The following is a 57671-nucleotide window of genomic DNA, read 5'->3' as shown; positions in this document are numbered from 1 at the left end:
TGCTGCTTGGGAGCAGGGTATCGCCGTCGACGACATTCAGTCTGAGCAGCGCCAGCGCGTCTATATTGCTCTCTATCAGTCTCACCTACCGAAACTGGTTGAATACGGACTCGTTAGCTATGATCGGAGCCACGGGACTGTGAAGCAGACACCAGAGATCGATCAGGTAATTTCGTATCTACAGGATAAGGAGAGCACAGGGCAGAGAGACGGTAGAATGCAGAAATGGATAGTGGTCTATGGGGCTATTACCGGTGTCAGTATCTCACTGATCGGGCTTGCGTGGTTGGCTATTGGACCAATCAGTCTGCTGGTCGATGTAGGACTCGGGTTGGTCGTTACGCTTCTCTATGCTAGTGCAACGATCGCAATGATCGCTGATGAGTATGGTTCACCGATCTAGGTTTATAACTACGCTCGTCTGTCAGCATCCATTGGTGAGAACGACCTGACTCCGGGTAACGCCTGGAAGTGGTCGGCGACTGAATTTCGCCGTAATCTCTGCAGGTGTACAACCAGCCGATGTAGAACATCCCTGTAGCTCAGTTCTCAGACGAGAAGGATATTGTACAAAAATTGGGGCAATGGATCAGATAGGCAGATTTGCTTTCTCCTCGTTCGACTGGTGCGTGGCACTATCTGCTGGTTATCGTTGAACCTGGATTTCAGTATCGGTTATAGCTTCGATCTGGTGACCATCAAGAGCATAGGTGTCTTCATCTGCATCCCCCCATCCCAGTGTTGATTTTACCTCATCAGTGAGCCCAGGGTCTGGATGTACATGTGCCGTTCCTGCTTGAATCGTTTGGACGACGCCGATCTTCTCGCCGTCGGAGTTTACGACGTCTTTTCCTTCATCTTCGGCAGTGAGTTGTGCACACATTGTGCTCATACCATCACGATTCTCCGTGATATACTCTGTGGTAATCGATACTACTGAACACGGGCTGCTCTGAAAGACTCAATCTCTGGGAGGCACTGTGGGGCTGGAGGATGCCCAGGGTCTCCTCCGGAGTCCCAGGACGAGATGTTCGAACGTCTCGTTGATGTTCTGCGTGGGATTGCTCTTCAGTTTGCCCGTGAGCCGCTCGCTTGCGACTAGGTCATCGTTCTCGTTGAGGTCGAGATCGGTGAGGAGAAGCTGGCCATCGAAGTTCGCTGGGTTATCGACCGGGAAATCGGTGTGTCCGACAGACCGAGGAATACACGCTTACCGTCCACCCGCGCCACGGAGAACGCTACGAGGTCCGTGTCTCTCCGATCACATTCAACGAAAAGCTGGAGAGCGCGTAAAGGCGGACGACAGCGATTGAAAACGGAAAGGACGAGTAAATTCGAGAATCGACGGGATCAACGGCGCCTATATCGAGGAAGCCGAGAATCGTCCACGCCTACATCCCGTTCGGTCCCCTCACTACTCGACGAGAATCAACTGGTCAGCTCCGTGCTCGTCAGGATCGACCGGATTGTCGTCCTCGAACTCATCGTTTCCCGACACCACTCGAGCAAGAGCGCGTTCTCTACGAACGGACCAGCCGGACTACGAATCGCGGACCAGCGGATCGTACCACTCCTCGTTGGCGCGGTACCAGTCGATGAACTCGCCGACACCCTCGCGGATCGTCGTCGTCGGCTCGTAGCCGAGGAGTTCGTTCGCCTTCGTGATGTCGGCGTGAGTGTGCTCGGCGTCGGCGTCGTTCCGCTCGCCGTACTCGAGTTCGAGTTCGGGTGCGAGCTGGTCGCGGACCTCCTCGGCCAGCGTCTTGATGTCGATGTTGTCCGTACTGCCGACGTTCACGATCTCGCCGTCGGCGACGTCCGTCTCCAAAAGCTGCTCGTTTACCCAGAGGATGTCGTCGACGTAGGTGAAATCGCGCGTCTGGGAACCGTCACCGTAGATGACCGGCGGTTCGTCGTGGAGACACCGCGAGACGAAGTTCGAAATCGCCATGTTCGGGCGCATGCGCGGCCCGTAGACGGTGAAATAGCGAAGCGAAACGGTGGGCAGGCCGTACACCTCGCTGTAGACGCGGGCGTACTGCTCGGTCGCGAGCTTCGAAGCGCCGTAGGGGCTCACCGGCGTGGTGGGGTGGTCCTCGTCGTAGGGGAGGTACTCGGGCTTGCCGTAGACCGACGAGGAGCTCGCGACGACCACCCGTTCGATATCGCTCATCCGGGCGGCCTCGAGCACGTTGAGCGTGCCGCCGACGTTGATCTCGGTGACCTTCCGCGGGTTGTCGACGCTCGTGCGCACGCCCGCCTGGGCGGCCTGATGGTAGACGTAGTCGACATCCTCAACGAGGTCCATGACCAAGTCTTCGTCGCGGATGTCGTCATTGACGAGCTCGTAGCTTCCCTCGCCCGCCTCGGCGAGTTCGCGACACCGCTCGACGGTGTGCTCCTTGATGCCGACGTTGTAGTACGGCTCGAAGTTATCGAGAACCGTGACGTCGTGCCCGCGCTCGGTGAATCGTTCAGCGATGTGCCCGCCGATGAAACCGGCACCGCCCGTAACGAGGATCCTCATTATTGGATGGTCTCTCACACGATATGAAAAGGTGACGAACTACGGTTGTCGGCGCTACGATGAAGTTGAAGCTGGCGACTACAAGAGAGAACCACTAGGTGAGGTCCATGCGTGAGGGTAGCAACCACCGAGATAAAGCCCGGGATATTTATTGCGAGATCGGAGAAATATATTACTGATGGTCAGAGGAATAGTACTTCGAGTGTTGAGTGCTGGAGGGGTGGTAGTTTGTACGACTATCGCCGTACTCATCGCGAATCATCCCCTCACGCAGGCAATCGTTACGAGACACCTCCCGCTCGCTCGGCGACTACCGGTAACGGTACTGACGGCCTCCGACCTCATCCTCGCGATCGGACTCAGCAGTCTCACCGTCTTTCTGTGTTTAACGCCGCTCTACAAGCTACGGACGCGGCGGATTCTCGATCTGATCTTCTTGACCGAAAAGCGGGTGTTGACTGCGATGTTCGCGCTCGCGACATTGGGCTATTTCAACTGGACGTATCGACTCCCGCGCGCGACGCTCGCGATCACGACGGCGATTCTCCTCGTGGTCCTCCCAATCTGGTTGGTGATGGTCAAAAGCGAGTACAGAACACGGAATCCACAGGCAATCATCGTCGGGGACGATCCGGCCCAGATCAGCCGTGCAGCGAACGCGCTTAAAATGCCGATCCTCGGCTATCTCTCGCCGCCGATCAACGTCGACTCGGAGTCGGCGACACCGAGTCCGGAGATGGTGCTGGACGGCGGCGCGGAGGTCTTGTTGCCACCTCTCAAACCGCTCGGAGGACTGTCCCGTCTCGAGCAAGTTCTTACCGACTACGACGTCACTACCGTCGTCCTCACGTTCAGAACGACGGATCGTGGTGAGTTCTTCGGCGTCCTCGAGACCTGTCACGAGCACGGCGTCGAGGCGGAAGTGCTTCGCGAACACGCAGACAGCGTGCTGCTTTCGGAGGAAACCGCCGGAGAACTGGTGACGGTCGATCTCGAACCGTGGGACTGGCAGGATCGGCTGCTCAAGCGCGGGTTCGACGTTACGTTCGCGCTTACCGGGGTGGTGTTGTTCGCACCACTACTCGGGCTGATCGCGCTCGCGATCAAACTCGACAGTCCCGGACCGGTCTTCTATGGACAGAAACGCACGGCGGACCTGGGAAGCACCTTCGAGGTGTTGAAGTTCCGGACGATGTACGCCGGGAGCGAATCAGTCGGCCCGGTCGACGACGAGGACAACGACCGAATCACCCGCGTCGGCCGACTGCTTCGGAAATCCCATCTCGACGAGCTCCCCCAGCTCTGGTCGATTCTCGTCGGTGATATGAGCGTCGTCGGCCCCCGAGCGGTCTGGATAGACGAGGAGTCTTTGCTCGAGGAACGAGCTGTCGAGTGGCGAAAGCGGTGGTTTGTCAAGCCGGGATTGACCGGCCTCGCACAGATCCACGACGCTTCGAGCACCGACCCGGAGACTAAGCTCCGCTACGATCTCGAGTACATCAGACGGCAGTCGTTCTGGCTGGACGTGAAGATCGTGATCCACCAGATCTGGATGGCGATGACTGACGTTGTCGAACTGGTTCGGAATACGGATCCAAAACGTCGATAACACAGTGGGTGTCCGATAGGGTAAGGACCGGCAACGAATTCGGACGCGATATGCATCGCAGGGGCCGTCTGAGTCGGCCTCGACGGCCGGCAACCGATGGAGCGAATCGGTTCGAGACAACGATCATGCTAATTCCTAAAAAACGGAAGAATTATGTTGAGGATGGGTATCCTCCAAAAAAGAAGCTATGAGTGAGGATACTATCGATGTTCTCTGTCTCACCTCCTCAATGGGTATCGGCGGCGCTGAGAAACAGATCAGCGTCTCCTCTGAGAGATTGGCGGAAAAAGGAGTTGATATCCGGATCGTCTGTCTGCGTCCAGTAGGGGCGATGGGGGAGCAGCTCATGGATAGTCAGGTCGACGTCGTGTCCTTGAACATCGAGAAAAATTATCAATTATTGTATAAATTCCCTCGCCTGCTCTTCCTTCTCTTCGAGAAACGACCGGACATCATTCACGGGCATATGTATCACTCGAACGTACTATCTCGGCTGCTTTCCCTGCTCTCGCCGAACGCCGAGTCGGTATCGACGGTACATAGCACGTATGAGACGAACGGCAGAGGCCTCCCAAAAACGAGCGGCGGAGACCTCCCGGAAGTGACGATACGAGAACGCATGTATCGGGCGACGGACGTCCTGAGCGATCTGACGACGTTCGTGAGCGAATCGAGCCGGCAGCGGTACATCGACATCAACGCCGTCAGCGAGCGGAGCTCGATGGTCGTCTACAACGGGATCGACACCCAGGAGTTCCACAGGGATTCAGAGCGACGGGCGGCGATACGAGACCGACACGGTGCGGACGAGAAGTTCGTCTGGCTGGCGGCCGGGCGGTTCACGAACGCCAAGGACTATCCGACGATGATCCGTGCGTTCGGCCGGCTTTCGGCACCGGACAATGAGCTATGGATCCTCGGTGACGGAGAGCTGAAGCCGGAGGTCGAGCGGGAGATCCAACAGGAGGGGGTGGCGGATCGGATCACGCTGTTGGGAACCACGAACGACGTGCCGAGTTACATGAGTGCCGCGGACGGGTTCGTCCTCTCGTCACACTGGGAGGGGTTCGGTCTCGTCGTTGCGGAGGCAATGGCGTGCGAATTACCGGTCGTCGCCACGCGATGCGGCGGTCCCGAGGAGATCGTTGTTGACGGGGAAACAGGTCATCTCTGTGAGGCACGCGATCCGGCGGCGCTGGCCGCGGCGATGGACCGACTACGAGCGACGAAGCCGGCGGAGCGGAACCGAATGGGCCGACGGGGCAGACGGGTGATCGAGAACCGATTCGACCTGGAGAAGATCGCCGACCAGTGGAAGGAGATCTATCGGAGCCTGCTGGGCTGAACCGAGCCGCTGAGACGACACGGTGTGAGCGAGAGCGGCACGTGACTGGGTTTTTACTCCGATCGTTAAACACGGACACGACCGACCGCCTGCGTTCACGATTCGAGTCCAGGTCGCGGTCGGCGGCGCGCTACGGAGGCTACTCGCCCAGCTGGAGCTTCCGGTTTCGTTCGGACTGTGCGGTGGCCAGAGCGAAGGTGAAGACGAGATACTTGACGACATTGGCGACGATCCCCTCGATCAAGATAAAGACGAACAGAATCGCGAACAGACTCACCCAGAGCGCACGGTAACGAGTGTGTTGCCGATAGATGGCGACGGCGGCGACGACGAGAATGGCGATGTAGATGGCGATGCCAACGAGGCCGAGCTCAACCCCGAGCTGGATGAACGCGTTGTGCGCCGCGATGGGGACCTCTCCCTCCGCGAAGAAGGGTTCGACCGCCGGCATGAACGTCCCGCTCCCGTGGCCGAGCATCGGTCGTTGTCGGAAGACCGTCATCCCGGCTTCCCAGATCGGAGCGCGCCCGCCGAAGTCGCCTGATGCGACCTCCATCGGCGTCAGCAGCAATCGCGTGAGGAGGTTCGTCGCGACGAGGATCAGTGTGGCTGCGCCGACGAGCACGGCGAGCAGCACTACGCCACCGGCGGCCAGCACCGTTCGATCGAACGGCAGGGAGACGTCGGCGTTCCTGAGGTACTCCTGATAACACAGGAACGCGAGGAACGCGAGCGCGATCCCATAGGCGATCATTCCCTGCCGGGCGACCGTCAGCATGATCGCGACGCCCGACAGCACGAAGTAGAGGAGGTTAATCGCACGGACGGCCCGACTCGAGAGCAACGAATCGGTGGATCGGATCAGGAGATAACCCGCGAGCGGGGTGCCGAGAGCGAGCATTCGGGCGATGATGTTCGGGTTGAGATCGAAGGCCGTATACCGGCTCGTCTGGCCGATCGAATCGACCAGGAGGTCGATGAAAACGGCACCGACGAGCACGTACGCGCCGATGACGTACGCGAAGAACGCGTATTCGATCGCAACGTCGCGTCGGTATAAGTCCCAGATGACGACGAGAATGCCGAGAATCAGCACGTAGCGAAGCGTCGTCCCCAGAGTGAGGCCAGGCGCGATCGACCAGACGTAGCTGAGCGCGCTCCAGCAGGCGAGCGCTCCGAGGAGGAGATGCAGCCGGGAGAGGATCCGCACTTCCCCCCGGACGAGCACGTTCACGCCCCAGACCGCAGCGACGACGGCTCCGACCGCCCGTCCGATGGTGCCGACCGCGCCAAGCTGGAAGGCGCCGCGCCACGGGAGCGTGAAGATCAGCAGGAGACTGAGAGCCATGGCTGCAGATCTCGTAGCGTACTCGAACTTCGACGGCCTCAGCGCCCGTTCTAGTGATTCCATGTGAGGAGCAGGGGTGCGATGCTCGCCGATCCTCACTCGATTCTATTAAACGATAGGAAACGGTGCCCGTTGCGGCTCCGCCTCAGTGCCGTCGAATCCGATATGGACCCAGGAAGGGCAACAGGACACGACACGCCACCGGGGCCGGAATCAAAGGAAACCATCCAGGCGAGCCAGCGGTGCCGGCAGCCGGTTGAGGAGTCGCCGCACCTCGAGGGCGTCGACCGCGCCGGTTCGGACGGCCAAGCCAGCGTAGACCGCAAAGCCGATCGGCGGCACGACGGCCAGCGCGAGAAGCGGCCACGGGATGAGATACGCGCCGCCGAGGATCACGGGTGCCGCGCCGACCGCGGTCACGGCGATCCGGCCGAACCGGAGGTCCGCGATCGGGTCGAAGCCGATCCGGCGGGCGCTCCAGACGTGCAGCCCGGCCATCGAACCGTAGCCGATGCTCGTCGCGACCGCCGCGCCGTACATCCCGAATCGGGGGATGAGCAGCAGGTTCAACACCACGTTGAGGAGCGCGGCAACGCCCGTCGCTAGGATAAGGATCCGCAGGTCGCCCTTCCCCTGGCCGATGGCGTAGATCGGCCGAGCAAGCGCGAAGCCGATCACGCCAGGCAACAGGAGAAGCAACGGATCGATCGCGGCGGCAAACTCGGAGCCGAAGTACAGTGGCACAAAGGGATCCGCGAGCGCAGCCAGCCCTAACGCCAGCAGGACGGTCAACAGGAGCGTATAGCGCGTCGCCCGAGCGGCAATATGGGTGATTCGGTCGACGTCCTCGTTCGCCCACAGCTCCGAGGTCGCCTGGAGGAGCACGAGTTGGATCGCCATCGGGACGAACCAGAGAAACTCGGCGATGACGAGGGCGGCCTTATACTGACCGGTCTGTTCGCTCCCCGAGAGCGGCTGGAGGAGGAGGATATCAACGTGGTAGAGCGACATGGTCAGGAAGATCAGGACGACGCTGAACGCGTTGAACGAGAACAACTCCCGGCGCGGGAACTCCGATGGTACCGCTCGGGTCGCGAACGAGAGAGAGAGGTGGCGTCGAAGGAAGACGAGCCCGACGACCGTCACGACGACTGTCGCGACGAGGTGGCCGACGAGCACGCCCTCGACGCCGTAGCCGACGTAGGCGAGCCCGACGCCGACGATACAGAACAGCAGTTTGTTGAGAACGACGAGGGGCTCGGAGTAGTGCTCCTGGCCGAACCCCATTAGGGCGCCGCGGACCAGCTCGTAGAACTGGTTGCCGACGAGCAGTGCGGCGACGACGTAGAAGTACGTCCCGAAACGCTGGCCGAAAACACGGCCGATCAGTCCGGTGGCGGTGAGTCCGAGAAGCGCGAGCACGACGACGCTCACGAGCAGCACCGCGATCCGGGCATAGAACCCGAAGACCAGGTCCTCCCAGTCGGGGAACGATCGTGCCTCAGCGATGTACTTGCGCACACCGTCGAAGATGCCGGCGTTGACGACGATCATGAGCAGCGTCATCGTGGACATCGCGAGCGCGTAGTCGCCGTAGCCTCGGCTGCCGAGGACGCGGACGAGAACGGGCGTCACCAGGATCGAGAGCACCATTCGACCGACGCGGCCGCCAAGAATGGAGAGAAACCCACGGATGATGTCCCGGTCCATCTACCGCCGTCTACCGGGTAGTCCTACAAGAAGACACGCGGTATCCGAATCAAGCGGTGAGTCGAGTCACATATCGCTTGACCGTCCGTAACGACGGGTACGCATATCGTCCGCCGGCCGCCGCCGCGAGATAGAGGTAGAACGAGGGGTCGAAGGGGTACCGAACGATCGACCGGATGAAGTCACGTCGTGCGCCGGCGTAGTCACCGTTCGAGAGGGCCGCCCGTCCGAGCGCATACGAGAGGTACCCTTCCATCTTTCGCTCGACGTCATACTCGCTGGCGATTGGCCGGAACCGCTCAAGAAGAAGTGGGTAGGAGACCTCACGCTTCGGCTCAATTGACCGGCTGATCTGGCCCGTCGGAGCGTTGTGGCGAACGACGAGCGGCTCGGGGATCGCGACGCACCGACCGTATTGCGACAGCCGAACGTAGTACTCCCAGTCCTGCCAGCTCGGTAACCGCTCGTCGAGCCTCCCCGCTCGCTCGATCACGGTTCGCCGGGCCATCACGGCCGAGAAGGTACCGATGAAGTTGCCGAACAGGAGCCGTTTGGTCACCCGGCCGCCGTTCGACGAGGACGTGATCGAGATCGTCTCGCCATCGGGGCCGACGTTCCGAACACCGGTGTACGCGAATCCGGCGTCCTCCCGTTCGAGGGCTGTGACCTGGCGTTCGAGCTTCTTCGGCAGCCACTCATCGTCGTCGTCGAGGAACGCGACGAACTCCCCGGTCGCCGCGTCGAGGCCGGTGTTCCGGGCGGCGTTCCCGCCGCGGTTCTCCTCGTGGCGGATCGTAGTGACCTGCACGTCGTCAGCATTGATCGGTCCCAACGCGTCGGCCACCGGTCGTGGCGAATGGTCGTCGACGACGATCAACTCGATCGGTCGATACGTCTGGTCGAGAACGCTCTCGATCGCCCGATTTGCTGCCTCGGGGCGCTCGTAGGTGGGCACGACGACGCTGACGAGCGGATTGCTTTGAGTAGGACCCATAGCTGTGATCGAGCGGGTAGGAGGGGGACTCGACCTGGGCTTCACGCCGTACCGTCTTTTACTCTACGTTCGAGTCCGCCTGGAAACGGGTTCGGCGTAGTCCTCATCGGTGTCGAGATACGAGACACCAGCGGTCCATGGATCGCCAACAGAAGTACCGAACCCGCATGCCGTTCGACGAACGGCATCACAATGTTGATGTTATTTCGATAGTTCCACATACGTATTCGATGGCTCCATGGAATCTGATGACCGCGTAGACAGCGCCGGCGGAGCAGGACTCGCGATCGGTGTTGGCCTGCTGGCCGGATTCACCCTCCTCGTCGCCGTAGCGCCGGATACCGACGTCATCAGGACGTCCCACCTCTTGGCGGCCTATCTCTCGCTCGTCGCCATCGCGCTCGTGTACTACCACTCGACGGCCGCCGACGGGCATTGGGCACTGTTCGGCCTCCAGCTCGTCCTCGTGTTCGCGATCGGCTGGCTCGTACGGGCCCTCGTCCGCGGCGGAGTCGCCAGTCGCTTCCACGAGGTCCTGGCCGTCCTGGTTCTGACGCTCCTGTTGATCCTCGCTCGCGGCGATCTCCTTCGCTTCGGGACGCACGGTGCTCCGTACCTGCTTTCGTTCGCGGCCCTCTTCGGTGTCTTCCTGTTTCACTCGAGCCAGTACGCCGCCAACTCCGGTCTCGGGCTGTTTCCCGTTTTTGCCGGCATCATTCTTGGACTCAACCTCTTCGTCGTCCCACGGTACGTCTCCCAGGACGCGGTGTACTGGTCGATCAGTCTGATCGCCGCCGGGGTCGCCCTCCTTGCGCTTTCGACGGTGTTCGTCGGCGACTACTCCATCGGCGTCTTCAGCGTGCGGACGTGGACCGGCACGCTCGCGGTCGGTAACGTACCCCTCAGTCGATCGATCTACGCCAATCCCAACACGTTCGGCTTGCTCATGTTTCCAGGCGTCATCGCCAGCGTCGCCGCCACCCACCGGACCTACGAGCGCTCGCGTCATCGGGCGTTCGCGGTCGTTCCCCTCCTCTGTTTCCCGCTCACCGTCGTCGGACTCGCCCTCTCGGGCAGCCGTGCGGCCGTGCTCGCCGCTGCAGTCGCTCTCGGCCTCTACGTCGCGAGCTCACGAACGCATCCGAGGTGGATTCCACTCTTTATCGCGGGAACTATCGTCACCGTCGGTCTGTTTCTGGGTGGGATTGCCCTCGGCGTCCTCCCCATCGATCCGGCCAACCGATTCACCCTCTGGTCGGCTGGCTTCCGCGCGTTTCTCGTCGAGGGCTCGCCGCTCGGGCAGGGTCTCGTCGAGACGAGCCAGCTCATCGAACCCTACCTGCCCGCCAGCGCCGACGCCTACTCGATCCACAACTCCTATCTCTCGATCGCGCTCAGAGCGGGATTCATCGGCGGGGGCGCCTACCTCGTGCTCGTCGTCGGGCCGCTGCTTCACTCGATGATCCGGCCGGCCCTCGTCGTTCGAACGCTCGGCATGCTCGCGATCGCAAGCGGCTTTGCCGTCCACCAGTTGTTTGAGGCCTATACGCTCTATCAGTTCGGTCCCGGATCGATCCTCGGTGCGCTCGCCGTCGGCTACGTGATCGAGAGTCTAACCGCACCACTTCCCGTCGCGGACTCTGACGGAAGTGACAGTATCGAGGGAGCCGACGCAAGTTCATCGGACTCCACCCATACAGCAGACGACGGTAATGGTCCTGCAGCAGACGGTTCAACCACGGACACGAAATCCGGCGCGAAACCGGACTCCGGAGCCGAGTCGAATGCCGACACTGGTGACGGTACCGATGACAGTAGCGATGACGGCTAGATCGCCAAGAGATCATCAGACGGAGTAGACGCCGATTCCAGCAACAGCGACGATCGCTGGTCTCCACACCTTCGGGTTAGCGGGTCTAGGAGTAGAACATCTCATCAGTAACAGCCCCAGCGTGCTGTCAATGAACGATCCGAGAGAGGACATACCAGTATGAAGTGAGGTTTATTTTACATAGTATACCTTATAATCAAAGGGTTTCGGTTGTTTCACAACGTTTATGGAATAGGCATGAGATAATTTTAGTAATGGCACAGTGGGGAGGATATCGATTGATGAGCGCTGCGGGAACCGTGGTGTGGACGGCAATCGCCGTCCTGATCGCGAACCACTCGATCCCGCAGATGCTCCTCACAGGCTACGTGCCCGTAGTAAGACGGCTTCCAGTGGTGGTGCTAGACGGACAGAGACTGTTTCTGGCAGTCGGACTCAGCACGGCCGTCGTGTTCTCCTGTCTGATCCCGCTGTACAAGCCACGTCCACGACGGATTTTGGATACGATCTTTCTGGCGCAAAAACGAGTGCTGGTGGCGATGTTCGCGCTCGCGACGCTCGGCTATTTTAATATGACGTACCGGCTCCCGCGTGCGACGCTCGCGATGACGATGGGCATATTGCTGATCGTCCTTCCAGCCTGGTTCGTCATTCTTGGGAATCAGCCTATCAAGGGCGAGAAACCGGCGATCATCGTCGGTGACGATCCAGCCCAGATCAATCGAGCTGCGGACGCGATCGAGAGCCCCGTACTGGGCTATCTCTCTCCGCCGCTCGGCATCAATATCGACTCAGATCAAGCACGATCACCGACACCAACAGTGACCGATGGCGGCACGATCGAAATGCCCTCCTCGGATCTTCAGTCCCTTGGCGGGCTCTCCCGGCTCGAGCAGATCCTCGTCGAACATGATATTGCCACCGTTGTGTTTGCGTTCAGGAGCACGGACCGAGGAGAGTTCTTCGGCGTCCTCGAGACCTGTCACGCTCATGGGGTCGAGGCGAAAGTGCTTCGCGAACACGCCGACAGCGTGCTGCTCTCGGACGAAACCGCAGGAGAGCTCGTAACGATCGACCTCGAGCCGTGGGACTGGCAGGACCGACTACTGAAGCGGATTTTCGACGTCGGATTCGCGCTGACGGGACTGACGGCGTTCGCACCACTACTCGGGCTAATCGCGCTCGCGATCAAACTCGACAGTCCCGGACCGGTCTTCTACCGACAGACGCGAACCGCCGGACTCGGCAGAACGTTCGACGTGCTGAAGTTTCGGACGATGCTGCCAGGCAGCGAGTCATCCGATCCCGTCGACGACGGCGAGAATGACCGGATCACCCGCGTTGGTCGGCTGCTCCGGAAATCACACCTCGATGAGCTTCCCCAGCTTTGGGCGATTCTTACCGGCGACATGAGCGTCGTCGGCCCGCGAGCGGCCTGGACTGACGAAGAGGCGCTGCTCGAAGAGGAGGCTGTCGAGTGGCGAAAGCGCTGGTTCGTCAAACCGGGCCTGACGGGATTGGCACAGATCAACGATGCGTCGAGTACGAATCCGACGGAGAAGCTTCGCTACGACCTGGAGTACATTCGGCGGCAGTCGTTCTGGCTGGATGTGAAGATCGTGATTCGACAGATGTGGATCGCACTATTGGATTCGGTGAAGGTGTTTATCGGCCAAGAGCGTCACGATGAGAGCAAAGCGAGATGACTACGGATGAGTCAACACACAGCGATATCGATGAAAGGGCTGGGACCCGCCGTTCTATTGTCTTGCCGCGACGCGCCTCAGAAAATCCGCGTACCGGTTGACATACGTCTCAACCGAGAAATTCTCAGTGGTGTACTCGCACCCGTTCTCGGCGATCTCACGTCGGTGCCGCGGATTCGAAACGAGGTCCGAGAGCGCGTCGGCTATCGCATCGGGGGAGTCAGGTGGGACGATTCGGCCGGTCTCGCCATCGGTAATCGCTTCGGGATTACCGCCGACATCAGTCGCGATTACGGCACAACCTGACGCCATCGCTTCGCGGACAACCCCTGCGATCCCCTCAGCAGACGACGCGAGGATGAATACGTCCAACGACTGGTAGAACTCGGGCATATCCTCCGAGTCCACCCACCCACAGAACTCGACGACGTTCTCAAGCCCCAGTCGGGAGATCTGTCGTCGGAGTTCGGCCTCGTACTCGTGGTGTTTCGGATGGGACGTCCCGCCGGCGATTCGGTATGTAAAGTCGAGATCAGGATGCTCATCCTGAAATCGGGCGAGTGCCTCAAGCGCCGTATGATGACCCTTGCGTTCGGTGAGCGTTCCCGCCGTTCCGATCGTGAGGGGTTCAGACCCGCCATCGGGATGTTCGGATTCGGTTGACGTCGCGAATCGGTCGATCTTGATCCCTTTATAGAAGATGGTAAATTTCTGCCGGTGACGATCGAACTGCTTGCCATAGAGGCGTTCGGCCTGCAGCTCCGACTCGATAAAGACATGATCAGCGAGTCGGAAGCATACCTCATTCAGCCACGCGTAGATACCCTCTGATTTCTCGCCAAGTCCGACGTTCCAGATGACCGGCGTATCGCTGAGAATCGCGGTAGGAGCGAGCGTGAGGAGCGTCCGGAGGGTATCACACCAGATGATATCCGCCTCGGAGAGCACCCGATGGGCGTCGAAGTTATACTGTCCAATCCGAAAAATCATCCGAAGAAATTGAAGTGGCGACGGTGAAAGCAGGGACCCTCCGTAGTTATCGAGGACTCCCCGGTAAGGGATGACCTCCGTCTGGAGATTCCGCTCGCGGGCCTGCTCGAGCAGTGGGCAGTCCTTCTGGCAGATAATGATCGGCTCGAAGTCGTCACCGATCCCATCGACCAGCCGGAGAATCATCTTTGACGTCCCAGTGAACTCCCCTGAGGTTGTTCGGATGAACGCGACTGATAGTTTTCCCGGCTGCATCCTCAGGGTCTCTGATTATCGAGGAAGATTAAAACCCATGAACCTGTACTCATCACGTAAGGCCTATAGCAAATCCTCGTACATAATCCCATGGGTAGATGATGATGACGATGGCGATTCGGTTCGAAGACGAGACGTTGCAACGGCTTAACGCCCGAAAGAACCCCGGCGGATCAGTCGACGATACGACCAACCAGCTTCTGGACGAACCCGAAGAACTTCGGCAACGGAAACGGCAACCGCAGCGGGATAGCAGTAGTGGATAATCATGACTCTCTCGAAGAAGATTTCGGGCGATATCATCATCTCGACGCTCTTCACGGCGAGCCTCAAGCTCCGCGGGCTATTATTCATCCCGTTGTTCACACTCGGCCTCGGGGTCGCCGACTACGGTGCCTTCGTCCAAGCATTTGGCATTGCGATTATCGCCGTGAACGTTGCCGCGCTCGGGCTCGATACCGGACTCGTTCAGCTCGACTCGGACGGTACGCGGACCTCCCAACTCGTCTCGACGATGTTCGTCCTCTCGGGACTGGCCGCACTCACCATCGCGGGATTCATCGCCGGGGGTGCAGAACTACTCTCGGTATACACACTCAGCACAACCGAGTACACGCTTCTCTTCGTCGCGGCGGCCGCATACATCCCGTTTGAAGCCATCTTCAGGATTTCGCGGGCATACTACCATGCCCAGCGCCGGGTTCGACTCTACTCCGGGATCGAGGCCGTTGACGTCTGGCTGCTTGTCGCCGCCGTCGCGATCACGATTCTCGCCCTTGATGGAACGGTCATCGAGGCGTTCGTTGCGGTCGTCCTCGCAAAAATAGTGATCACCGCAGCGATCACTTTTCCCGTCGTTCGGGAGGTCGGCATATCGGCTCCGTCCGTAGATATCGCCCGGGAATCGCTCGCGTTCTCGCTACCGACGATGGGCGGCGATCTCTCAAAACACGCGCTTGACAAGGTCGATCGAGTGCTCATCGGATTCTTCCTCGGAGCGAGTGCGGTCGGTGTCTACAGCGTCGCCTATAGCATTGCCTACCTAATCTTATTATTCGTCACGCCCGTCAACGCGTCGTTCTATACGGAGTTCACGACCCTTTGGAACGAGGGAGATCGCCGGACGATTGTCGAGTACACGAAAACTGGTATCCGGTACTTCTCAACGATTGCCCTACCGGCGATAATAGGATTCGCCTTGATCGGCGACGCCGTGATCGGACTGATCTCAACAGCTGAGGTCGCGGACGCCGGACACCTCCTTCTCGTCCTGATCGCACTCGCAATGTTCCTCAGGGGATGCGCCGAGGTCTACCAACGGCTGTTCTACGCCACCGGTGACTCGAGGACGCCGCTGCTCGCCCAGCTCACAATGGTCGCGCTTAATGCCGTTCTGAACGTCCTGCTGATCCCAGTACTTGGCGTCGCTGGCGCAGCACTCACCACGATCGCATCATTCGGTGTCGGAGCGATTCTCCTCGGATGGCTCTTTCAAGATACCCTCCGAGTTGTCCCCAATTGGGGCCGCCTTAGCCGGATTCTCGTCGCTACCGGACTGATGGGAATCACAATGGCCTTCGTGCCGCTGCACTGGATTCTCATCCTTGCACTCGCCCCACCGGTATACGCGGTCTGCCTGTTCGCGACCGGCGGTCTTCGCCGCCGTGAAGTGTCGAGTTTAGTCAAGATAATGACAGCATCATGAGCGGACCTCCAAGATTGAGAACCGAATCCCGGTCCCCAGTGGCCGATCGAACACCCGCCCACGAATCGCGCCGCGCGAGGCTCCTGCTGTACGCTCTCGTAGTAGTCATCATCGCAGTTACGGTCGCGGGAGCAGTGATCGCATGGGTCGAATGGTCGCCCTTCCCGCTAATCGCCGGCCTGCTACTCTCACTCGCGGGGATCCCGTGGCTCCTAAGCGCGCGGTCGGGTCGCTTTGACCTCTTTGAGCCGATGGTGTTCAAGTCGCTGTTCATCTTCATGCTCGCCATCGCGTATATTCAACGGCTCTACTATGAGCCGCGCGAGTACACGATTGACGGATTAGGGCTCTCGACGCCGTTTGAGGCCGGTTTCACGACCGTCGGCGTACTCTACATCGTATACTTCGCGGTCCTCCTTGGCGCGTACTACCTCTACCGCCCACCCACGATATCCCTCCCGCAACGGCTCTCTATCCGCGGACGAGAGACGGTACTTCGACGGATCGGGCTTGGCTACATCGCGGTCGGTCTGGTCGGCTACGCCTACCTGCTATGGGTTGTCACTGCCGGAAACCCACTACTCCTCTACACGACATCCGTCTCCCGGAGCCAGTTCTTCGAGGGGCTCGGTCCGCTCATCCTTATCGCGAATATGACATATATCGGCTATTTCCTCTGGATCCTCGCGACGATGAGCCGGCGTGAACTCCCCTCGGCTGCGCAGATCCTTACCCTCCCCGTCATCCTCGGACTCATCTCGTTGCTCGGCGGTCGCGCGGCGGTCGTCCGGATCGGAATCGTCCTCGCGATCCTAGGCTATTACGCGGCGCTCCGTGGATTCGCTGGCTACGATCGTTCCGATAACCCCGTGTTCATGTTCGCACAGCGGCTTCACCCGACGGCTCACTTCCTACTGCTCCCCGTGTTCTGGGCCGTCGCTTCGGTGTTCTTGATCGGCGCGCAGGCCGCCCGCTCTGATGGGTCCCCGATCACCGCACTGCGCTCGGTCGACCCACTCAGGATTGTTTCTGCAGGTGTCCATAACGACACCTTCGACAACATGATCGCACTGATGGAAATGGTTCCCGCGGAGATGGGATATCAGTACGGCACATTCTATCTTCGGGTAATCATGAACTTCATACCGCGTGCCATCTGGTCCGAGAAGCCAGTCTCGACCGAAGGTGGGGTGATCCGCCGGTGGGTGATCCCCGATGGATCGGGTGGACTGCCGCCGGGTGACATGGGCTCGTTCTACATCAACGCCGGCATTCCGGGGATCGTCATCGGGGCGATCATCTACGGCGTCCTACTCAAACTCACTTACTGGACGCTCTACCAGAACCGCAACTCGCTGCTCGCTCTGTTCGCCTTCGCGCTCGTCATGGCACACCTTATCCCATACGGACTCGTAAACAACGCGCTGATTGCGTTCCTCGAGGATGTTGTCCTGCTGCTCCCAGCATTCGCGGTTGTGCTCCTGACAAAGCGTAGTCAAAGGATGAGTGGCAGTTCAGTGCCACGTTAGTAGGTAAACTGTATCGTTGGTTATATCGTCTTACTCTGGGCAGTTCCTAGCCGTTACGCTCGAACACCGTGTCGATGTTCGCCTCTAGATCGTCACGCATCTCCTCCACAGCCTTCCGAAACGTCTCCTCGGCACCGTCGCTGGGCTGGTAATAGTGCGACAGCACCCCTCAAACACCTCCAGCACTCCCTCATCATCCCGGGACATCGCTGCCAGCTTGCCCAGCTCTTCGCCCGTCCTGATTCGACGTGAAGATCGTAATTTGGCAGATGTGGAACGCGATGCTCGACGTACTCGTCCTGCTGCGTAGGGACGATCCCGACCTCGACTCCGATCTAGACCCTGAAATTGAGGAATCGAACAACCGATCAGCAGATTGATTTTAGCCGAGCGGTCACTCCCGGTATGCGCATTCTACGCGTCGCACAGAAGGTCTATCCCGACGTGAAGGGTGGCGGACCGTACCACGTCCACGCAATGAGTCGTGACCAGGCGGCGATGGGGCACGACGTAACGGTAGTGACGGTCGATGGCGATCCCGAGAAACCGGCCGTCGAGGAACGCGACGGGTATCGGGTCGTCCGCTACCGGCCGAGCGTGACCGCGCTCGGAAACGACGTCTCGCTCGGCGTCGCACGCCACCTCAAGGACGCGGCAGCGTTCGACGTCATGCACGCCCACTCGCATCTCTACTTCTCGACGAACCTCGCAGCACTAAAACGGCGACTGAGCGACGTTCCGCTTGCGATCACGAACCACGGCCTCTACTCCCAGAACGCACCCGAGTGGGTCTTCGACGTGTACCTTCGGAGCGTGGGTCGGTGGACGTTCAACCGGGCGGACGTGGTGTTCTGCTACACCGAGGAGGACAGAAATCGAGTGCGGGAGTTCGGCGTCCAGAGCGACATCGAGGTGGTGCCGAACGGGATCGACACCGAGCGCTTCACGCCCGAGGGGCCCGAAAGCGACTTGCTCGACCACGATGGACCAGTCGTGTTGTTCGTCGGTCGGTTGGTCGACGGGAAGCGCCCACAGGACGCGGTCGCGGCCATCAAGCGGGTACGGGAGGCGCATCCCGAAGCGAGGCTCTACCTGTGTGGTGAAGGGGCACTGAGTGGAAAACTCAAGGAGCAGGTAGCGAACGAGCAGTTAGAGGGATCAGTTCGATTCCTTGGACAGTTACCGTACGACGAGATGCCGGCACTGTATCGCGCGGGTGATGCACTCGTGTTGCCCAGCCGTGCGGAAGGGCTTCCGCGAACAGTGTTGGAGGCGATGGCGTGTAACGTCCCCGTAGTCTGTTCGGACCTCAAGCAGGTTGCGCCGGTGATCGACGGAGCCGGGACGACGGTCCCCGTCGGCGACATCGAGGGGTTCGCTCGCGGACTGATACGGGCGCTTTCAGGACAGTACGACGACGGGCGGCAGGTCGTCGAGAAGGAGTACACGTGGAGTGCTACCGTCGAGCAGACGACGAGAACACTCGAACAGGTCTCGAAGAGCAGGTAGTGAAACAGAATGGTCATCGGAGAAGACGGTGACTGAGAGCGGGTAGCTGTTCGACGAGGCTACTGGAGATAGCCCAGATCCTCGAGCCGGTCCTGAGTGGACTGCGTCATCGAGACGGATTCGGAGGTGTCGGCGTGTTCGAATGAGTCGAGCCAGTCGTCGAGCTTTGCTTCGAGTTCGTCAGCGATCTCCGGGTTCTCGTCGGCGATATTATGTTGTTCTCCGGGATCGTCGACGACATCATAGAGCTCGCGAGTGCCATCGGAACCGCGAATGAGTTTGTGGTCGCTCGACCGGATCGCGCGGAGCGAACGGTCGTACTCGTAGACGTCAGCAGGAAGGTCGCCAACGCGTTTCTCAAGCGCCTCCATCGAGGGCTGTGGGGCCAGGTACTCCGCGACCGCGTACTCGCGTGGCTCGGCGTCCGCATTCGGATGGAATGATGCGCCCTGGAACTGGTCTCGTGCCTCCGGCGCGTCAATGCCGGCTACGTCGAGAAGCGTCGGTGCGAGATCCGTGAGCTGAACGAGACGGTCGTCCTCGGTGCCTCCCGTGAACGGCCCACCGTTGATAATGAGTGGGACGTGGAGCAAGGTATCATAGAGACAGTACTGGTGATCCATCAGATCGTGATCACCGATGTTCTCGCCGTGATCACCCATAACGACGAAGACCGTGTCCTCCCACTCGCCGGCGTCCTCAAGCAATTGTTTGAGTTGAGCGAACCGCCCATCCAGATATGCGAGCTCAGCGCGATAGAGCGCCCGAAGGATCTCGAACTCCCGGTCGGACATCGCAGTCTTGCCGGCGATATAGGACCAGGCGTTCTGGGGGACGTCCATCGCCTCGTCGTAGGAGACCCCGTCGGGGAGGAACTGTTTAGTGAACTCCTCTGACGGTCTGTACTCGAGATGAGGTTCAAGATAGTTGATGAAGAGGAAGAACGGGGCGGTGCCGTCCCGGTCCTGTAACCAGTTGGCGACCCATTGATTGGTCTGCTTCGCACCGTCGTCCTGCTGTTTTCTGAAGAACTGGCCGTAGATCGCGTTCGTGATGTTCGTCAACGGGTTACCGTCAGTGAGCTTGTTCGCGACGGCACGGAGCTTATCGGTCCCCTCCTTCGTTCTCGCGATTTCGCCGAGATCGGTATCCGACTGGACGTACTGCCACGTCTTGTGGAAGGTGTCGAACCCACGTGCGAAACCGAACTCCTCGCTGATCCAGGTGTTGTTCGAGACGGCGGCGGTCTCGTAGCCGGCGTGTTGGAACGCTTCAGCCAGCGGAGTAAGTTCTGACGATAACTGCTTGTGGTCCGCGTGGGCTCCGTGGTTCGAGGGGTTGGTCCCGGTGAACAGGGACGCATGAGAGGGAAGCGTCCATGGGGCGTTGGCGAACGCACGCGTGTAGTGAGTAGCGTCGGATGCCCACGCTGAATCAGAGAACACCTCTGTAGCGATATCGTACCGTGCTGTATCCGCTACTATTACGATAATATTCATGCGATAAGAATTACCTCCTGTAAGTTATAGTCTGCTAATAACACACTGATACTTATCTGCTGCTTGTTTGATGGAATACTCTCGTTTCACTAGTTCTCTTCCGTTCTTGCCGAGTCGCTGCCTAAAGGCTTCGTCCTCATGCAACTCGGAGACGTCGTCTATCAGCTTCTCCATCGATCCCGAGTGAAGTCCGACGTCTTTTTGCTTTAAAATGTCATCCAATGTATAGTAGAGAGAGACGACGGGTGTCTCGTATCGCCACGCCTCGAGAAACGTGTTAGGGAACCCTTCGTAGTCGGAAGTATTGACGAATACGGTTGCTTTTCGGTAGTAATCGTGTACTTCCTCGGGAGGGACGTTCTCAATGAACGTGAGATTCGGAACGGCTTCGGCTTCGGACATCAACTCACGGTGAAACCCACTATGACCGATGTCTTGGGAGATCATGACAAACTTGGCATCGGGAATCTCACGCGCGAGTCTGAGATACCGTTTAGGCTTCTTTTGGTCCGGATCGCTACTTCCAACCCAGAGAACGTGCTCTCGTTGCGTCTGATTGAGAACGTCCTCTTCGGGAGGAAGCGTGTACGCGTTCGAAATGACGGTAGATGAACGGTTGAACTCATCCAGCAGCACGTCGTGCTGTCGTTGCGTCTGGGTAATGATCTCATCTGCACGTGGCAACAGGCGGCGGTATACCCTCGCTGTGTGCCCGTATCTCGATTCAAGATATTCTGGGTTGAGATCACTATCGTTCGCTATACCGAATATGAGGGGTTTTCGGTGTAACCACGTTAGCAATCGCGTGGCAATGTAGAGACGCGGTGCACCCCGAACGTAGTACACGTCTGCATCGACGCGTCGAATCGCGCGTTCAAGCTGGGAGAACGCACCCGGTAGATCTCCTGGGTTGGACACGTCTTTCGGACAGCCACGAACCGTTCGTACACCTTTCTGTACTACTTCAGCGGGTTGGCCATGATCACCGACGATCGCAGAGACTTGCTGACCGCGCTTGAGAAGTTCTTGTGCAAGTAGATACTGCTGGCGTTGTGCACCACCAGCCGTGGTATCCGATTGATCCAGGTAATGTTGGAGACGATCAGATATAAAAGAAATATGAGCGAGAGAGTCAGATGGCATCGTACCTCTAGAAACGAAGGTTCTAGATCCTACATCAAAGTAACGATCACAACATGCTCTCTGGCAGTTTAGCACCGTTCTCCATCAAAAATCATACCAAGCGTCGCAAAATGCTTTTCTGAAGTCATTGGCTGTTATTGGTATGACCAGTTGGCAAAATCGTATTCCGGTTTCAGTTCCTGTAGCCTGTTTTCTTCTCGCATTAGCCGTGCGACTGGTTGTGGTCCCAATAACTATTCAGACAAGTATGAATCCCTATGCACTTGCGGATGCAGTCCGATTCGAGAGATCGGCCGCATTCATCGCGGAGGGAGTCACCTCAGGCATCATTTTTGAAGAAGGGATGAGTTATGTGGCGGCAGAGGAGCCAAGTAGTACGTACCGACGCTGGAGCGGAATCCTCTTTTTCGCGTGGTTGCTTCCAGGACCGAGCATCTGGTATGCAACGATCTTCGTTGCCCTGCTCGGCTCAGGGAGCATCTACAACGTCGCCCGTCTCGGGGAGTACCTCCACTCGCAGAAAGCGGGTGCCCTCGCAGCGGTGCCGATGATCTTCTATCCGTCGTACGTCGCCATACACACGGTAATTCTTCGGGAGGCAGCGATACTGTTCGGCATCACTACGACGGCACTGCTGTTGCTGAAAACGATCCGGAATCGACCCGTCGTAGCCATAGTTGGGGCGTCCATATCCATGGCCCTGGTCACCCTTCTTCGACCGGAAAACGGGATACTGCTAGGAGGGATGATCATTGGTGGAGCGATCATGTACGTCCTCCCGATTCGGAAGTCCGTCCTCGCTGGCGTGGGGCTGATCGGCATTCTGGGAGCCGTCGCCTCGATTCCACACATCCAACCCGTTCGCGACTGGTATCTCCGTACTCGTGCCGATCGTTTCGAAGGGCGAACGACCTATCTCGGCTCCATTCCGTTCGAGACGAGCGCTGACGTACTGTTCTCCGGCCTGCTGGCCGCCGTGTACTTCCTGTTCACGCCGTTCCCCTGGATGATAGAGACGCCCGCGGATCTACTGATCGCCGTCGAATCGGCGATCTCAATCGCGTTCTTCGTATTCGCACTCTACGGAACCGTCATCGCGTTCAGACGATTTCCCGTGGCCGTCTCCGTTCTCGTGCTAGGGGCCGTACTAGGGACGATACTGTACGGTCTCGGAACCGTCAACGTCGGAACGGCTACGCGTCATCGACAGTCGTTCCTCTGGGTCATCTTTCTCCTGGGATCGATAGGAGCGGTGGATCTCGTCGCCGGGTTCAGAGGGAGAGCTCCTAGTCGGACGACCAGACGACTGATGAGGGAGGAGAGGAAGATCGGATGATTTAACGAACCGGCAGGGTACCTCATTCCATGGTAACGACCGTTGTTGCGTCCTCGAATCACGGTTTCCCTCGAGCAGACCGGCGTACTACGGCTCCGTTCGGGAACGCGCGTACGACCGGGAAGAGATGAGTCTCAGACAGTACCTACCCCGCGTCGCGTACGCGCTCACTCGACCCGAGGTCCTTGAGTACAGCAGGGATATCGACCGGGTTGAGGAGATGACCGGACCAACGCTTCGACGCTATCAGCGGCGTCGACTGAAGCAACTCCTTCGCCACGCCCATGCCACTGTCCCCTACTATCGGGACATCTTGGAGGAGGCGAACGTCGTAGAGGATGGCGTCGTCGATCTCGACCAATTCACGGAGCTTCCGCTCCTCACGAAGACGGAGCTCCGAGAACAGAACGCACGCCTTCGCTCTACCGAACCCGGATCGAACGTCAGGGAAAACACCTCCGGCGGAACCACCGGTGAGCCGGTTGAGTTCCTCCAAGACGACGAGTACCTCTTCTGGAACAACGCGAACAAGATCTACTACCAGCGTCTCGCGGGACGGGAACTCGGCGAACCCATGGTAAAACTCTGGGGGGATGAAAGTGCAGTTACAGGTGAAAGCAAGGACCTCAAATTCCGTCTCTCGAACTTCATTCTCAATCGGCATTTCCTGAACAGCTATCGGATGAATGCGGAGACGATGACCGAGCACGTCAAGCGGATCAATGAGATCAAACCTCGATCGATGGAGGTCTACGTGGAGTCGATGAACGAGCTGGCCAAGCACATCGAACAGAACGATCTGGCGGTCCACTCACCCAATGGCATCCTCTCGACTGCCGGAACGCTCCACGAACCGGTTCGTGAGCGAATCGAGCGGGTGTTCAACGCGCCCGTTCTCAACAAGTACGGCTCGCGAGAGGTGGGCGACGTCGCGTGCGAGTCTCCACACGAAGAAGGGATGCACGTCTTCGATCACACCCACTACGTTGAAGTAGTCGACGACAACGGCGATCCGCTCCCGCCCGGGAAGGAAGGTGAACTAGCGATTACGGTACTTACGAACTACACGATGCCCCTGATTCGCTATCGGATCGGCGATATGGGCATTATGAAGGAGAACCAAAACGGTGGTGAGCTCCCGTTCTCGAAATTGGAGACGGTAACCGGACGAGTGACCGATCACTTCCGCACGCCCGATGGTGAGCTCGTGTACCCTGGCTACCTCCGGAAGGTACTGTATCACCGTGACTGGATCAAGAAATTCCAGATCAGACAGACAGCCGTCGATCACGTGGTGTACCGGATCGTTCTCACCAACGGATCCGAACCCGCCCGTAGCGAACTCGACGAGATCGAACAGCAGGCGAAGAAACTACTCGGCGACGAGATTGAGATCGAGTTTACCTTTCCCGACGAGATCACTGCGAGCGACTCCGGAAAATATCGCTACACGGTCTCTGAGATAGTGTAGAAGGGGAGTGGATTTCGGATGGGTGAAGCGCGATCTACTCGTATACGGATCTTTTCGGAGTGGGTCAACGCAGGACATCCCTCTCGATATCCCGTCCAAGCACTGCAAGCACCAGAGTACATCGATCAGTCGTATAACTTGAGCGGCATGTCGGCTGAGATAGCCACACTAATGTAGGAACGGGGAATTCGATCAATCAATGAAGCTAGCGCGGTCTGGGATTACACTTTATATTGCGGAAATGGTGGGAGCAGTGCTGAGCTTCGTAGGAATTCTCTATTTCGCTCGCGAGCTGGGTGCCTCAATATTAGGCGTCTTTTTCCTTTTTCAAGCATTAACTGGAGTCTTCTCAATGGTTTCCAACCTCGGGATCCGGGCTGGGATCTCAAAGCGAATGAGCGAGGGGAAGAAACCGGGCGAGTTTCTTTCGAGTGGGATTCTACTCAAGCTCGGTGTGTTACTGCTCGTCGTCTTGGTAATCGAGCTAGGCTCTAGCTATATCAATGAGTACGTCGGAGTGCAAATAGCAGGATTGGTTATAATCACGGTAATATTCCGAGATCTCGGACATTTACTGGTCCATGTGCTGCGAGGAGAATTACGAGTCAGTGAGTCTGCACTGCTTCTGTTCGTCAACAAAGTCGTTTGGATCGGAGTGGCCGTGGTATTGATTTCAATGGAATACGAATTATATGGCCTCGTATACGGGGTGATCGTAGGTCTTGTTGCCAAAACACTAGTCGGCCTGTATCTAGTATCGACAACACCCACGCTCCCTTCAATGGAGGCCGCATCTTCTATTTGGCAGTACTCGAAATACACGATTATTCCCTCCATTGATACATATGCCCATAACTGGACGGACGTGTTGATTATGGGAATTTTTCTGTCTTCAGCTGCCGTCGGCGCCTATGAGATCGCATGGCGTATTATCGGCCCGATCTTCCTCCTAACAAGCTCGATCTCTTCGACCGTCTTCCCTCAGATCAGCGCCTGGGATGCAGAAGGCGAATCAGACCGGATAGAGCGGATTATCCCGAAAGCATTGACTCCAGCTCTAATTCTCATTATTCCGGCGTTCTTCGGTGCTGCACTGTTATCCTTCGAAGCCCTCTCGTTACTGTTTGGGACGGAGTTCGGAGCCGCTGCACTTGCACTCCCAATCCTTATTGCGGGATTGATTCCGCGGGCATTTCGATCAATCGCTGGAAAGACACTTGAAGGAATTGATAAACCTCAGTTCGTTAATCGAGCGTCGATCGTCGATATCGTCGCAAACGTCGTATTGAACGCCATACTCATCTGGCAGATCGGACTCGTCGGTGCGGCGATAGCGACGTCGCTTTCATACACTCTCGGAGCGCTGCTCCGGTGGTACTATCTCCGACAGTATCTCACGCTCCAGATCCCGTATCGAGAACTCGGGTGGTGTATCACCTCAGCTGTCGGGATGTTTACCGCAGTAGGCCTGCTTCAGCAAACGATCGTTGTCGATACGACCGTCCGATTGTTTGCGCTCGTCAGCGTCGGCATCGTTGTCTATGGGGCGATCATACTCATCTACGCGCCGCTTCGAAGGACGATCGTTCAGCAGACGAGCCGTATGATCCGGACGACGCCCTGATCCCGTAGAGGTGCGATGTCCCATCCGACGGACGTCGTGTTCCGTAGTTAATTGATAACACCGTACGTCTCATAGAAGTTCCGTACCCGTTCATCGGCCAACAACGGTCCATGAACCTGCAACGATTTCACTCCGGGGTGGGAGTTGGCCTCAATTAGCTTGAACGATCCCTCGTCATCGGTAACGATTATGTCCCAGCCAACATACGGGAGATACGAGAGATCGTCCGCTATTTCAAGCAACTGCTCACGAATAGCGTCCCAGGCTGGAATTTCGACTCCCGTAATTTCCGCACCCGAATCGGGGTGAGTGTTCTGCCATTCGAGGTCATCCAGCTGGATACCCATTGTTCGATCAGGGTGGGGATACTGGGCAGCAGTTCCGAGCGTGCCAGTTCTTATATCGATGCTCGCCGATAAGCCACCGTCGGAAAAGTTGTCGACTGGTCCCGTTCCGTCTGCACCCATACGCTGGATCGCCTGAGCGATGAAGACATCGTCAGTCTCCGGACAGACCATCGTCACCACGCGGATCGTGTTCGATGTCGCGGGATACAGCTCCCGGGCATAATCCGTTTGTTCGATAAATTCAGAAACGAGATACTCGTCGAGATCGCTCATCAAACCCTCAAACTCACTTGCTGTATGGACCGTACCGTTTATCTGATACCCGTCGTCCGTAACCCGACAGAGCCTGACGTTCTTTCCCCCACCCCCAGTGACGGGCTTGACAACTAGGGATCCCTCTTCATCTAAGGTCTGGCGGATCCATCGGCCAGGACTTATACTAGGTTCAGCAGAGTTATCAATGGGATATACGCGTCCATACTTCAGAACGCCGTAGATGGTCACCCGATGATCCTCGTGTTCATTGAGAAGATGGTAGAACAAGAGCTTGTTGTCGAGGAAGACGCTCCAGTCTGCGTTGATTTCGGGCGATTTGATAAACCGATCGAAATCAGAGAGGTAGGCGTCCGTACCGTTCTCCTGAAGATTGTAGAGCATTAGAGCACGGCTCGTGAATCCATGGAAGTAGAGCCAGAGACGCGTTCGTGTCGGCATGTCGAACGTCCTGCGAAGTTTGCGCTCCTCTTCAAAGAGATGGTACGCCCGTTTGAGACGGGTTATAAACGGTTTGGCAGCGTGATAGGCTCGTTGAATCATACTATCTAGAATGATATCAATGAATAAAGTCACTGTGGTATCCGTCAAACTGGCAAAATACATATAAATGACTTGGATGGAAACCCTCTTGCTGTCATGCGATTTCCTCTAGCGGTATCTTCCTACCGCCTCCGTTGAGAACGGGTAGCAGAGCAGTCCTACGGAATGTCAGAAGAAGAGAATCCCAGCAGAGCCAGATAAACACGCTATGATCGTTATTTCCCTGGTCATCAGTCACTCAGTACTCAAGATTGGGTGAGTATTCGACTTGTTTCAACGAGCCTACTAACTCAACCAGTGAGGACTCCAGAGGCACTCGGTTCAATCGATTCATAGAAAGAGAAGTTACAAGTGATCGTAGAGAGAGCGCTTAACACGAGGATCTTCAAATAATCCCTGGTGGATTTGGATTAAGTTTGGGTCAGGCCGATCATTTACTTCAAGAATTTGAATTCCGTCATCAGTCAGCACGACATCCCACGCGATATACGGTGTAATTCGCATTTCATCTGCTAATTGAAGAATCCGATCCCGAATCATCTCCCATCGTGGGATTTCAACGTCAGTCATTTGGGCTCCGGTATTGGGGTGTTTATCGACGACGTGCATCGTTCCCTTCTCAGGGAAGGCAGCACCCTTGGTGAGCACACCCGTTTCTGCATCGACGCGTGCACAGGCTCCACCACCGGACCAATTGTCAACTGGTGCAGATGCATCGGTCCCAAATCGATGGACTGCGCTCGCAATGAACGGATCACCCGTCTCAGAGTCAAGTAGCGTCGTTAGCCGAAGCGTGTTCACGCTATCGGGGAAAATTTCGGCTGCGTAGTCTGCCTGTTCAATGAGATCCGTAATAATCCAGTCACCCGACTCAACTTCGTCTGCCAACTCACCAGCGTTCTTCACGCCCCTATTGACTTCTAGCTCATCATCGGTAACGTTCACAACGTAGACATACGAACCCTGACCGCCAAGGCTACGTTTAACGACAAACCCTGTGGACTGTGAAGTGACCCAGTCTCGAAATGAACGTTTCTCCCCATCAGGCTGATGAACTACACCGTCGTGAACGTATCCCCGGAGATCAGGAAGCACATCCTCATGCTCACCACCCATATATCGCTGGAAGATGATCTTGTGATCCAGTAGATCTGATGCATGTCGATTCACACGCGAAGCGACGCGTCGGTGCTGATAATGACTCATAAAATCAGCAGGGTCGTTCTCATCAAGTGAATAAAATTCGTAACCATGTGAGAGAAAGCCGCGCCGCCATAGTCCGATCCGCGTTAAAAGGGGAAGGTCAGTATTATAGGCGTGTTCATCGCTGATAAGTCGTAGCATGTCCCCGACCCAGTGGGCAGCAAACTCGAGACTGCTAGCAACGAATCGGAAGGAATCTCGTTCTCTGACAGCGTCAGCCACGCGATGAAGTGCCTGCATATCTGACCTACCACTAGGCAGTAGTAAAAAGTCAGTGGTAAGCAGAGAATTGATAGTCCGTACTGTGTCACTGTATAATACTTTTACAAAACATCTAATTATATCTGTGAGGAACAACTGGGTTCATCATGCTTTCACGCCTCCTTAGTATTAAACGTGAACGAGGAGTTCTTCCGCTGCTAAGCATGATTCTTGATTACTCCAGTGATATGGCAGTGAGTATGATATTGCTTGTAGATGCTGAAGTCAAAGCCGCAAAGAACGCTGATATCAACTGGGCGACTCGAGTCTGGCTCTGGCGGCACGGATTCATTTCGATCGCACCGCAGGTCTTCGACTTCGATAACCACGATCCTGAAGACTATTTGAGTCATGCTCAGCACCGACTTCGGGCCTGTAAAATTGATGAGCCGCTAATTCCTCTGTTTCATGATAAGAGGATGTTCGACCAGCTGTTGAACGCATACGACGAATATCTACCGGAATGCTACGGCGTAATAACAGATGGAGAGGTTCGGCTATTTGATAACGAGGAGTCCCGATCTATCGACGATCTCGTTACCGCTCCACCGACGGGAGGTCTTGTCGTCAAGCCAACAGAGGGCATGGGCGGCAGAGGAGTTGACGTCATTGAGTCGAACGGTGACAGTCTCCGGCTCAACCATAAACAACACGACCCCAGTGACGTTATGACAGCAATCAAAGAACATACGGACTCTCTCCTTTATGAGCGAGTCCAGCAGGCGGACTATGCTACTGATATCTATCCTGATGCGTCTAACACTCTACGAATCATCACGATGATCGATCCAGACACCGATCAGGCATTCATTGCACGTGCGGTCCATCGATTTGGGACCGATGCATCTGCACCAGTTGACAATTGGTCACGTGGCGGGATCTGTGCTGGGGTAGATCTCGAGACGGGGAATCTAATGGAAGTAGCCGAGACACCTGGCGGCGGTAAACTCAAGCGACGTAAAGATCATCCGAATACAGGCGCACCAGTTACCGGCACCGAGGTTGAAAACTGGGAAATGATCCAGGAGGAAATTTGCTCAATCGCAGAATATCTATCCCGAACGCCATATATTGGTTGGGACGTTATCGTCACAGATCATGCATTCAAAATAATCGAGGCAAATGGGAGACCAGGGCCGAATACGATGCAAATTCCGGGCCCGATGCTTACCGACGAACGCGTACAACGATTCTATTGTCATCATGACGTAATTTAATTAGTGGTGTCACTGTAATCGGTGTGAGAGAAGTCGTCTGCGAACGTACTATACATAAATCGAGTATGTTAAAGAACACTTTTAAAGAGTCTGTAGAGAAGGTGTAGAATGGGACCATAACGTGCTTAGTTCTAGTTGTGTCTTAATCTCAATTTCGGCTAAATAAAATGGGTAAGTTTAGATATTATATTATATATAAATACAATGTATATAAAAGCATAATTTATGTAGTATGCGCGGCTGGAGATATATAGGTCAATAGTCGTGTTTGTAGATTGGTGGAAAAGGATCAGACAAATTCAGAAACGACAGTCGACAGAGTATCTAGTGCTTCGTTCGATTGAATTCGCATTACTAAGCGGACCAATGAGTAGCAAACAGACGCGAAGCCTGTATTGGAAAACCGCTCCGAGAGTACTACGGATGCGGACGTACGATATAGAGAACTATACCGAAAACATCGATCCGTTTCAGGTCTTTCAGGTTGATCCCACAGAGATCAGCAAGCTAACCGGAAGAGAATACCCCCATTTACACAGGTTAAAACTGATTGGATCAGTACGAGGAGGAGAGTGGGATCAAAAACAGGAGCGTGATATCTATCCGGGTTACCCATATGATTTCTACAATGCTGAACGATTCGAGGAGACGGTTCTGTATCAATCGCTTCAGGAGCGATTCATCGATGAGGCACCCTGGAAAGACACCGAGTTAGTACAGCGGGCGTTGGAACTCATCAATCAGGGACATTCCGTCTGGCATGGCTGTTCATCCAAAACAGATGTCAGCGAACAGTGCGCCAAACTCGACGAGCTCTACAGATCTATTCAAGAGACGGGCTACAGACACCCAACCGACTCAAAGAAATCATGGGGAATCATCGCCCGGACGCTGAATCAAATCGTCGTCGATATCGGACGAGATGGCGATCTTCTCTTCGCTGATGGAAGACACAGACTTGCCATAGCGAAGATACTCGAGCTTGATACCGTTCCGGTTGTAGTACTCGTTAGACACCGCCAATATATGGATCAAATAACATCGAATAATGCATTTCGTGATCAGACTCTGCTTGAACAGTATAACAAGCAGCCGGAAGGTTATGGGGGATGATCGAAGGAGGAAAAAGCAGCGATAGCACGACACACCAAGACGGGTACGAGAGAATACGATAACAGCGAGCGGACGAAATCGATCGTCGAGGTCGCCAGCGAGACAGACCGCCCGCTAGGGAGCCGCTCTCAGGCCTCTCCGTCGTCATCCCCGTCGAGCCCGTGGGGATCGCAGGTATCCTGTTCATAGACCGCCTGCGTATTGAAGTCGGCACAGTCGTAGTCGCCATTCGGACCACCACTACGGTCTGGTCCGCCAGCATCGGTACTGTCGTCGCCCGTGCTGCTGGAGTCGTCCGGCTCGTCACCACCACTGTCACTATCTTCATCGCTCCCGTGCTCGCCGACGGGTTCGACGATGCCCGCGATCTCCCCGCGAGGGTGCTGGTCGGTGTGGACCGTCACCAGGAGGTCGCCGTCCTCAAGGCGGACGGCTGCTTTGGGAATGTCACCGCGTCGATCTGGCTGAGTGGGCCCTCTGTGATCGTCGTCTTCCGGATGAGCCCCTCAGTACCGTCGTCGAACTCGACCACACCAACGGTCTGCTCTCCGTTGATGGAGAGCGTCGCCCGTCTCGCGTTGCGCAGACAATAAATGTAAAGATCAACACCGCACGGTTCATTGCCAGTCCTACAGCACTCGTTTAGTAGCCGTCTTGGGAGGGGCATCCAGATAGGAGGGAACCGAGAACGAGCTCACTTAATGACGCCATGTGCCTCGTAGAAGCGCCGCACACGCTCGTCAGTCAGTAATGGCCAGTGGACCTGTAAAAACTCGACATCACTGTGGTCGTTCCCCTCGACAATCCGGAATTCACCAGGACCGGTTACGATAATGTCCCACCCGATATAGGGGATATACGATAGTTCGTCCGCGATCGACAGTAGCCGAGTCCGGATCGACTCCCAGCCTGGAACCTGTGTGTCAGCAATCCGCGTATCGGTATCTGGATGAGCCGTATACCATTCGAGACTCCCCTCCTGCCACTGCGCAGCAGCACTGAGCCTACCTGTCTCTCGATCGACCTCAGTAGCGAATCCTCCCTGTTCCACATTGTCCAAACAGCCAGAGGCATCTGATCCGATCCGATGGACCGCCATTGCGATGAAGGGCTCGTCTGTCACAGGGTCGATCATCGTGAGGACCCGGATTGTGTTCGGCGCTGACGGATAGATCTCGGTCGCATAGGTCGCTTGTTCAATGAATTCAGAGACAAGATATTCATCGAGATCATTCACGAGCTGGTCGAACTCAGAAAGGCTGTAGGCGGTTCCATTGACAAGATAGCGGTCACCCAGATCCTGACACAGACAGACGTTTTTGCCACCACCACCAGTAATAGGTTTGATGACGATCTTCCCCTCTCGATCCAAACAGTTACGGACCCAGTTGCCCGCATTCTTCCCAGTGGTATTCTCCCCAGCCCCCTTATGCGATGCAGGGAGTGGATGAGCGCGCCCGTTCTGAAGGACTGCATACACATCCGCACGATATTTCTCATGGCCCGAAAGCAGGTAGTGAAACGCGAGTTTGTTATTGAGAAATACACTCCAGTCGCCATTGATCTCAGGCGTGTAGATATATCGGGCAAAATCGGAGAGATACGCGTTGGGTCGAGTAGTGTCGTACAAGGCTGCAGCCCGGCTCATAAACCCATATGTATAAAGCTGTAATCGCTGACTCAGCGGCATATCAAAAGTTTGGCTGAATTTACGTTCATCACTGATGAGAAAATAGAGGCGTTTCATCTTGTCCACCCGCTGTGTGACCGCGTGATAGAACGGTTTAATTCTCATATGATATTGGAGTAATTACCCAACCATTAAACGATATCGATAGCAAGGATTAGTGGGATTCGATTAAGGAGCCAATGATGGACCTGACGTCAACGATGAGCCATCAGCGTTTCCCGATCAGACCTCAGACACTCCTGTTCCTGAGTCGGTTATCTGGACACATATAACTTGGATACCTGATATAAAATCAATGTGGTATGAAATGAATACTCTCCTGGAAAACGCAGCCGACTGGTCGGTTAAATATGAACGCGAACGATCGCGCAACAATGGCCGTCTCGAGGGAATGGCTGCTGTTGTTGAAGCCTACTGAACGAACCGCTGGGAGACTCGCTGAAACGCCACAAGAGGCCCAGCAGTACCGGCGTGAGATTACTTGAGACACGTGTTCTTCCGTTCCCCGTTTACATCGCGAGTCAGAACCACTCGTCGGGCAACCGGTCGCGACGTTCAATCAAGAGAGCAAGTAACGGCTCGAGTTCGTCGAACAGCGGGCCGCGCCGAACGGTGCTCGCCCCGCGATCCCAGTCGACCACCCCTGCCTCCGAGAGCATCGGGAGGTGGGTGTGCTGCAACTCGGTCGCGATCGTTTCCATATCCTCACCTAAGAACGCGAGGTCGTCCGGTACCGCTACCTCCTCGTTCGGATCGATGTCAGTGAACCGGAGCAGGAACCGCCGACGGTGGCGGTTCGCGAGCAGTCGGAAGGCGGTGTCGCCAGAGATACGCATCATGCAGTAATCTAGTCGTGTAATAGCCTTTGTTATACACGTCCTACATGACGATTTCACGAGATAATCACAGGAGACACGACGGGATCGCTCTTGAAAGTCGGCGAACTTCGACAGTAGACGGAAGGATCCATCGGGCTCCGTCGGCCGTGATCGCTCGCGTTCGAGGGTGGCTTGAACGCTCGGTCTCGCCGGTTCGTTTACTGTGCGCTGCTCGTTTCGAACCAGCACCGGTGTCGGGGCCCGTTACTCCGACCGGTACTGAGACGGCTTTCCGGTCAGAACGCCGACGGACGTCAACAGATGATCGTCACCGGGATCGACGTGCGTCTGGCGATCGACGCGGCGATGTTCCCGAATAACGCTCGACTTACACCCCGGTACTTGCGATCGCCGATGACGATCTGATCGATGGCGTGGTTTTCGGCGTAGTCGGATATCTCCTGTGCCGTCTTTCCCGATTCGACGGCGAGTTCGATCTCCCTTCCGTGTTCGTCCGCTATCCGACACGCCTGTTCGAACACCTTCTCCGCCCGTTTGCGCTGACCTCGTTCGAAACGCCCCGCTCTGGGCAGTAGCTCGTCGTCCAGCTCGTAGTCGGAATCCGGAACGATGTACTCGCTGGGTTCCGGCTTCGCGAAGAGATCGAGAGGATCCCCGGACTCAAGCACGTGGAGAACCGTGATCGTCGCGTCGGGGTACTCCTCCAGCGCGAACTCCAGCGCCGCCTCGGAGGACGCGGACCTCTCCATCGCGACGAGGATGTGGCGCCCCATGATTCGAGTACACCCAACGGGCGGAAAACAGTATCGTTGCCGTTCGTTCCCCCGGCCCCGCCTGGGGGTCGCTGAAACCCCGGATGCGGGCTCTGGCTCTCGGATCCGACCGTCTTCCCGACGGCCCGTTCGCCGTCGGCTCTTCTCGACCCACCAGCCGCTCCCCGTCGCTTCCCGGAATCGAGTGATCAGCTTCCCCCTTGGTGATTTTCGTCCGTTCACACACCCTCACGTATCCGGCGCGTGTACGAGACCCACTTAACTGCGCGCAATTGCAAGCCCAGTTCGGATACGTGTCTGGAAACGTGACCAGGTATGGAACCGACAAGACATCCCGACGGTGTGACATCGAATCCGAGGAGTTCTCGGGAGGTGGTTCGTGATGGCGAGTGAGACGTACCAGGTCGCGGGGCTACAGGCGAAGTTCGCGGATCTCCTGGAGGCGTACGGGCTCGGCGTGCTGTTCGCGGCGAACGTCTTCGGGGCCGGATCGGTCTACATCCTCGCTGACACCGGTGCGAACTTCGCGTTCGCGCTGCTGTGGGTGTTGCCGCTCGCCTTCCTGATCGACATCGCGCTCCACGACATGTCCTCGCGACTGGCGGTCGCTCACGAACCGCTCACCGACTACATCACGGACGTCCTTCCCGGTGGTTCGGTACTCATTATCGCAATGTCGCTGATGAGCGCGCTGTGGGCCATCTCGAACTACGCGATCGCGGGCGCGGCGCTGGCGTGGCTCGTCCCCGGGCTCGACAACGTGGCGATCGGCATCCTCGTCTCGGCCGGATTCGGCATCGCGCTCGTCGAGCTACGGGTGTACGAGCGCATCGAGGGGGCGATCGCCGCGATGGTGATCGCCATCTTCGGATCGTACGGGCTATTGATGGTGGGCCTCGATATCCCCATCGGCGAGGTCGCTGCAGGGCTGGTCCCGCTGATCCAGAGCGAGATCGGCTACCTCACGGCCGTGATCGCGCTGCTCGGCACGACCGTCTACTGGCCGAACTTCTTCATCCAGTCGAGCATCGGGCCGACCAAGGAGTGGTCGGACGTGAACAAGTACCGCCGCGACAACGCGACGGGCATCCTCACCACGCTCACGATCGGGGCGTTCGTGATGATCGTCTCGGCGGTCACGCTGAGCCAGGGCGAGATGACGCTAACGGGCCCGGGCGAGCCGCTCACGGCCATCCTGGGGGACTTCGCCCTGTACGTCTTCCTGCTCGCGGCGCTGCTGGCGAGCTTCTCGTCGGCGACGGGGACGCTGTTCGGTGCCGGGTTCATGGTCCCCCAGGCACTGGGGAACCACACCGTCTTCGGCGATAGAGGGTTCAGGATGACGGTCGTCGGGCTCATCGTGCTCTCGGCGATCTCGGCGTTCTGGCTGCTTGCGAACACCGGACTGACGCCCGTCAGAATGGCCATCGTGATGCCGGCGATCAACGGCCTGATCGGCCTGCCGGTGACGGTCTTCGCGCTCATCGGCGCGGTGAACCGGTACTACGACATCACGTGGAAGGAGAACGTCGGCTTCCTGCTCGCGGCGCTCGTCCTGCTCGTGGGAAGCGCCCTGACGGCCGAATCGCTCGCCTCGACCATCGCCGGCTGGCTCTGAGGGAGCCACGAACCGACTCATGACTGACCTTATCGCGAACGTCGTCGTACGGGACGAGGAGAGCCCGTTACAGACCGCGGTGGACGATCACGAGGGGGTCGAACTCGAGATCCAGTCGTCAGCGGCCGACGGGAGAACGGTCGCACCGTGTGCACGGGTAGACGGCCCGCCGTCGGCGATCGACGCCGTCGACGCCTCGCTCGCGGCGGAGCCGACCGTCGAGTCACATCGGCGTCTAGACGATGACGACGATGGCGGCGAGGGAAGCGATCGGCGGTTCTACCGGGTCGAGTGGACCGATCGGAGCGTGCTCAATCGGCTGGTCGAACACGACGGCAGCGTCCTCTCGGCGACCCTCGACGCGTCGGGCTGGGAGGTACGGCTGTTATTTCCCTTCCATGCCGACCTGTCGGCGGCGTACGCGACGTGGGAGACGGACCGGTGGACCGTCTACGTGAAACGGATAACGCCGTCCGAGGAGGAACGGATGGCGGCCCACGATTTGAGCGACGAACAACGCCGAGCGATGAAGCGCGCCGTCGAGATGGGCTACTACCAGGTGCCGCGCCGGGTCACGCTCGCGGAGCTCGCGGCCGACCTGGACATCAGCCACCAGGCGCTCTCCGAGCGGCTTCGTCGGGCCAGCCGCAATCTCATCACGGAGACGTTTCACGGGCTCGACGACCAGAGGGGGCCGCCGGAGGCCGCCAAGCCGGCGTTCGACGAGTAGCGGGACCGATTCGTCAGTTCGACCTCACCGACCGAGTCGACGGAACGGAACGACTAGTAACCGCCGTCCGTCGGTCGTCCGGGCCCCGATCGAGGGCTCCGGAAGCTACTCCTCGACGGGGTCGGTAGCACCGACCGTGACCAGCGAAAAGGAACGAATGCTGACCGGGGAGCTGTACGACGCCGACGACTCCGAACTCGTGGCCGAACGGGAACGTGCACGTGATCTCACGAGACGCTATAATCACACGACGGTACATGACCAACCCGAACGACGAGAGTTGTTGGAGAAACTGCTCGGCTCTTGCGGCGAGGAATGCGAGATCGAACCACCGTTTCGCTGTGACTACGGGTACAACATCCACGTCGGTGAGAACTTCTACGCCAACTTCGACTGCGTCATCTTGGACGTGTGTCGGGTGGACATCGGACAGAACTGCCAAATCGGACCGGGCGTCCACATCTATACGGCGACGCATCCGCTTGATGCGACCGAGCGAATCAACGGGCCAGAGTACGGCAAACCGGTGACAGTCGGAGATAACGTCTGGATTGGCGGCCAAGCGGTTCTCAATCCCGGTGTAACGGTTGGCGATAACTCCGTTATTGCATCCGGGGCCGTCGTCACAAATGATGTCCCCGATGAGGTCGTTGTCCAAGGGAACCCGGCAACAGTAGTGACAGAGCTGGAATAAAAGATCTTCTCTTCGAGATACGTGTCCTGTATTCAGCAGAACCTGATCAACTACCGAGTTATTGTCAAGAGCGGATGCTGACTATAGAGGATGGATGTGGTCGTGGCTCCATTTGTACCAGTCAGTGAGAGAAGCGAGCCGGTGAAGTATCCTCAACCGGAAATAATTCTGAACGTAGGTAGCGGTCACGTTCTCCAGCCAAGACAGTGCGGATGGAACACCGCAATGGGGTCAAAATAAGCGGCTGAGTGGAGGACGTAAGGAGATTCAGAAGTCCTCAGCTAGTTGAGAAAGGGCATCACGACAGACAAACCACTAACGACACTCTTCAACGGAACCGTTTCTACCAACGTGATGAAGCACCCAAACAGATGCCACTTTTATCTGAGATAAGAACAATAAAGTTACTACGAAGATTCAAAATTCTATGGAATGACGAATCCTGATCAATCAAGGCGACGGTTTCTACAGTTGACCGGCGCTGGACTCGCTGGGACCGCTCTCGTTGGACAGGGCGTCCCCGTCAGCGCAGAGGACGGCGACTGGACGGCTATCGAGTCACCAACCGAAGAGACGCTCCATGACGCCGTCCAAACGAGCCGCGGTCCGTTCGCTGTCGGCGGCAGTGGCTATGCGCTGCTTCGCCGCGACGACGGCTGGGACGCCGTTCTTGAGCGGGGACCGACCACCGAGTCGAACCCGCTGCGGGGCGTCGGCGCCACCGACGACGGCGAGCAGGTCTGGTTCGCCGGCGGCAGCGGCGTCGTCGGCCGCTACAACGTCGAGGACGACCAACTGACCGACCACTCCGCGCCCGAAGTCGAGCAGGAGGACGGAAGCACTAGCAGGAAGACGAGCACGTGGGAGGCGGTCGCCGTCGCCGGCGAGACCGGCAGCGAGACGGTCCACCTGGTTAACGGCTCCGGCGAGTACTTGAACGGGCAGCTCACCGAGGAGGGCGGCGTCGACTGGGGACAAGTGATCAAACCCGGCGGTGGGTCGAGCGCGCTGGGGATCGACTTCCTCGACGACGATACGGGCTACGTCTGTGATACGACGAGCCAGGTCTACGAGACGACCGACGGCGGCGAGAGCTGGGAGACCATTGGCATCGACGGTGCTGGCGAGGCACTCCAAGATATCGCGGCCGCCTCCTCCGACGAGATCAACGTCGCGGCTGAGGACGGCATCATCTACCGCTACGACGGCGTCAACTGGACGCCGGAGACGGTCGGTGAAGCGACCGTCCACACGGTCGACAGGGCCGGGGACCGCCAACTCGCGGCCGGCGCCGAGGGTGCCGTCTACGAGGGCGACGACTGGACCCGCGTTGACACTCCGGCCGAAAACACGCTGTTCGGCGCTGCACTCGACGACACAGGGCTCTATCCGGACGCTGCTGTCGGCGAAGGTGGCGACATCGTCGAGCACGGCGAGTACGACGGCGAATCGGCCGCCGATCCCGAGGAGCCAGCACCCTGGAATCAGGTCGACTCGCCAGTCGAGGAGACGCTGCACGACACCGTCCACGCCGCCGACCGAGGCTACGCCGTCGGCGGCGAGGGTTACGTCCTCGAGCGCGACGATACCGGAACGTGGACCGTCGTCGTCCAACGCGGGCCGACCGCGGAGGGCAACGTCCTGAACTCGGTAGACGCCACCGAGCTCGGTGGCGGAATCTGGTTCGCCGGCGGCAGCGGTGTCCTCGGCGAGTACGACACCGTCGAGGGCCAGTTGACCGACCACTCGGCTCCGGAGGGGAAAACGAGCACGTGGGAGGCAGTCGCCGTCTCCGGAGCTGCTGGTGAGGAGACTGTTCACCTGGTCAACGGCTCCGGCGAGTACTTCAGCGGCACGAAACAGTCCGACGGAAGCATGGAGTGGGGGGAGGTCGTCGAACCTGGCAGTGGTTCGAGTGCGCTGGGGATCGACTTCCTCGACGACGATACGGGCTACGTTTGTGATACGACGAGCCAGGTCTACGAGACGACCGACGGCGGCGAGAGCTGGGAGACCATCGGCATTGACGGCGCGAGCGTCGGCCTCACTGATGTGACCGTCCGGAGCGCCGACGAGATCTACGTCGCCGGCGGCGACGGCTCGGTCTTCCGCTACAACGGCGCCGTCTGGACGAAACACTGGGCCGGCGACAGCGAACTGAACGCCATCGACAACACGGACGAGGAGGTGGTGACCGCCGGGGCCGAGGGCACGGTCTTCGAGCGGACGAGTCGCGGGTGGGCTACAGCCGACACCGACGTCGAGTCGACGCTACTCGGCGTCTCACTCGACGACACCGGGCTCGCCCCGGGAATCGCCGTCGGCACCGACGGCACGATCGTCGAACAGGATAGCGACGAGGACGAAAACGCCGATGACGTGCTCGAACCGATCGGCGATGCCGACGCCCCGCCCCAGGACCTCACCGGCGACGGTCTCTACGAGGACATCAACGGTGACGGCGAACTGACCGAGGCCGACACGCAACTGTTCTACGATTACCTGGACGACCCGACGATCCAAGAGAACCCCGAGAAGTTCGACTTCAACGGCGACGGGGAGGACGAGATCGACCTGCTCGACGTCCAGGCCCACTACCAGCTGGTTGAGGAGGACGAATAACGATGTCAGGAAACGACTCCGCTCAAGCGCCGGACCCGAACCCGACCGTGGTCCGACTGGATCCGGCCGACAGGCGTATCGAACCAGGGACGGAAACGACGATCGACGCGATCGTCCAGCGAATCGCCGACGATGGCGTCGGCGTCTACGATCTCACCGTGACCGTCGACGGCCCGGCAACGATCGAGGAGGCAACAGTGGGTGGAAACCCTAACGAGTCGCTGACGACCACCGAAATCAATGAGGCTGGAACAGAAGTTCATGCGAACGCGGTCTCAGCAACCGTCGATGGGGCCGGGCGCGAATCAATCCTGTCGCTCTCGATCCGTGGTGAGGAGGACGGCGACGGCCACGCCACGGTCTCGGTCGATGTCCGAACACTCGGAACACAAGCGGGCGACACCTATGACATCCAAAAAGAGATCGGAGCAGACGTACTCGTTCGTCCTCGTGGACGTGGCAGAGAGTAAAGACGGTATACACACTCCTACAGTTTCCCTACTGAAATAGATTTTTAACTGCTAAATCAGTCTCTCAGCGACGAAAGTGGCCAGAGACTTCGTCTATCGGCTGGAGATTCGCATGACGAAGGTGGAGCATCACGTCCTCAAGGCGCTTGTTCTCTCGCCGAATCATCCGGAGAGCGATTGAGTGGCGAAATGTATGCGGTGACACCTCACGTGGGTCACCACGCCCAGCGCCGGCAACGTACCACTGAATTAGTGGGATCGGTATGCTGAATACAGAGGATGAGTCCATCAAACAATTTGTCTGAACTGAGCCGGAATTTTTATGTGGCTGTGTAAAGTATACTTTACTGTAAAGCGAGGTTGACACCAGTCATGTCAGAACTAGCGGCCACTGTCATGGAATCCCGACCGCCAGCAACGTACAAACGACTGATGACAGCCTGTTTCGTGTCCGCGGGAATCGCCCTCGGTATCGGGACAGCGCTTGAATTCCCGCTCGTTGCCGTCGGCCTCTACGTCCTCGGAATGGCTGGCGGTATTGTAATCCCATCTATAACGGACTACACTCTGTTCGACGAGCGGGACGACACGATTCATCAGCGTGCAAGCGGCGTCACCCTTGCCGTATTCGGTTGGCTCGCAGCTATCGTCTTTCCGTCGCTAGTAGTCCTGTCGACGACGTCGTACTTCACGTGGGGGCCTGTGACAACCACCCTCAGCCTCACGACCGCGGTCGTGTACATCACCTATGCGCTCCTCATCAGTTACTTTCGATAGCGATGGAATCCAGATGCCGCGAGGAACGTCAAGCGCGCAACGAGAGTCAAGCAGACCTTGCAGAGGCAGTTGGTGTCTCTCGTCAGACAATCAACGCGATCGAACGCGACCGGTACGATCCCTCCCTGGAGCTCGCGTTCAAACTCGCAGACCACTTCGATTGTGCAATTGAAGAGCTGTTCAATCCGGGGCTCAACGGCACCGAAGAATTCTGAGTACCCCGTCCAGTGGTGACCGTGAGTGGTGGCAGTCTGAACTCGGTGTCGTCTGAGATACGCGCCCTGTATTCACCAGGGGTGACGCGTTCTACCTGAGATTTGGCAGAAGCTGCCTGCTGAACAGAGAGGTTGTAGTCAGCAAATTAGTCCCACCAGTGATTCAATAGACTGCTGAGAATTTGTTTGAGTTTACCTCCGAATAAGATAGTGATAGTCCGTATACACCAACCCGTTCTCATCACCCTCTGAAGGGTTCAATAGAGTCGGTTTTATCATAAACACGGAAGCTCAGCAGAAGAAGTCACCGGCGTTCTATTGCTCACCAGGCATTTCTTCGGCGGGAATTGCGCCTACTTGCTGCATGAATCCGAGTGTATCGTAGAGAAGTCGGGTTTCAACTAATTTGCCGTCCTCAATCCGGTCAAATTCCATGCCAATAATCTCGATCTCCGCACCGGTCGGTTCGAGGTCAAGATCTGGGAGTTGTCCCTCATGGGTTCCCCGGATCGTAAAGTGGACCGCAACGAGATCGTCTTCAGCGACGAGCTGTTCGATCGTGATGTTGAGATCGGGGAATGCATCTCGGTTTGCCTCGACGTATTCTTTCAGGCCATCACGACCATGGATCTCCTCTGGGGTGAGCGGATCGTGAAGTATGAAGTCCTCACTCACCATCTCATCAATGACGTCTAAATTGCCCTTCTCGTATACCTCGATCGAGCCGTGCTCAACAATCTCTATGTTTTGTTCTTTTGTCGACATCTCTGGTATCCTCTCTGTATAGCGAGGAGCAGACAGAGTAAAAAGATTGTAAGATATTATCTAGCACAGAAAACCGGTAACGAGTTCGTTGATCACTATTCGGTCGGTAGTAAGCAATCGGGTACCAGCCACTCGATCATCCGACGCTGCTGGATACGCGCCCTCTAGTCAGCATGCCCTCGTCGGAGTATCACTCGATGAGGGTTATAATGAAGCCGTCCGAACGGATATCGAGTGATCCGGAGAGGACGAAAGAATCGAACCGCTCGTAGCAGTGGGGTCGGAGTCGATCCATCCGTAGTCATTCCTGCCAGAACGCCGTTCGACGGATTCGGGCGACCGAACGGCGGCCGTGGCCCGCTACGGCGAAGCCACGACCGGACTCATCGGTTCCGAACGAGCAGCCACAGCGAACAGCCGAAGGCGACCGCGACGGCCCCGGCGATGATGGCGAACGCGACCCGGTAGCCGAACTCGGTGTAGACGACCGTACCGCCGACGACGTCGCCGGTTCGGTAGGCGTCGAGTGCTACGCCCATCGCGGTCGGGAAGACGGTCGCGCCGACGAACCCGGCGGTGTTGACCGTCGCCGTCGCAACGCCGCTCGCTTCGGCCGGGTAGCGCTCCTTGACGACCGAGAGCGCGAGCACCGCCGCCCCGACGAGGAAGCCACAACAGAAGTAGACGCCGGCGACGACGGGAAGCGGCGGCCGTCCGACGAGGGGGACGATTCCGAGCGCGCCCGCGAACAGCGCGAGGCCGACACACATGGGGAGGAGCCGTCGACCCACCCGATCCGAGATCCAGCCGATCGTCGGCGGGCCCGCGAGCAGGCCGACCGACCCCAGGAGGGTGTAGTACGACGCCGTCGTCACGTCGAGGCCGTAGACGACCACGAGGTACGGCACTCCCCACAGGCCAATGAGCGTCAGTATCGTCCCCATCCCCGAGAAGAAGACCGCCGAGAGGAGCCACTGGTCGAGGTCGCTCGCGAGCGTCCGGAGGTACGCGCCCGTCTCCGCGAGCGACACCGAGGGCTGTTCGGGGACGCCCTCGATCGGTTCGAGGCCGGCGTCCGCCGGCGAGCTCCGCGCGAGGACGTAGACGCCGACGCTCGCGAGCAGGCCGACGCCGGCGAGTCCCAGAAGCGTCCGACGCCAGCCCACGGCCTCGGCGGCGAGCGCGAGCGGTGTCGTCGCGAGGATGGCGCCGAGACCGGCAACGCCGGCGGTCAGGCCCGTCATCGTCCCGAACTCGCCGGCCCGGAACCAGTTCGCACAGAACCGGAGGATGGAGACGAAGATCACGCCGCTCCCGAGGCCGACGAACCCCCGCGAGAGCAGGGCCACGAGATAGCCGTCGCCGAGCGCGAACCCGATCGCGCCGACGCTGAGGACGGCCGCGCCGGCCGAGCCGACGTGGCGGGGGCCGAGCCGGTCGGCGAGCACGCCCGTGGGGATCTGGATGGCGGCGTAAACGAGAAAGAAGGAGGCGTGGAGCGTGCCCAACTCCGCGGCGCTCAGGGCGAAATCAGCGGTCAGTCGCTCGGAAAGAACGGCCGTCGAGAGCCGGTGAAGGTTCACCAGCAGGAAGACCGTCGCCAACGCTCCCCACGCGAGCCACCGTCGTTTCGTGGGGTCGGTGAGCGCGTTCACTCCCGGGCGATTCCGGGGAAACCGCCCTAAGCGTTGGGATAGGGGCGGAGACCACCGCGAGCGAGGCGACCGCGGGCCCGTCTCTCACCCACCGAGTAGGTTCTCGACCTCGCCGGACCCGAGGTACCGTTCGGCCGGCGGAGCTCTCGCTCACCGAGACAGGGATGATCCATTCGACGAGCAGGCGATCCCTCACCGGGAACGACCCGCTTTCGATGGGATGGGCTCGTACGCCGGTCGTCCGATCGGAACCGTGCAACAGCCGTGGATAACGGACGGTACGGCAGCGGGAGCAAGGATCGAATATAGGTGCCCGCTTCACGCATGTTTGCTACGTTATGACACCCCATGTTCTGGTCCCGATGAACGACTCCGAGATTGCCGAGCAGGCGCTCGAATTCGCGCTCGAGGCCTACCCTGCTGCCGGGATAACGGTCCTGAACGTCATCGGCGTCCCGACGTGGCACATGGGGAATGCCGCCGGATTGGCGCTTTCGGACGATCCCTCGAGGATGGCCGAAACGCAGACCGAGGTGGTCTTCGAGCGTGCTCGCGAACTGGCCGCCTCATACGACATCGAGATCACGACCATCGTCGAGACGGGGAACCCGTCCCGGGCGATCGTCAGACGGGCCGAGGAGTTCGACGTGGTCGTGATTGGGGGCCATGAACGAGGTCTCTCGTCACGTCTGCTGGTCGGAAACGTCGCTACAGCGGTCACCCGTCGGTCGTCGGTTCCGGTGACGGTCGTCGGGTGATCGACGAGAGCCCACCGTACTCACGTCCCGATGAGCCCTGTTCCTCGATGAAATTCGGAAGGGATCAGATCGGAAGGACGGCGAAGCACCACTCACACGGCAGTTCGATCGGACGACGGGCGATCGAGCTGACCGGCTGGCCCTGACGCTCATCGGCGGGGGCATCTGCAGCTACGTTATAGGTCGATCTCGCTGCCGATGCCGACGGCGAGGCTCCCGGTACCGAGAACGGCGAGGGTGGCTCCGACGAACCACGCGATCGACCACGCGTCGAAGAGGGTCACGACCCAGAGCCCCCCGACGAGCGCGACGCCTCCGACGGCGATCAGTTGAACGAACCGTTCCATGCGTCCCCTTACGAACGAGGACGGTAAGGATACCGGCTTCGATGACCGCTGGGTCGAGAGCAAGCGTTACTGGCGTAGAGCCAGTACCTCACCGTATGACCGACGCGACGCTCGTCTACGACGACGACTGCGGCTTCTGTACCTGGTGGGCCGAGTACTTCGCGGACCGCTCGGACGTCAGGATCGTCGGGTTCGAGGATCTCACCCCGGAGCTACGCGCCCGACTTCCCGAGGAGTACGAGAACTGCTCGCACTTCGTCACCGACGACGGCGTCTACTCGTGCGGCGCGTCGATCGAGGAGGCGTTCGTCCGCACCGGGCTCGGGCGGGAGGCCCGTCCCCTCGTCGAGTTCCTCCGGAACTTCGAGGACTACGACCGGCTGCGCGAGCGCTCCTATCGGCGCGTCGCCGATAACCGAAGCTTCTGGGGACGGCTCCTCTCGAAGACGCCGCCCGCGCGACGGTCGGACGAGGAGCGCTGAGGGGAGAGGGGACGGGCTCGACGACCGACCCGGTTCACCCCTCAGGAACGAACGCGTCGGTCACAGCAGTCCGCGCTGTGGCGACCCTCGGCCCCGAACGTCCTCGAGCGAGACGGGTCGCACGTACGTACCGACGCGCTCGCGTTCCCACCACCGGCCCGTCTCCTCGCGCTCTGCCGGCGTCGTGTACCGGTAGCGATACCGAACGGCGCGGACGTGGGCCGGCGGTTCGTCGAACGGGTTCTCCGCGATCAGGTCAAGCGTGGCCTCGTCGCCCTCGAGGAACCTGACCAACAGCCGCGGGAACCACGGACTCCGGTACGGCGAGGGGGACATGGCGGCGAACCAGAGCTGCCAGTCGAGCCGGAGGTGGTAGGGAGCGATCTGTGGCGGCCGGCGCTCGGGATCCGTGGGTTTGCCCTTGAACTCGTAGGTCCGCCACTCCGTCTCCTCGGTGAGCTCCTCGTCGGTGGTGCCCTGGACGACGATTTCGTACCTCTCCTTCGTGATCGAGCCGAACGCGCCGTAGGTGTTGACGAGGTGCAGCGGATCGAACGAGGTGTTCATCACCTGGGTCTCGGAGAGCATGTTCAGCGTCGGCCGGACGCTCAGCGCGACGACGAGGACGGCCACGACCAGCGCCGTCGCCTCGAGGTAGAGCGGCGTCGGCGCGGCGGCGGGCGCCGAGACCGGCAACAGGGAGGTGAGAACGCCGTCGCTGAACGTGGCGATCGCCAGGACGATCGTGATCGCGTTCAGCCACGCGAAGTTCCCCGTGACCATCAGCCAGCCCTGAAAGCCGATCGTCGCCACGCCCGCGAGCGCCGCGAGGGGCTGGGGCGCGAAGTAGAGGAAGGGAACCGCCAGTTCGACGACGTGGTTCCCGAGCGTCTCGAGGCGGTGGAAGGCCTTCGAACGGTGATGGGCGAACCAGCTCACCGGGTTGGGGATCGGTTGGGTCTCGTAGTGGTGCTCCATACACGTCAGATCGCGCCAGCACTCGTCGCCGCGGAGCTTGATCAGCCCCGCGCCGAACATGTTGCGAAAGAGCACCCACTGTAACAGGAGGAGGACGACGAACGGCGGGGCGACGCTTCCGGCGCCGAGGAAGATCGCGAGGAAGCCCGTCTCGAGCAGCATCGACTCCCAGCCGTAGCCGTAGAAGGTCTGGCCCGCGTTCACGAACGAGAGGTAGAGCAGCCACATCGTCGTCCACAGCAGCATCGAGGCGGGCGTGGCGTACGCGTCGGGAAGCCAGTACGGAACGCCCACGAGCGCCAGCGCGGAGAGGAGGACGCCCGACCAGGCCGCAAGCCCGATCGCGCGGTCGCTCGGGACGAAATAGAAGAGGCTCGGCCGCTCGCTGAACGAGACGTGCTCGACGTAGCGGTCGATCGGCAACAGCCCGTTCTCGCCGGCGAGCGGTCGGAACTGGTTGGCGGCGACGAAGAAGGCGAGCAGGTAGATCAGCGCGAGCGCCCGCTGGAAGAGAAACCGAACGAGCCAGTAGTCCTCCCCGTGCCACATACGCGGACGTGAATCGATCGACGGCCAAAGGCATGACGGACGGTATCGAACGCGTCAGAGGGCGGTGAACGCCGTCTCGACGGTTCGGATGACGTATCGGGCCGAACGCGCTGCTCCAGATGGGCGTTATCGAGAAGGACTTGGAATCGCACCCGAGGATCCGACGAGGGAACCCGGGCCGTTTCCGTAGTGGTCGGCGAACGATACCTGATTGACGGGCGATGCGGTAGTCAGCGGGCGATACGTAGTCGGCGGACGATACGACGTTCCGGAGTGGTGGTGTTCGTGTTCGATGTGGTGGGTCGGTGTCTGCGGGTGATCGTGGTTCGATACGGGCGTTCTCTGACTACCCACCGCGGTACCGAACGGAGCGGCGGGTGCATGTGGTAGTATACCACACACCAGGATAAAAGTTTCGTCAGTCGAGCGTCCGTTCCGATCGAGGGTCCACGACGAAACGACGAACGGGTTACCAGTCACGAGCCAGGATCCTGGACGCCTCGGTAGACGGGCCATCGCGGAGACGCTCGTCACGAGGGAACCGTTCGGCGGCATCTGTTCTCCCTCCGATCGGTCGCCGATCCGAAGACGCTGTCGTCGATCGGGGCGTCGGTACCACCGACCGGTCGACCCACGAACCCGCCGACTTCACGACCGGCCCACGAGGGTCCGTTCGATCGATCGGCGTCGCCTCCGTGAATAGGGGATCAGTAACTAAGCACCTACATATCAAATTTATTATATAATATGCCTCCCTACGCCCTCGCGGGCCTCGCGGTCGTGATCCTGCTGTCGGTCCTCGCGTCCGCCACCGATCACGTCGCTGGGGCCCACCTCGCCCTCGCGTATCTGTTCCTCTGTGTCGTCGCATTCGACCGGTACGACGCGCGCGAGAATGACGGCATCTCGCCGCTGTTGTCGCTGCAGATCGGCCTCTTCTTCGCGGTCGGTACGGTGCTCGTCGGGCTGGTCAGCGGTGGGATCGGACTGGGGACGGTCGAACTCGCCGCCGTGCTCGTAACGACGGTCGCCTTCGTCCTGGCGCGCGACGACGTCGGGTCGTTCCTGCCCGCCAGCCTCCCCTACCTCGCCGCCTACACGGTCCTGTTCGGCGTGTTTCTCCATCACGCCCGACCGTTCGCCGCCGGGTCCGGGATGGGACTCCTCCCGGTGCTCGCGGGTCTCGTCCTCGCGTTCAACCTCTTCGTTCTCCCCCGATACCTCACGGAGGACGCCGCCTACTGGTCGATCTCGGGCGTGGCCGCCGTGGTCGCGGCGGTCGGTCTTCCGGCGGCCATCGTCGGCGACTTCTCGGTCGGGGTTCTCGAGGTGCGGACGTGGGGCGAGAGCCCGGTCCTCGGAGCCGCCGGCCTCGAGATCCCCGTGCTCCGTTCGGTCTTCGCGAACCCCAACACGTTCGGACTGCTCATGTTCCCGGGGATCGTCACGAGCGCCGTGCTTGTCCACCGCACCCACGCACGAAGCGCGTCGTCCCCGGTCTCGATCGTTCCGATCGGGTGTCTCGGGCTCACGACGCTCGGCCTCTGGCTCTCGAACAGCCGGGCGGGCGCGTTCGCGACCGTCGTCGCGCTCGGAATCTACGCGAACTACGTCCTTCACGGCCGGGGGGCGGTCCCGAGAACGCTGGCGGCGGTCGCCGTCGCGAGCGCCCTTCTACTGGTGGCGATATACGCCTCGATCCTCCCGATCGATCCCGCGAATCGGTTCGCGCTGTGGAGAGCGGGGTTCGAGGCGGTTCGCCACGACGCGTCGCTGCTCGGCCGAGGCCTCGTCGGAACCCGGGGTACGATCGAGCCGTATCTGGCCGACGGCAACGGCGGGTTCAGCGTCCACAACACCTATCTCTCGATCGCGATCCGCACGGGAATCCTCGGCGGGACCGCGTATCTCGTGCTCGTCCTCGGCCCGCTGGTCCACGGCGCGCTGCGGATCGATCGAGCGAACGTCCCCATGCTGGGTCTCGCGACCGGCTTCGCGATCCACCAGCTGTTCGAGGGCTACACGCTCTACGGGTTCGGCCCCGGCTCGATCCTCGGCGCGCTCGCGCTCGGTTACGTCATCGCGGGCCTCACGACGGGCGAGACACGGTCGATCCCGACGCCGGCGGACTCGTCGGCCACCGAGCCGGCCCTCCTGCCGGATGTGTACCGCCCCGGGCGGGACGACCGCCACCGAACCGACGGCGGCGATCGACGGTGAGGGGAGCGGCGGGGGTCGACGCGAAGCACCCGACGTCGGCGTGGCCGAGCGGGAGTCCCGCCGTTGGCGAGGGTTTCCACCGGTGGAGCGAGTCACACCGAGTCGTGGCCCGTATGCAAGTACCAAAATTCATAACCGGGAGAGGTATTGGACAGGTATGAACGACCGGTTCGACGTAGTCGTCGCCGGCGCCGGTCCCGCCGGCGCACAGTGTGCTCGAGACCTGGCCGCGAGGGACTACGACGTCGTGGTCCTCGAAACCGAGTCGGAAGACGGGTTCCCGCGCCAGAGCAACAAGTCGACCGGCGGGACGTTCCCCTCGATGCTCTCGGCGTTCGGGATCCCGAACGAGGTGGTGATGAACTTCACCGATGACATCGTGATCGAGTCCCCGAACGAGCACCTGGTTCAGCAACAGGCCGGCGGCGTTCTCGACTTCGGTGCATTCAAGAACTACCTCGTCAACGACGGCCAGGAGAAGGGCGCCGAGTACCGGTTCGACGCCCGCGTCTCGAACCCGATCACGGAGGGCGGCGAGATCGTCGGCGTGCAGTACAACGGCTCCAAGGAGGTATACGGCGAGATCGTGGTGGACGCCACCGGCCCCGCCGCACCGCTCGCGAAGGCGCTTGACGTGAGCGACCTCAAGCGGGAGAAGCAGGCGATCGGCATCGAGTACGAGTTCGAGGGCGTCGATCTCGACGTGGAGGGGTACGCGGATCTGACCGACGCGATGATGCTCCGACTCGACCACGAGTTCGCGCCGGGCGGCTACTCCTGGATCTTTCACACCGGCGAGGACACGGCGAAGGTCGGCCTCTGTTACATCCAGAACGAGAGCTACCAGCGGTACGCCGACACGCGCCGGACGGTCGACGGCTACCTCCGACACTGGCTGGACACCGACCCCCGGTTCCGCGACGCCGAGCGGATCGAGGGGCGACAGCACCGCGGCTCCGCACATATCCAGGGTCCCGGCGGCCTGAGCACGGACAACTTCATGGCGATCGGCGACACGGTGCCGACGATCGATCCGCTGTGGGGCGAGGGGATTCACAAGGGGATGCGATCCGCGCGGGCCGCGGCGATCACCGCAGACCAGTGTCTCATTCCCAACGAACCCGACACGTCGGCCGAGAACGTCTCGCTCTACGACGACCTCTGGCACACGGAGGTCGCGCCGAAGATGGACGCCCGGCTGATGCTGACCGAGATGCTGTATCTCGCCCCCAACGATCGCTACGACACCCTGCTTCGGGATCTCCAGCGCCTCGATGAAAACACCATGGCCGAGGCGAACCAGGGGGACAAGCTGGCGCTCGCGAAGCTCCTCCACCTCGATGACCTTCCGCTGCTCGCGCAGTTCGCGAAGTACCGGCTCCGGCGGTAACGCCACGCCCCCCGGCTCGCCCGAAGAGGAGGCCTCACCGGATCGCGCTCGACGCCGGAGCGGTGGAGATCGGCGGCACGCTTGAGCGAGGATCCCGAATCTCGTGTCCCGACCGGTTTTGGCCATGACAGCCGACGGATCGATCGATGACCGAGAAGGGGAGTCCGGACTGGCGGCGTCGGACACTCGACCGGTCGACGCCGCACGCCGACGGTAGCCGAGGGCCCGGATGCGACGGATTCGAGGCCTCGGAACGGCCGGTCGTAGGCGGGTTGGTTGACCGATTTGTTCCAGAGACTACCAATATATGGTGTAGAAAACCGTTCAAGGGGAAGATTGACGCTCGTGGGGAGAGTAGCAGGGAAGAGATGGTACGCCTTATCGTCCCCGTTCGCTACCCGCTGACGCGCCGGTCGAAGCGAACGCTCTCGGAGGCGTTCTCGATCGCCCAGGATCACGAGGCAGCGATAACCGTCCTCCACGTCAACCTCTATCAGAACGGCCGCGGCATCACCCAAACCGAACTCCAAGGCGCCGTACAGGCCGAGTTCGGCAGACTATCCGGAACACAGTACGTCGTTCGCGCGGGGTTCCTGCTCGAGGAGACGATCATCGACGAGATCGTCGGCGAGAACGCCGACATCGTCGTCGTCGGCGAGAGCACCGCCTCCCGCTGGCGGCGGCTCCTACGGCGGGTGTTCTCCACGACGGACGTCGAGACGGCGCTGCGGGAACGCCTCGACTGTCCGATCGTCACCGTGGCCGCGTAGACACGGCCCGGACGAGTCCACGTTGTTACGGATGCCGGTCGCGAAACGCGCCTTGACCGGTGTCGAACGGTCCCGTGCTCCCGATCGGCCCTGTCCCGAGTTCCGTCGGTCCGTATCTCGGAGTCCTACCTCGCGGCGTCGCCCGGCCCACGTACTCGTGCCCGTTCGAACGTCCGTTGAACGTGAGCCGCCGTCACCTCTATCGAACTCCCCCAGATCGTCACCGTCGCCGCATCGTCGGTCGGCTCCCACACCACCGAGAACCGCTTTCGTTTCCCTTCGGGCGGGTCGTGCTGGTAGATCGTGATCGTGTCCCGGTGCTCACTGATCCACTGGGCGAGCACGACGACCCCCGTTCTCGTCGGCAGCTCCCCCTCCGTCTGCCGGATCCAGTCGTGGGGCGGCCACAGTCGCGGATATCCGTTTCGGATCATACGTTCGTCGTACCTGTCTCCCCCTCTGTAGGTCGCCTGTATATCCTTTCTGTCCGATAGTCACGGCAGGCCGATCCGGTTCGAGGCAGGCGACTCGGCGGTCGGACCCGTCATCGTCCGAACGCGTGGGCCCGAAACCGATTCGCACAGAGCCGGAGGGGACCGTCGTCCTCGCGGATCCTGCGTACCGTCACGGACTTACGGTGTTGGTTCTGTGGGATGGTATCGTAGGATGAGTCTTTCTACCAACGGAGTGACCAGTCCCGGCGGTGCCCGTAAAGCGAGCCGAGGACGCCGGTAGGACGTTCACACGGACCGTCGAGAACCTGATCCCGTACTCGTAGCTCTCTCGCTGGCAGTTCGATACGAACGGTTTCGAACGGTGTATACCGAGGGGATCGAGTGATTGGGTTAGCGGATCCGTAGCGAACGACGCTCCCGATTCCTCCCGGACGTCGTGATCGACGCACGGACGATCGCACCGCTGACGAGCACTGCAGCGCCGAAGACGAGAAGCGCGCTCGCGGCCTCGAGCGTCTCGACGTCGTATGCGTGACCCACCCGTTTGCCCGCGGTGGCGACGCTTCCGGCGAGCAGTACGACCGCGAAGTACTCCTTGACGTCGGCCTCCTCTACGAGCCGCGTCGCACCGGTACCGATGCGTGCGCCGAGGGCGCTCCCGGCGAGCAACGCGGCGACGACGGGGACGGCGACGCCGTCCGACAGGGCGTAGACGAACGTCCCGAACGCGCCCGAAACAGCGATCTGGAGGATGCTGGTCCCGGCGGCGACTCCAGTGGGAACGCCGAACCCGTAGATCATGGCGGGGAGCAGAAGAAACCCCCCTCCGACGCCGAGACAGCCCGAGAGAACGCCGATTCCCAGACCGACGGCGAGAACGATCCACACCGAGACGGTGGCGCCACCGGATAGTGACACCGTCGGTGGGAGTTCGATGGACCGAATCTCGGCTACGATTCCGGTCGGCCCGGCATGGGTATCGTCGGTACGAGCATCCCGGAGCACGAACAGCCCGACCGCACCGAGGAGTACGACGTAGGCGACGCCGACGACGAAGTCGGCGCTGCCCAGCCCCTCAAGCAGGAGAACGACTCGCGTGCCGATTCCGACGCCGAGCGTCATCCCGAGGGTCATCAACGCCGCGAGCGTGTAGTCGATCTGGCCGTGACGACGGTGTCCGAGCGTCCCGATGACGCTCGTCCCGAAGACGAACGCGAGTCCGCTTCCCACGGCCGTCTTCGCCGGGTATCCCAGCACCAACAGCGCGGGAGTCACGAGGAACGATCCGCCCATCCCGAAGAACCCGAAGAGGATCCCGATCAACAGGCCGAATCCGGCGAAGAGGGCGACCGTCGCGATGCCGAGCCCGAGGATCTCCACGGTCAGTTACCCTCGAGCAGGTCCCGGGCGATTCGGCCGGCGATCCGGGTCAGCGCCCCGTAGCCGACGTACAGCGTGATCGCTTCCGCCAACACGAGCCCGACCGTGACGACGGCCGGTCCGGATCCGGCGGGCACGACCGGGCGACCGCCCAGCCACGCCGCCATCGTGATCACCGCTATCACCGATACGATCGGAAACGGCGACGACCGCCACGGGACCGCCGAGCCGCCGTCGTGATCACCCATCGCTCGCCCCGCCGTCGGTCCGTGCGCGGCCGGACGGTGTGACGTTCTGGTTGAGGCTGAAGAGGTTCGTCGGGTCGTACTCGTCCTTCAGCGCGACCAGTCGCTCGTACGTCGATCCGAACGTGGTCCGCATCACGTCCTCGCCTTGCTCGAGGAACCCCGGGAAGTTCAGGTAGACCGACCCGTCGGAGAACTGTCGCATGTCGTCGAGACAGTCGCGCACCCACTCGACGTTCGCGTCGTCGTCCTCCGGGCGTTCCCAGTTCGCCTCGACGCCGAGCAGGAACGGCGCGTATCGCCCCGCGAACGCGGTGTCTTCGGCGTCGATTCGAGCGATCTCGCCGCCCAACTGCCAGACGTCGATCGTCGAGAGCGGCGAGGGAGCGACGTCGGTCCAGTAGGCGATTCGATCGATGGCGGAGTCCGACAGGTCGTCGAGGTACAGCGACTTCCAGTAGTAGCGCATCCCGTCGGGGTAGTCCTCGTCGAAGAGTCGCTGGAGTTCCACGTACGGCATCGTCCCGCTGAAGTCGGCGATCGGTTCACCCAGCTCCCGCAGGGGCCGCAGCGCGCGCTCGCCCTCCTCCGCCGGTCCCGCGTGACAGCCCACGATTCCGATCTTCCGTTCGTCCACCACGTCCGACGGGAACAGTTCCTCGTCGGGCATCACGCCTGCCAACGTGAGCGTGCTGACCTCCGCGGGTGCCGACGCGACGTACTCGCGGTAGGCTCGCAGACGCTCGGCCATCCGGTCTGCCGAGTAGAACACCAAACAGGTGGCGACCTCGGGCCCGACCTCGTGCAGATCGAACTCGAAGGCCGTTACGACGCCGAAGTTGCCGCCGCCGCCGCGGAGTCCCCAGAAGAGCTCCTCGTGCTCGTCCTCGCTGGCCGTCAGGTAGTCGCCGCCCGCCGTGACCAGGTCGACGGACGCGAGGTTGTCACAGCTCAGACCGTGCTTGCAGCGGAGGTGCCCGAGTCCTCCACCCAGCGTGAGCCCCGCGACGCCAGTCTCGGAAACGAGACCGCCCGGCGTCGCCAGTCCGAAGGCCTGGGTCTCGTGGTCCACGTCCGCCCACGTGGCGCCGGCCTGGACCCACGCGGTCCGTGCCTCGGGGTCGACCCGCACGCCTCTCATCTCCGAGAGATCGATGACGAGTCCGCCATCGCACACCGCGGTCCCGGCGACGTTGTGTCCCCCGCCCCGAACCGCTACGAGCAGGTCGTTCTCGCGCGCGAAGTTCACCGCGGTAATGACGTCCGCGACGCCACGACACCGTGCGATCAACGCCGGGCGCTTGTCGATCATCCCGTTCCACACCGCGCGAGCGTCGTCGTAGTCGGCGTCCTCAGAACGGTGCAGCCGTTCTGATGGGCTCACAAGGGCTTCGCTCTTTCGAACGTCGTCGGGACGAATCAGATCGCCGTGGAATCCGGCTTCGAACCGTTCGATCCGCTCATTGGAGACGTGGTGTGCCATACGAAAACGAACGACAGCATGGCTGTTGGCCTCACCCATCGAGTAGGGTTCGGCGTCGAGAGCGCCGTTTCAGCCAGTGAGACGGGTTCCAGAGCGCGTACGGGATAGAGTTACTACCCGTGATATCCTCTCTCTAGGGAGTGAGCCTCATGGTTCGTGACCAAGACGATCGATCGGATAACGATGGCCGTCCGCCGCCGGGTTCGCCGATCTTCGAGGCCATCCTGGAAAACGAACGGAACCGTCGGTATCTCGGCCAGCGCTTGGACGCCGCGGGCGACCGCGTCGATACGGACCTGCTCGGCGACATCGTCCGCCACGGTCCGGTCCTCGAAGCGCTCCTGGGGGAACCGCTGGATCGCAGGGAGATCGAGGAGCGACTCGACGTCTCACGGGCAACGAGCCACCGCTACACGCAGTGGCTCGACGAACAGGGGTTCATCGAGAAGGTCAACGGTCGATTTCAATTGACCTGGCGCGGCGAGGTCGTCGCGGGAGAGGTACTCCGATTCGAAGCGAACGTGCGAACCGCACACAGACTGACCCCGCTGCTCAACGTGATCTGTGAGGATCATCGGGAGTTCGTCGTCGAACCGTTCGTGGACGCGACGATAACCGTCGCCGAACCGGACGACCCCTACCGGCCGGTCGAACGATTCGTCTCGCTCGTGGACGAGTCGGAGACCTTCCGGGGGTTCAATACGACGCACATGGCACCGCTCGTCCTCGGCGGGTTCCACCACCAGATCTTCGAGGAGACCGATACCGAGCTCGTCTATCTGCCCTCCGTTATCGAGAGGCTCTTCGAGACGTACCCGGAGCGCGCCCGAGAGGCGATCGATCGCGGGCACCTCGCCCTCCGAACGCGTGAGGACCTTCCCTACGGCCTCGCCATCTTCGACGAGCGCGTCGGGATCGGTGGCTACGACGAGATCACCGGACTCATGCGGGTGTTCGTCGATACGGATTCGCCGATCGCGCGTGAATGGGCCCATCGGGTTTACGCCTCGATTAGAGCGGACTCCGATCCGCTCGACACGAGAGCGGATCTATCGCGGTAACGCGATCCCGAAGTGGGCGGAATCGTCGAAGCTTTCGACGGGCCCTTCGAACGGAGGCGATTGGCTCATCCCTCCGATGCGCCGACGGCCTCGGCAAGGAGCTCGTCCGACCGGAGAACGTCCTCGTGGTCGGCGAGCTGGCTCATGACCACGACCTCGTCGACACCCGTTTGAGTCGTCATCTGACCCAACAGCTCACGCACCGTCTCGGGACTGCCCGAGATCGCACGCGGCCACTCGTCGGGTTCGACGGCAGTCGGCGTCGGATCGGGAACGCCTCCCAGTTCGTCGATCGCTTCCTCGACCGAGTGGATCGGCGGCCGGTCGGTCTGTCCACGTTCGAGTCGCCGACGCGAGGCCTCCGTCGTCGCGCGCAGCCGGGCGGCCTCCTCGTCCGTCTCCGCGCAGGTGACGTTGACGGCGATGGCACCCTTCGGCTCCTCGGGGCCCGCGCCGAACGACGAGGGTTCGAACCGCTCCCGGTAGACCTCGAACGCCCGCACCGCCGGCTCGGGCCTGATGAACGCGGCGAAGCAGTACCGCAGTCCTAGCTCGCCGGCGATCGCGGCGCTCGACGGGCTGGAGCCGTGCACCCAGATCTCCGGAACGCCGTCGCGCGAGCGAGCGAGGCTGAGTCGGTCGAACGGGTGGTCGTCCTCGAACCCGTCGTAGAGATGTGAGGCGACCTCCTCGATCTTCTCGGCGTGGTCGTCACGATACGCCTGCTGGTTGCGGTCCTCCCGGAGCGCGTGATCCGAGACCGGATCGCCCGTCGCCCGGCCGACGCCGAGATCGACGCGACCGGGCGCCAGCGCGTCGAGGACGCCGAACGTCTCGGCCACTTTGTACGGGCTGTAGTGGTTGAGCAACACCGTCCCGGATCCGACCCGAATGGACGAGGTCTCGGCCGCGAGGTGGGCGGTCAGCGCTTCGGGGGTGGTGCTCGCCAGCCGGTCGGTGAAGTCGTGGTGTTCGGCGACCCAGAACCGCGAGTAGCCGAGGTTCTCGGCGCGACGGGCCCGCTCGGTCGTGTGCTCGAACGCCTCGGTCGCCGTCCCGCCCTCCGGGATCGGTGCGAGATCGACGATCGACAGTCTGGTGGGCGAACCGTCCATTGGTAGGCGAGACGACGAGGAGCCATCTGAATGTTCGGTTACCGTCTGCCGAGTCTGGGTCCTCCTGGGATCGGATCGAAATTCGAACCCGGATCCGAATTACTTTACCGCTCTCGGGAGATACGTCGATATGGACCTGGGAACCGGAGTCGAGGGCTTTCTCGAGCGCGACTGGCAGACCACCGACGAGGGGACCGTTCGGCTCGCGCTGATCGGGCTGGGCTGGTGGACCGTCGACGTGGCGATCCCCGCCATCGAGGACACGGACCTCTGTGAGACCACCGTCCTCGTCAGCTCCTCGACCGAGAAGGCCGAGGACCTCGCGAGCAAGCACGAGGCCGAACGGGGCATCAGCTACGACGAGTTCCACGACGGCGCCGCCAGCGACGACTACGACGCCGTCTACATCGCGACGCCGAACGCCTTCCACCTCGAGTACGTCGAGACGGCCGCCGATCTGGGCAAGGCGGTCCTCTGTGAGAAGCCCCTCGAGGCGAACGCC

At 60.0% G+C, this 57671-nt stretch carries 50 protein-coding genes (2 of these 50 cut by a window edge); 28 read left to right on the top strand and 22 right to left on the bottom strand.

Going from position 1 to position 57671, the window contains the following annotated elements; translation table 11 throughout:
• Positions 1-403: the 3' portion of a DUF7344 domain-containing protein gene (locus tag V0Z78_RS03660; RefSeq protein ID WP_336343267.1), read on the top strand. It extends 194 nt beyond the left edge of the window; 403 of the gene's 597 nt are visible here — the last part of the coding sequence; its start codon lies beyond the left edge, outside the window; it ends in the stop codon at positions 401-403.
• A gap of 243 nt (positions 404-646) precedes the next feature.
• Here the strand turns inward: V0Z78_RS03660 and V0Z78_RS03655 are convergent, their stop codons facing one another.
• Positions 647-883 carry a PRC-barrel domain containing protein gene (locus V0Z78_RS03655; protein WP_336343266.1) on the bottom strand — a complete coding sequence of 79 codons (237 nt, stop codon included), beginning with the start codon at positions 881-883 and terminating at the stop codon, positions 647-649.
• A 657-nt stretch (positions 884-1540) separates the two neighbouring features.
• On the bottom strand, positions 1541-2527 hold the full coding sequence (locus tag V0Z78_RS03650; protein ID WP_336343265.1) for an SDR family NAD(P)-dependent oxidoreductase: 987 nt from the start codon (positions 2525-2527) through the stop codon (positions 1541-1543).
• 463 nt (positions 2528-2990) lie between these two features.
• Between V0Z78_RS03650 and V0Z78_RS03645 the strand changes: the two genes are divergently transcribed.
• Both V0Z78_RS03645 and V0Z78_RS03640 read left to right on the top strand, forming a co-directional pair.
• The gene (locus tag V0Z78_RS03645; RefSeq protein WP_336343264.1) at positions 2991-4136 is read left to right on the top strand and encodes a sugar transferase; all 1146 of its coding nucleotides are present in this window, start codon (positions 2991-2993) and stop codon (positions 4134-4136) included.
• 187 nt (positions 4137-4323) lie between these two features.
• Entirely contained in the window at positions 4324-5481 is a 1158-nt protein-coding gene (locus tag V0Z78_RS03640) for a glycosyltransferase (RefSeq protein WP_336343263.1), read from the top strand.
• A gap of 139 nt (positions 5482-5620) precedes the next feature.
• On the opposite strand, the gene V0Z78_RS03635 is transcribed toward V0Z78_RS03640, so the two are convergent.
• The 3 genes from V0Z78_RS03635 to V0Z78_RS03625 all read right to left on the bottom strand — a co-directional run bounded on the left by V0Z78_RS03635 (position 5621) and on the right by V0Z78_RS03625 (position 9533).
• Complete coding sequence (locus V0Z78_RS03635; RefSeq protein ID WP_336343262.1) at positions 5621-6829, bottom strand: O-antigen ligase family protein; 1209 nt, start codon at positions 6827-6829, stop codon at positions 5621-5623.
• A gap of 213 nt (positions 6830-7042) precedes the next feature.
• Complete coding sequence (locus V0Z78_RS03630; RefSeq protein WP_336343261.1) at positions 7043-8539, bottom strand: oligosaccharide flippase family protein; 1497 nt, start codon at positions 8537-8539, stop codon at positions 7043-7045.
• A gap of 49 nt (positions 8540-8588) precedes the next feature.
• Positions 8589-9533, bottom strand: a complete 945-nt coding sequence (locus tag V0Z78_RS03625; RefSeq protein WP_336343260.1) for a glycosyltransferase family 2 protein — start codon at positions 9531-9533, stop codon at positions 8589-8591.
• A 238-nt stretch (positions 9534-9771) separates the two neighbouring features.
• On the opposite strand from V0Z78_RS03625, the gene V0Z78_RS03620 reads away from it, so the two are divergent.
• Both V0Z78_RS03620 and V0Z78_RS03615 read left to right on the top strand, forming a co-directional pair.
• A complete protein-coding gene (locus V0Z78_RS03620; protein WP_336343259.1) occupies positions 9772-11364 on the top strand; it encodes an O-antigen ligase family protein in 1593 nt (530 codons plus the stop codon).
• A 254-nt stretch (positions 11365-11618) separates the two neighbouring features.
• On the top strand, positions 11619-13070 hold the full coding sequence (locus V0Z78_RS03615) for a sugar transferase (protein WP_409338721.1): 1452 nt from the start codon (positions 11619-11621) through the stop codon (positions 13068-13070).
• A 54-nt stretch (positions 13071-13124) separates the two neighbouring features.
• Here V0Z78_RS03615 and V0Z78_RS03610 read toward each other — a convergent pair whose 3' ends face one another.
• Positions 13125-14315, bottom strand: a complete 1191-nt coding sequence (locus V0Z78_RS03610; protein WP_336343257.1) for a glycosyltransferase family 4 protein — start codon at positions 14313-14315, stop codon at positions 13125-13127.
• A 268-nt stretch (positions 14316-14583) separates the two neighbouring features.
• Here V0Z78_RS03610 and V0Z78_RS03605 point away from each other — a divergent pair, with 268 nt between their 5' ends.
• The 3 genes from V0Z78_RS03605 to V0Z78_RS03595 all read left to right on the top strand — a co-directional run bounded on the left by V0Z78_RS03605 (position 14584) and on the right by V0Z78_RS03595 (position 19058).
• A complete protein-coding gene (locus V0Z78_RS03605) occupies positions 14584-16020 on the top strand; it encodes an oligosaccharide flippase family protein (protein ID WP_336343256.1) in 1437 nt (478 codons plus the stop codon).
• A gap of 38 nt (positions 16021-16058) precedes the next feature.
• Complete coding sequence (locus tag V0Z78_RS03600; protein ID WP_336343255.1) at positions 16059-17549, top strand: hypothetical protein; 1491 nt, start codon at positions 16059-16061, stop codon at positions 17547-17549.
• 405 nt (positions 17550-17954) lie between these two features.
• Entirely contained in the window at positions 17955-19058 is a 1104-nt protein-coding gene (locus tag V0Z78_RS03595; protein WP_336343254.1) for a glycosyltransferase family 4 protein, read from the top strand.
• 59 nt (positions 19059-19117) lie between these two features.
• Here the strand turns inward: V0Z78_RS03595 and V0Z78_RS03590 are convergent, their stop codons facing one another.
• Entirely contained in the window at positions 19118-20557 is a 1440-nt protein-coding gene (locus V0Z78_RS03590) for a sulfatase (RefSeq protein ID WP_336343253.1), read from the bottom strand.
• Between the two features lie 24 nt (positions 20558-20581).
• On the bottom strand, positions 20582-21700 hold the full coding sequence (locus V0Z78_RS03585; protein ID WP_336343252.1) for a glycosyltransferase family 4 protein: 1119 nt from the start codon (positions 21698-21700) through the stop codon (positions 20582-20584).
• A 247-nt stretch (positions 21701-21947) separates the two neighbouring features.
• Between V0Z78_RS03585 and V0Z78_RS03580 the strand changes: the two genes are divergently transcribed.
• The 3 genes from V0Z78_RS03580 to V0Z78_RS03570 all read left to right on the top strand — a co-directional run bounded on the left by V0Z78_RS03580 (position 21948) and on the right by V0Z78_RS03570 (position 26131).
• Positions 21948-23036 carry a hypothetical protein gene (locus V0Z78_RS03580; protein ID WP_336343251.1) on the top strand — a complete coding sequence of 363 codons (1089 nt, stop codon included), beginning with the start codon at positions 21948-21950 and terminating at the stop codon, positions 23034-23036.
• A 313-nt stretch (positions 23037-23349) separates the two neighbouring features.
• Positions 23350-24507 (top strand): phenylacetate--CoA ligase family protein, encoded by a 1158-nt coding sequence (locus tag V0Z78_RS03575; RefSeq protein WP_336343250.1) that lies wholly within the window; start codon positions 23350-23352, stop codon positions 24505-24507.
• 199 nt (positions 24508-24706) lie between these two features.
• Positions 24707-26131, top strand: a complete 1425-nt coding sequence (locus V0Z78_RS03570; RefSeq protein ID WP_336343249.1) for a lipid II flippase MurJ — start codon at positions 24707-24709, stop codon at positions 26129-26131.
• 47 nt (positions 26132-26178) lie between these two features.
• On the opposite strand, the gene V0Z78_RS03565 is transcribed toward V0Z78_RS03570, so the two are convergent.
• Positions 26179-27192, bottom strand: a complete 1014-nt coding sequence (locus tag V0Z78_RS03565; protein ID WP_336343248.1) for a sugar-transfer associated ATP-grasp domain-containing protein — start codon at positions 27190-27192, stop codon at positions 26179-26181.
• Between the two features lie 447 nt (positions 27193-27639).
• On the bottom strand, positions 27640-28737 hold the full coding sequence (locus V0Z78_RS03560) for a sugar-transfer associated ATP-grasp domain-containing protein (protein WP_336343247.1): 1098 nt from the start codon (positions 28735-28737) through the stop codon (positions 27640-27642).
• A gap of 185 nt (positions 28738-28922) precedes the next feature.
• Between V0Z78_RS03560 and V0Z78_RS03555 the strand changes: the two genes are divergently transcribed.
• From V0Z78_RS03555 to V0Z78_RS03545, 3 genes are all read left to right on the top strand, one after another.
• Entirely contained in the window at positions 28923-29975 is a 1053-nt protein-coding gene (locus V0Z78_RS03555; RefSeq protein ID WP_336343246.1) for a sugar-transfer associated ATP-grasp domain-containing protein, read from the top strand.
• A gap of 423 nt (positions 29976-30398) precedes the next feature.
• A complete protein-coding gene (locus tag V0Z78_RS03550) occupies positions 30399-31088 on the top strand; it encodes a ParB N-terminal domain-containing protein (RefSeq protein WP_336343245.1) in 690 nt (229 codons plus the stop codon).
• Between the two features lie 161 nt (positions 31089-31249).
• On the top strand, positions 31250-31681 hold the full coding sequence (locus tag V0Z78_RS03545) for a hypothetical protein (RefSeq protein ID WP_336343244.1): 432 nt from the start codon (positions 31250-31252) through the stop codon (positions 31679-31681).
• Positions 31682-31782: 101 nt separating this feature from the next.
• On the opposite strand, the gene V0Z78_RS03540 is transcribed toward V0Z78_RS03545, so the two are convergent.
• The 3 genes from V0Z78_RS03540 to V0Z78_RS03530 form a co-directional block, all read right to left on the bottom strand.
• Positions 31783-32883 carry a sugar-transfer associated ATP-grasp domain-containing protein gene (locus V0Z78_RS03540; protein WP_336343243.1) on the bottom strand — a complete coding sequence of 367 codons (1101 nt, stop codon included), beginning with the start codon at positions 32881-32883 and terminating at the stop codon, positions 31783-31785.
• A gap of 416 nt (positions 32884-33299) precedes the next feature.
• Positions 33300-33617, bottom strand: a complete 318-nt coding sequence (locus V0Z78_RS03535) for a DUF7344 domain-containing protein (RefSeq protein ID WP_336343242.1) — start codon at positions 33615-33617, stop codon at positions 33300-33302.
• A gap of 293 nt (positions 33618-33910) precedes the next feature.
• Complete coding sequence (locus V0Z78_RS03530) at positions 33911-34390, bottom strand: universal stress protein (protein ID WP_336343241.1); 480 nt, start codon at positions 34388-34390, stop codon at positions 33911-33913.
• 382 nt (positions 34391-34772) lie between these two features.
• Here V0Z78_RS03530 and V0Z78_RS03525 point away from each other — a divergent pair, with 382 nt between their 5' ends.
• The 7 genes from V0Z78_RS03525 to V0Z78_RS03495 all read left to right on the top strand — a co-directional run bounded on the left by V0Z78_RS03525 (position 34773) and on the right by V0Z78_RS03495 (position 41516).
• Complete coding sequence (locus V0Z78_RS03525; RefSeq protein ID WP_336343240.1) at positions 34773-36008, top strand: NRAMP family divalent metal transporter; 1236 nt, start codon at positions 34773-34775, stop codon at positions 36006-36008.
• A gap of 19 nt (positions 36009-36027) precedes the next feature.
• Positions 36028-36738, top strand: a complete 711-nt coding sequence (locus V0Z78_RS03520; protein WP_336343239.1) for a helix-turn-helix domain-containing protein — start codon at positions 36028-36030, stop codon at positions 36736-36738.
• Between the two features lie 136 nt (positions 36739-36874).
• Complete coding sequence (locus tag V0Z78_RS03515) at positions 36875-37432, top strand: sugar O-acetyltransferase (protein ID WP_336343238.1); 558 nt, start codon at positions 36875-36877, stop codon at positions 37430-37432.
• Between the two features lie 471 nt (positions 37433-37903).
• On the top strand, positions 37904-40054 hold the full coding sequence (locus V0Z78_RS03510; protein ID WP_336343237.1) for a dockerin type I domain-containing protein: 2151 nt from the start codon (positions 37904-37906) through the stop codon (positions 40052-40054).
• Between the two features lie 2 nt (positions 40055-40056).
• Positions 40057-40524 carry a hypothetical protein gene (locus V0Z78_RS03505; RefSeq protein WP_336343236.1) on the top strand — a complete coding sequence of 156 codons (468 nt, stop codon included), beginning with the start codon at positions 40057-40059 and terminating at the stop codon, positions 40522-40524.
• A gap of 372 nt (positions 40525-40896) precedes the next feature.
• Complete coding sequence (locus tag V0Z78_RS03500) at positions 40897-41301, top strand: DUF2178 domain-containing protein (RefSeq protein WP_336343235.1); 405 nt, start codon at positions 40897-40899, stop codon at positions 41299-41301.
• Positions 41302-41303: 2 nt separating this feature from the next.
• A complete protein-coding gene (locus V0Z78_RS03495) occupies positions 41304-41516 on the top strand; it encodes a helix-turn-helix transcriptional regulator (protein ID WP_336343234.1) in 213 nt (70 codons plus the stop codon).
• 315 nt (positions 41517-41831) lie between these two features.
• On the opposite strand, the gene V0Z78_RS03490 is transcribed toward V0Z78_RS03495, so the two are convergent.
• Together V0Z78_RS03490 and V0Z78_RS03485 are read right to left on the bottom strand one after the other, a co-directional pair.
• Entirely contained in the window at positions 41832-42281 is a 450-nt protein-coding gene (locus tag V0Z78_RS03490) for an ester cyclase (RefSeq protein WP_336343233.1), read from the bottom strand.
• Positions 42282-42664: 383 nt separating this feature from the next.
• The gene (locus V0Z78_RS03485) at positions 42665-43936 is read right to left on the bottom strand and encodes an MFS transporter (protein WP_336343232.1); all 1272 of its coding nucleotides are present in this window, start codon (positions 43934-43936) and stop codon (positions 42665-42667) included.
• Positions 43937-44274: 338 nt separating this feature from the next.
• On the opposite strand from V0Z78_RS03485, the gene V0Z78_RS03480 reads away from it, so the two are divergent.
• Entirely contained in the window at positions 44275-44694 is a 420-nt protein-coding gene (locus V0Z78_RS03480) for a universal stress protein (RefSeq protein ID WP_336343231.1), read from the top strand.
• A gap of 176 nt (positions 44695-44870) precedes the next feature.
• On the opposite strand, the gene V0Z78_RS03475 is transcribed toward V0Z78_RS03480, so the two are convergent.
• Positions 44871-45041, bottom strand: coding sequence for a hypothetical protein (locus tag V0Z78_RS03475; protein WP_336343230.1), 171 nt, complete (start codon positions 45039-45041; stop codon positions 44871-44873).
• A gap of 95 nt (positions 45042-45136) precedes the next feature.
• Between V0Z78_RS03475 and V0Z78_RS03470 the strand changes: the two genes are divergently transcribed.
• Positions 45137-45523 carry a DCC1-like thiol-disulfide oxidoreductase family protein gene (locus V0Z78_RS03470; protein WP_336343229.1) on the top strand — a complete coding sequence of 129 codons (387 nt, stop codon included), beginning with the start codon at positions 45137-45139 and terminating at the stop codon, positions 45521-45523.
• A gap of 60 nt (positions 45524-45583) precedes the next feature.
• Here the strand turns inward: V0Z78_RS03470 and V0Z78_RS03465 are convergent, their stop codons facing one another.
• Entirely contained in the window at positions 45584-47050 is a 1467-nt protein-coding gene (locus tag V0Z78_RS03465) for a lipase maturation factor family protein (protein ID WP_336343228.1), read from the bottom strand.
• A gap of 747 nt (positions 47051-47797) precedes the next feature.
• On the opposite strand from V0Z78_RS03465, the gene V0Z78_RS03460 reads away from it, so the two are divergent.
• The 3 genes from V0Z78_RS03460 (at position 47798) to V0Z78_RS03450 (ending at position 51430) form a co-directional block, all read left to right on the top strand.
• A complete protein-coding gene (locus V0Z78_RS03460) occupies positions 47798-49270 on the top strand; it encodes an O-antigen ligase family protein (protein WP_336343227.1) in 1473 nt (490 codons plus the stop codon).
• A gap of 157 nt (positions 49271-49427) precedes the next feature.
• Positions 49428-50660, top strand: a complete 1233-nt coding sequence (locus tag V0Z78_RS03455; RefSeq protein WP_336343226.1) for a digeranylgeranylglycerophospholipid reductase — start codon at positions 49428-49430, stop codon at positions 50658-50660.
• Between the two features lie 368 nt (positions 50661-51028).
• Positions 51029-51430 carry a universal stress protein gene (locus V0Z78_RS03450; protein ID WP_336343225.1) on the top strand — a complete coding sequence of 134 codons (402 nt, stop codon included), beginning with the start codon at positions 51029-51031 and terminating at the stop codon, positions 51428-51430.
• 125 nt (positions 51431-51555) lie between these two features.
• Here V0Z78_RS03450 and V0Z78_RS03445 read toward each other — a convergent pair whose 3' ends face one another.
• The 4 genes from V0Z78_RS03445 to V0Z78_RS03430 form a co-directional block, all read right to left on the bottom strand.
• Positions 51556-51864 (bottom strand): hypothetical protein, encoded by a 309-nt coding sequence (locus V0Z78_RS03445; RefSeq protein WP_336343224.1) that lies wholly within the window; start codon positions 51862-51864, stop codon positions 51556-51558.
• A 411-nt stretch (positions 51865-52275) separates the two neighbouring features.
• Positions 52276-53265, bottom strand: coding sequence for a sulfite exporter TauE/SafE family protein (locus tag V0Z78_RS03440; protein ID WP_336343223.1), 990 nt, complete (start codon positions 53263-53265; stop codon positions 52276-52278).
• A gap of 2 nt (positions 53266-53267) precedes the next feature.
• Entirely contained in the window at positions 53268-53432 is a 165-nt protein-coding gene (locus tag V0Z78_RS03435; RefSeq protein WP_457852009.1) for a DUF7512 family protein, read from the bottom strand.
• A gap of 73 nt (positions 53433-53505) precedes the next feature.
• Positions 53506-54993: an FAD-binding oxidoreductase gene (locus V0Z78_RS03430; protein ID WP_336343221.1), complete on the bottom strand. Its 1488-nt coding sequence runs from the start codon at positions 54991-54993 to the stop codon at positions 53506-53508.
• 149 nt (positions 54994-55142) lie between these two features.
• Between V0Z78_RS03430 and V0Z78_RS03425 the strand changes: the two genes are divergently transcribed.
• Positions 55143-56054, top strand: coding sequence for a helix-turn-helix transcriptional regulator (locus tag V0Z78_RS03425; protein ID WP_336343220.1), 912 nt, complete (start codon positions 55143-55145; stop codon positions 56052-56054).
• Positions 56055-56119: 65 nt separating this feature from the next.
• Here the strand turns inward: V0Z78_RS03425 and V0Z78_RS03420 are convergent, their stop codons facing one another.
• Entirely contained in the window at positions 56120-57169 is a 1050-nt protein-coding gene (locus V0Z78_RS03420; protein WP_336343219.1) for an LLM class flavin-dependent oxidoreductase, read from the bottom strand.
• 130 nt (positions 57170-57299) lie between these two features.
• Here V0Z78_RS03420 and gfo6 point away from each other — a divergent pair, with 130 nt between their 5' ends.
• A protein-coding gene (gene gfo6, locus V0Z78_RS03415; protein WP_409338664.1) for a D-xylose 1-dehydrogenase Gfo6 crosses the window boundary here: on the top strand, positions 57300-57671 show its 5' portion. The gene runs 705 nt beyond the window's last position; 372 of the gene's 1077 nt are visible here — the first part of the coding sequence; the start codon lies at positions 57300-57302; its stop codon lies beyond the right edge, outside the window.

Source organism: Halalkalicoccus sp. CG83 (genome assembly GCF_037081715.1).
GTDB lineage: Archaea > Halobacteriota > Halobacteria > Halobacteriales > Halalkalicoccaceae > Halalkalicoccus > Halalkalicoccus ordinarius.
This window is presented reverse-complemented; position numbering and strand designations above follow the sequence as displayed.

What these genes read in the sequence shown, in the direction of transcription:
- V0Z78_RS03475 (WP_336343230.1), bottom strand. Translation starts at nt 45,041, where the DNA reads ATGGAACGGTTCGTTCAACTGATCGCCGTCGGAGGCGTCGCGCTCGTC.
- V0Z78_RS03450 (WP_336343225.1), top strand. Translation starts at nt 51,029, where the DNA reads ATGGTACGCCTTATCGTCCCCGTTCGCTACCCGCTGACGCGCCGGTCG.
- V0Z78_RS03620 (WP_336343259.1), top strand. Translation starts at nt 9,772, where the DNA reads ATGGAATCTGATGACCGCGTAGACAGCGCCGGCGGAGCAGGACTCGCG.
- V0Z78_RS03625 (WP_336343260.1), bottom strand. Translation starts at nt 9,533, where the DNA reads ATGGGTCCTACTCAAAGCAATCCGCTCGTCAGCGTCGTCGTGCCCACC.
- V0Z78_RS03595 (WP_336343254.1), top strand. Translation starts at nt 17,955, where the DNA reads ATGCGCATTCTACGCGTCGCACAGAAGGTCTATCCCGACGTGAAGGGT.
- V0Z78_RS03460 (WP_336343227.1), top strand. Translation starts at nt 47,798, where the DNA reads ATGCCTCCCTACGCCCTCGCGGGCCTCGCGGTCGTGATCCTGCTGTCG.
- V0Z78_RS03585 (WP_336343252.1), bottom strand. Translation starts at nt 21,700, where the DNA reads ATGCCATCTGACTCTCTCGCTCATATTTCTTTTATATCTGATCGTCTC.
- V0Z78_RS03540 (WP_336343243.1), bottom strand. Translation starts at nt 32,883, where the DNA reads ATGAGAATTAAACCGTTCTATCACGCGGTCACACAGCGGGTGGACAAG.
- V0Z78_RS03635 (WP_336343262.1), bottom strand. Translation starts at nt 6,829, where the DNA reads ATGGCTCTCAGTCTCCTGCTGATCTTCACGCTCCCGTGGCGCGGCGCC.
- V0Z78_RS03470 (WP_336343229.1), top strand. Translation starts at nt 45,137, where the DNA reads ATGACCGACGCGACGCTCGTCTACGACGACGACTGCGGCTTCTGTACC.
- V0Z78_RS03610 (WP_336343257.1), bottom strand. Translation starts at nt 14,315, where the DNA reads ATGCAGCCGGGAAAACTATCAGTCGCGTTCATCCGAACAACCTCAGGG.
- V0Z78_RS03420 (WP_336343219.1), bottom strand. Translation starts at nt 57,169, where the DNA reads ATGGACGGTTCGCCCACCAGACTGTCGATCGTCGATCTCGCACCGATC.
- V0Z78_RS03550 (WP_336343245.1), top strand. Translation starts at nt 30,399, where the DNA reads ATGCGGACGTACGATATAGAGAACTATACCGAAAACATCGATCCGTTT.
- V0Z78_RS03645 (WP_336343264.1), top strand. Translation starts at nt 2,991, where the DNA reads ATGTTCGCGCTCGCGACATTGGGCTATTTCAACTGGACGTATCGACTC.
- V0Z78_RS03435 (WP_457852009.1), bottom strand. Translation starts at nt 53,432, where the DNA reads ATGGCGGCGTGGCTGGGCGGTCGCCCGGTCGTGCCCGCCGGATCCGGA.
- V0Z78_RS03525 (WP_336343240.1), top strand. Translation starts at nt 34,773, where the DNA reads ATGGCGAGTGAGACGTACCAGGTCGCGGGGCTACAGGCGAAGTTCGCG.
- V0Z78_RS03630 (WP_336343261.1), bottom strand. Translation starts at nt 8,539, where the DNA reads ATGGACCGGGACATCATCCGTGGGTTTCTCTCCATTCTTGGCGGCCGC.
- V0Z78_RS03535 (WP_336343242.1), bottom strand. Translation starts at nt 33,617, where the DNA reads ATGATGCGTATCTCTGGCGACACCGCCTTCCGACTGCTCGCGAACCGC.
- V0Z78_RS03580 (WP_336343251.1), top strand. Translation starts at nt 21,948, where the DNA reads ATGAATCCCTATGCACTTGCGGATGCAGTCCGATTCGAGAGATCGGCC.
- V0Z78_RS03650 (WP_336343265.1), bottom strand. Translation starts at nt 2,527, where the DNA reads ATGAGGATCCTCGTTACGGGCGGTGCCGGTTTCATCGGCGGGCACATC.
- V0Z78_RS03520 (WP_336343239.1), top strand. Translation starts at nt 36,028, where the DNA reads ATGACTGACCTTATCGCGAACGTCGTCGTACGGGACGAGGAGAGCCCG.
- V0Z78_RS03555 (WP_336343246.1), top strand. Translation starts at nt 28,923, where the DNA reads ATGATTCTTGATTACTCCAGTGATATGGCAGTGAGTATGATATTGCTT.
- V0Z78_RS03495 (WP_336343234.1), top strand. Translation starts at nt 41,304, where the DNA reads ATGGAATCCAGATGCCGCGAGGAACGTCAAGCGCGCAACGAGAGTCAA.
- V0Z78_RS03530 (WP_336343241.1), bottom strand. Translation starts at nt 34,390, where the DNA reads ATGGGGCGCCACATCCTCGTCGCGATGGAGAGGTCCGCGTCCTCCGAG.
- V0Z78_RS03490 (WP_336343233.1), bottom strand. Translation starts at nt 42,281, where the DNA reads ATGTCGACAAAAGAACAAAACATAGAGATTGTTGAGCACGGCTCGATC.
- V0Z78_RS03500 (WP_336343235.1), top strand. Translation starts at nt 40,897, where the DNA reads ATGTCAGAACTAGCGGCCACTGTCATGGAATCCCGACCGCCAGCAACG.
- V0Z78_RS03455 (WP_336343226.1), top strand. Translation starts at nt 49,428, where the DNA reads ATGAACGACCGGTTCGACGTAGTCGTCGCCGGCGCCGGTCCCGCCGGC.
- V0Z78_RS03560 (WP_336343247.1), bottom strand. Translation starts at nt 28,737, where the DNA reads ATGCAGGCACTTCATCGCGTGGCTGACGCTGTCAGAGAACGAGATTCC.
- V0Z78_RS03445 (WP_336343224.1), bottom strand. Translation starts at nt 51,864, where the DNA reads ATGATCCGAAACGGATATCCGCGACTGTGGCCGCCCCACGACTGGATC.
- V0Z78_RS03465 (WP_336343228.1), bottom strand. Translation starts at nt 47,050, where the DNA reads ATGTGGCACGGGGAGGACTACTGGCTCGTTCGGTTTCTCTTCCAGCGG.
- V0Z78_RS03430 (WP_336343221.1), bottom strand. Translation starts at nt 54,993, where the DNA reads ATGGCACACCACGTCTCCAATGAGCGGATCGAACGGTTCGAAGCCGGA.
- V0Z78_RS03615 (WP_409338721.1), top strand. Translation starts at nt 11,619, where the DNA reads ATGGCACAGTGGGGAGGATATCGATTGATGAGCGCTGCGGGAACCGTG.
- V0Z78_RS03640 (WP_336343263.1), top strand. Translation starts at nt 4,324, where the DNA reads ATGAGTGAGGATACTATCGATGTTCTCTGTCTCACCTCCTCAATGGGT.
- V0Z78_RS03655 (WP_336343266.1), bottom strand. Translation starts at nt 883, where the DNA reads ATGTGTGCACAACTCACTGCCGAAGATGAAGGAAAAGACGTCGTAAAC.
- V0Z78_RS03605 (WP_336343256.1), top strand. Translation starts at nt 14,584, where the DNA reads ATGACTCTCTCGAAGAAGATTTCGGGCGATATCATCATCTCGACGCTC.
- V0Z78_RS03425 (WP_336343220.1), top strand. Translation starts at nt 55,143, where the DNA reads ATGGTTCGTGACCAAGACGATCGATCGGATAACGATGGCCGTCCGCCG.
- V0Z78_RS03480 (WP_336343231.1), top strand. Translation starts at nt 44,275, where the DNA reads ATGACACCCCATGTTCTGGTCCCGATGAACGACTCCGAGATTGCCGAG.
- V0Z78_RS03590 (WP_336343253.1), bottom strand. Translation starts at nt 20,557, where the DNA reads ATGAATATTATCGTAATAGTAGCGGATACAGCACGGTACGATATCGCT.
- V0Z78_RS03565 (WP_336343248.1), bottom strand. Translation starts at nt 27,192, where the DNA reads ATGCCGACACGAACGCGTCTCTGGCTCTACTTCCATGGATTCACGAGC.
- V0Z78_RS03505 (WP_336343236.1), top strand. Translation starts at nt 40,057, where the DNA reads ATGTCAGGAAACGACTCCGCTCAAGCGCCGGACCCGAACCCGACCGTG.
- V0Z78_RS03570 (WP_336343249.1), top strand. Translation starts at nt 24,707, where the DNA reads ATGAAGCTAGCGCGGTCTGGGATTACACTTTATATTGCGGAAATGGTG.